The 54,216-nt window shown below is 69.1% G+C and carries 55 protein-coding genes (2 of these 55 cut by a window edge); 28 read left to right on the top strand and 27 right to left on the bottom strand.

Translation table 11 applies throughout. From position 1 onward, the window contains the following. The 3 genes from KF941_RS11565 to purU all read left to right on the top strand — a co-directional run. Positions 1 to 2,318, top strand: partial view of a patatin-like protein gene (locus tag KF941_RS11565; RefSeq protein WP_214273385.1) — the 3' portion only. The gene continues 463 nt to the left of window position 1, outside the view; the window shows 2,318 of its 2,781 coding nt (coding positions 464-2,781); the start codon falls outside the window, past its left edge; it ends in the stop codon at positions 2,316 to 2,318. 230 nt (positions 2,319 to 2,548) lie between these two features. Next, complete coding sequence (gene folD / locus KF941_RS11560; RefSeq protein WP_116222725.1) at positions 2,549 to 3,454, top strand: bifunctional methylenetetrahydrofolate dehydrogenase/methenyltetrahydrofolate cyclohydrolase FolD; 906 nt, start codon at positions 2,549 to 2,551, stop codon at positions 3,452 to 3,454. A gap of 132 nt (positions 3,455 to 3,586) precedes the next feature. Continuing rightward, on the top strand, positions 3,587 to 4,471 hold the full coding sequence (purU, locus tag KF941_RS11555) for a formyltetrahydrofolate deformylase (RefSeq protein ID WP_214272728.1): 885 nt from the start codon (positions 3,587 to 3,589) through the stop codon (positions 4,469 to 4,471). Between the two features lie 101 nt (positions 4,472 to 4,572). Here the strand turns inward: purU and KF941_RS11550 are convergent, their stop codons facing one another. The 3 genes from KF941_RS11550 to KF941_RS11540 all read right to left on the bottom strand — a co-directional run bounded on the left by KF941_RS11550 (position 4,573) and on the right by KF941_RS11540 (position 8,718). After that, complete coding sequence (locus tag KF941_RS11550) at positions 4,573 to 6,240, bottom strand: SulP family inorganic anion transporter (protein WP_114535928.1); 1,668 nt, start codon at positions 6,238 to 6,240, stop codon at positions 4,573 to 4,575. Positions 6,241 to 6,306: 66 nt separating this feature from the next. Further along, the gene (locus tag KF941_RS11545) at positions 6,307 to 6,564 is read right to left on the bottom strand and encodes a helix-turn-helix domain-containing protein (protein WP_072463851.1); all 258 of its coding nucleotides are present in this window, start codon (positions 6,562 to 6,564) and stop codon (positions 6,307 to 6,309) included. Between the two features lie 132 nt (positions 6,565 to 6,696). Next, positions 6,697 to 8,718, bottom strand: coding sequence for a TonB-dependent receptor (locus KF941_RS11540; RefSeq protein WP_240540284.1), 2,022 nt, complete (start codon positions 8,716 to 8,718; stop codon positions 6,697 to 6,699). A gap of 239 nt (positions 8,719 to 8,957) precedes the next feature. Here KF941_RS11540 and KF941_RS11535 point away from each other — a divergent pair, with 239 nt between their 5' ends. The 8 genes from KF941_RS11535 (at position 8,958) to KF941_RS11500 (ending at position 13,949) form a co-directional block, all read left to right on the top strand. After that, on the top strand, positions 8,958 to 9,572 hold the full coding sequence (locus KF941_RS11535; RefSeq protein ID WP_214273384.1) for a ribonuclease H-like domain-containing protein: 615 nt from the start codon (positions 8,958 to 8,960) through the stop codon (positions 9,570 to 9,572). Positions 9,573 to 9,582: 10 nt separating this feature from the next. Continuing rightward, on the top strand, positions 9,583 to 10,530 hold the full coding sequence (locus tag KF941_RS11530; RefSeq protein WP_072463854.1) for a KpsF/GutQ family sugar-phosphate isomerase: 948 nt from the start codon (positions 9,583 to 9,585) through the stop codon (positions 10,528 to 10,530). Between the two features lie 2 nt (positions 10,531 to 10,532). Further along, on the top strand, positions 10,533 to 11,114 hold the full coding sequence (locus KF941_RS11525; RefSeq protein WP_214273383.1) for a hypothetical protein: 582 nt from the start codon (positions 10,533 to 10,535) through the stop codon (positions 11,112 to 11,114). A 52-nt stretch (positions 11,115 to 11,166) separates the two neighbouring features. After that, complete coding sequence (gene lptA, locus KF941_RS11520) at positions 11,167 to 11,652, top strand: lipopolysaccharide transport periplasmic protein LptA (protein WP_116223123.1); 486 nt, start codon at positions 11,167 to 11,169, stop codon at positions 11,650 to 11,652. Between the two features lie 4 nt (positions 11,653 to 11,656). Then, entirely contained in the window at positions 11,657 to 12,391 is a 735-nt protein-coding gene (gene lptB / locus KF941_RS11515; protein WP_036758209.1) for an LPS export ABC transporter ATP-binding protein, read from the top strand. Positions 12,392 to 12,553: 162 nt separating this feature from the next. Further along, positions 12,554 to 13,132: a ribosome-associated translation inhibitor RaiA gene (gene raiA / locus KF941_RS11510; protein WP_214273382.1), complete on the top strand. Its 579-nt coding sequence runs from the start codon at positions 12,554 to 12,556 to the stop codon at positions 13,130 to 13,132. A gap of 83 nt (positions 13,133 to 13,215) precedes the next feature. Next, positions 13,216 to 13,680, top strand: a complete 465-nt coding sequence (locus KF941_RS11505; RefSeq protein WP_011748883.1) for a PTS sugar transporter subunit IIA — start codon at positions 13,216 to 13,218, stop codon at positions 13,678 to 13,680. A 74-nt stretch (positions 13,681 to 13,754) separates the two neighbouring features. Continuing rightward, positions 13,755 to 13,949, top strand: coding sequence for a hypothetical protein (locus tag KF941_RS11500; RefSeq protein WP_036758208.1), 195 nt, complete (start codon positions 13,755 to 13,757; stop codon positions 13,947 to 13,949). A gap of 78 nt (positions 13,950 to 14,027) precedes the next feature. Here the strand turns inward: KF941_RS11500 and KF941_RS11495 are convergent, their stop codons facing one another. Next, entirely contained in the window at positions 14,028 to 14,897 is an 870-nt protein-coding gene (locus tag KF941_RS11495; protein WP_036758207.1) for a branched-chain amino acid aminotransferase, read from the bottom strand. Positions 14,898 to 15,049: 152 nt separating this feature from the next. Between KF941_RS11495 and KF941_RS11490 the strand changes: the two genes are divergently transcribed. Both KF941_RS11490 and KF941_RS11485 read left to right on the top strand, forming a co-directional pair. Next, a complete protein-coding gene (locus KF941_RS11490) occupies positions 15,050 to 15,568 on the top strand; it encodes a MarR family transcriptional regulator (RefSeq protein ID WP_036758206.1) in 519 nt (172 codons plus the stop codon). Beyond that, positions 15,565 to 16,308, top strand: a complete 744-nt coding sequence (locus KF941_RS11485) for a response regulator (RefSeq protein WP_214273381.1) — start codon at positions 15,565 to 15,567, stop codon at positions 16,306 to 16,308. Before KF941_RS11490 ends, KF941_RS11485 begins: the two co-directional genes overlap by 4 nt. 151 nt (positions 16,309 to 16,459) lie before the next feature. Here the strand turns inward: KF941_RS11485 and secA are convergent, their stop codons facing one another. Next, positions 16,460 to 19,165, bottom strand: a complete 2,706-nt coding sequence (gene secA, locus KF941_RS11480) for a preprotein translocase subunit SecA (protein WP_072463857.1) — start codon at positions 19,163 to 19,165, stop codon at positions 16,460 to 16,462. 208 nt (positions 19,166 to 19,373) lie between these two features. Between secA and KF941_RS11475 the strand changes: the two genes are divergently transcribed. The 4 genes from KF941_RS11475 (at position 19,374) to KF941_RS28350 (ending at position 22,258) form a co-directional block, all read left to right on the top strand. Further along, positions 19,374 to 20,213, top strand: coding sequence for a peptidylprolyl isomerase (locus KF941_RS11475; protein ID WP_214273380.1), 840 nt, complete (start codon positions 19,374 to 19,376; stop codon positions 20,211 to 20,213). A gap of 4 nt (positions 20,214 to 20,217) precedes the next feature. Then, positions 20,218 to 21,615: a bifunctional glutamate N-acetyltransferase/amino-acid acetyltransferase ArgJ gene (gene argJ / locus KF941_RS11470; RefSeq protein ID WP_214273379.1), complete on the top strand. Its 1,398-nt coding sequence runs from the start codon at positions 20,218 to 20,220 to the stop codon at positions 21,613 to 21,615. Beyond that, on the top strand, positions 21,612 to 22,010 hold the full coding sequence (locus KF941_RS11465) for a (deoxy)nucleoside triphosphate pyrophosphohydrolase (protein ID WP_036758203.1): 399 nt from the start codon (positions 21,612 to 21,614) through the stop codon (positions 22,008 to 22,010). Before argJ ends, KF941_RS11465 begins: the two co-directional genes overlap by 4 nt. Before the next feature lie 119 nt (positions 22,011 to 22,129). Continuing rightward, a complete protein-coding gene (locus tag KF941_RS28350; RefSeq protein WP_036758202.1) occupies positions 22,130 to 22,258 on the top strand; it encodes a hypothetical protein in 129 nt (42 codons plus the stop codon). A 235-nt stretch (positions 22,259 to 22,493) separates the two neighbouring features. Here KF941_RS28350 and infB read toward each other — a convergent pair whose 3' ends face one another. From infB to pip, 5 genes are all read right to left on the bottom strand, one after another. Continuing rightward, complete coding sequence (gene infB, locus KF941_RS11460) at positions 22,494 to 25,037, bottom strand: translation initiation factor IF-2 (protein WP_214273378.1); 2,544 nt, start codon at positions 25,035 to 25,037, stop codon at positions 22,494 to 22,496. Positions 25,038 to 25,044: 7 nt separating this feature from the next. After that, complete coding sequence (locus tag KF941_RS11455) at positions 25,045 to 25,662, bottom strand: RNA-binding protein (RefSeq protein ID WP_036758200.1); 618 nt, start codon at positions 25,660 to 25,662, stop codon at positions 25,045 to 25,047. 15 nt (positions 25,663 to 25,677) lie between these two features. Beyond that, positions 25,678 to 27,357, bottom strand: a complete 1,680-nt coding sequence (gene nusA / locus KF941_RS11450; protein WP_036758199.1) for a transcription termination factor NusA — start codon at positions 27,355 to 27,357, stop codon at positions 25,678 to 25,680. Positions 27,358 to 27,360: 3 nt separating this feature from the next. After that, a complete protein-coding gene (gene rimP, locus KF941_RS11445; protein WP_214273377.1) occupies positions 27,361 to 27,981 on the bottom strand; it encodes a ribosome maturation factor RimP in 621 nt (206 codons plus the stop codon). 195 nt (positions 27,982 to 28,176) lie between these two features. Further along, positions 28,177 to 29,163 (bottom strand): prolyl aminopeptidase, encoded by a 987-nt coding sequence (gene pip / locus KF941_RS11440; RefSeq protein ID WP_114535921.1) that lies wholly within the window; start codon positions 29,161 to 29,163, stop codon positions 28,177 to 28,179. A gap of 51 nt (positions 29,164 to 29,214) precedes the next feature. Between pip and ubiG the strand changes: the two genes are divergently transcribed. Further along, entirely contained in the window at positions 29,215 to 29,982 is a 768-nt protein-coding gene (gene ubiG, locus KF941_RS11435) for a bifunctional 2-polyprenyl-6-hydroxyphenol methylase/3-demethylubiquinol 3-O-methyltransferase UbiG (protein WP_214273376.1), read from the top strand. Positions 29,983 to 30,085: 103 nt separating this feature from the next. Here ubiG and KF941_RS11430 read toward each other — a convergent pair whose 3' ends face one another. Genes KF941_RS11430 through KF941_RS11415 form a run of 4 tightly spaced genes read right to left on the bottom strand, consistent with a single transcriptional unit; the run spans position 30,086 to position 32,468 of the window. After that, positions 30,086 to 30,589, bottom strand: a complete 504-nt coding sequence (locus KF941_RS11430) for a helix-turn-helix domain-containing protein (RefSeq protein ID WP_052096129.1) — start codon at positions 30,587 to 30,589, stop codon at positions 30,086 to 30,088. Continuing rightward, on the bottom strand, positions 30,586 to 31,437 hold the full coding sequence (locus KF941_RS11425) for a carbon-nitrogen hydrolase family protein (RefSeq protein WP_214273375.1): 852 nt from the start codon (positions 31,435 to 31,437) through the stop codon (positions 30,586 to 30,588). Before KF941_RS11425 ends, KF941_RS11430 begins: the two co-directional genes overlap by 4 nt. Continuing rightward, positions 31,434 to 31,697 carry a glutaredoxin 3 gene (gene grxC, locus KF941_RS11420; protein ID WP_036758195.1) on the bottom strand — a complete coding sequence of 88 codons (264 nt, stop codon included), beginning with the start codon at positions 31,695 to 31,697 and terminating at the stop codon, positions 31,434 to 31,436. The genes KF941_RS11425 and grxC overlap by 4 nt, the downstream gene beginning before the upstream one ends. Positions 31,698 to 31,730: 33 nt before the next feature. Further along, the gene (locus KF941_RS11415; RefSeq protein ID WP_214273374.1) at positions 31,731 to 32,468 is read right to left on the bottom strand and encodes a double zinc ribbon domain-containing protein; all 738 of its coding nucleotides are present in this window, start codon (positions 32,466 to 32,468) and stop codon (positions 31,731 to 31,733) included. Positions 32,469 to 32,499: 31 nt separating this feature from the next. On the opposite strand from KF941_RS11415, the gene KF941_RS11410 reads away from it, so the two are divergent. The 4 genes from KF941_RS11410 (at position 32,500) to KF941_RS11395 (ending at position 35,413) form a co-directional block, all read left to right on the top strand. After that, a complete protein-coding gene (locus tag KF941_RS11410) occupies positions 32,500 to 33,339 on the top strand; it encodes a methyltransferase domain-containing protein (protein WP_214273373.1) in 840 nt (279 codons plus the stop codon). Then, a complete protein-coding gene (gene hemH / locus KF941_RS11405; RefSeq protein WP_036758191.1) occupies positions 33,336 to 34,367 on the top strand; it encodes a ferrochelatase in 1,032 nt (343 codons plus the stop codon). Before KF941_RS11410 ends, hemH begins: the two co-directional genes overlap by 4 nt. A gap of 280 nt (positions 34,368 to 34,647) precedes the next feature. Beyond that, positions 34,648 to 34,911: a YjhX family toxin gene (locus KF941_RS11400; protein WP_036758189.1), complete on the top strand. Its 264-nt coding sequence runs from the start codon at positions 34,648 to 34,650 to the stop codon at positions 34,909 to 34,911. 1 nt (position 34,912) lies between these two features. Next, a complete protein-coding gene (locus KF941_RS11395; protein WP_214273372.1) occupies positions 34,913 to 35,413 on the top strand; it encodes an N-acetyltransferase in 501 nt (166 codons plus the stop codon). A gap of 487 nt (positions 35,414 to 35,900) precedes the next feature. Here the strand turns inward: KF941_RS11395 and KF941_RS11390 are convergent, their stop codons facing one another. Continuing rightward, positions 35,901 to 36,554, bottom strand: coding sequence for a L,D-transpeptidase (locus tag KF941_RS11390; RefSeq protein WP_036758186.1), 654 nt, complete (start codon positions 36,552 to 36,554; stop codon positions 35,901 to 35,903). Positions 36,555 to 36,783: 229 nt separating this feature from the next. On the opposite strand from KF941_RS11390, the gene KF941_RS11385 reads away from it, so the two are divergent. After that, complete coding sequence (locus KF941_RS11385) at positions 36,784 to 37,347, top strand: CAP domain-containing protein (protein WP_036758184.1); 564 nt, start codon at positions 36,784 to 36,786, stop codon at positions 37,345 to 37,347. Positions 37,348 to 37,973: 626 nt separating this feature from the next. Here the strand turns inward: KF941_RS11385 and KF941_RS11380 are convergent. The 7 genes from KF941_RS11380 to KF941_RS11350 form a co-directional block, all read right to left on the bottom strand. After that, positions 37,974 to 38,246 carry a hypothetical protein gene (locus KF941_RS11380; RefSeq protein WP_072461147.1) on the bottom strand — a complete coding sequence of 91 codons (273 nt, stop codon included), beginning with the start codon at positions 38,244 to 38,246 and terminating at the stop codon, positions 37,974 to 37,976. 297 nt (positions 38,247 to 38,543) lie between these two features. Then, positions 38,544 to 39,059: a L,D-transpeptidase family protein gene (locus KF941_RS11375; RefSeq protein WP_036758180.1), complete on the bottom strand. Its 516-nt coding sequence runs from the start codon at positions 39,057 to 39,059 to the stop codon at positions 38,544 to 38,546. A 65-nt stretch (positions 39,060 to 39,124) separates the two neighbouring features. Then, positions 39,125 to 40,345: a class I SAM-dependent RNA methyltransferase gene (locus KF941_RS11370; RefSeq protein WP_214273371.1), complete on the bottom strand. Its 1,221-nt coding sequence runs from the start codon at positions 40,343 to 40,345 to the stop codon at positions 39,125 to 39,127. Beyond that, positions 40,342 to 42,192, bottom strand: a complete 1,851-nt coding sequence (locus KF941_RS11365) for an ABC transporter ATP-binding protein (protein ID WP_214273370.1) — start codon at positions 42,190 to 42,192, stop codon at positions 40,342 to 40,344. Before KF941_RS11365 ends, KF941_RS11370 begins: the two co-directional genes overlap by 4 nt. Further along, positions 42,192 to 43,358, bottom strand: a complete 1,167-nt coding sequence (locus KF941_RS11360) for a CCA tRNA nucleotidyltransferase (protein WP_072461144.1) — start codon at positions 43,356 to 43,358, stop codon at positions 42,192 to 42,194. The genes KF941_RS11365 and KF941_RS11360 overlap by 1 nt, the downstream gene beginning before the upstream one ends. After that, entirely contained in the window at positions 43,355 to 43,939 is a 585-nt protein-coding gene (locus KF941_RS11355) for a CoA pyrophosphatase (RefSeq protein WP_036758173.1), read from the bottom strand. Before KF941_RS11355 ends, KF941_RS11360 begins: the two co-directional genes overlap by 4 nt. Further along, a complete protein-coding gene (locus KF941_RS11350) occupies positions 43,939 to 44,961 on the bottom strand; it encodes an Hsp33 family molecular chaperone HslO (RefSeq protein ID WP_214273369.1) in 1,023 nt (340 codons plus the stop codon). The genes KF941_RS11355 and KF941_RS11350 overlap by 1 nt, the downstream gene beginning before the upstream one ends. A gap of 222 nt (positions 44,962 to 45,183) precedes the next feature. On the opposite strand from KF941_RS11350, the gene rpe reads away from it, so the two are divergent. From rpe to KF941_RS11335, 3 genes are read left to right on the top strand one after another with little or no spacing between them, the layout of a single operon-like run. Beyond that, entirely contained in the window at positions 45,184 to 45,876 is a 693-nt protein-coding gene (gene rpe / locus KF941_RS11345; RefSeq protein WP_072461142.1) for a ribulose-phosphate 3-epimerase, read from the top strand. Then, positions 45,873 to 47,072, top strand: a complete 1,200-nt coding sequence (locus KF941_RS11340) for a glycosyltransferase N-terminal domain-containing protein (protein ID WP_214273368.1) — start codon at positions 45,873 to 45,875, stop codon at positions 47,070 to 47,072. The genes rpe and KF941_RS11340 overlap by 4 nt, the downstream gene beginning before the upstream one ends. A gap of 40 nt (positions 47,073 to 47,112) precedes the next feature. Further along, the gene (locus tag KF941_RS11335; protein ID WP_036758165.1) at positions 47,113 to 47,532 is read left to right on the top strand and encodes a DUF1178 family protein; all 420 of its coding nucleotides are present in this window, start codon (positions 47,113 to 47,115) and stop codon (positions 47,530 to 47,532) included. A 3-nt stretch (positions 47,533 to 47,535) separates the two neighbouring features. Here KF941_RS11335 and KF941_RS11330 read toward each other — a convergent pair whose 3' ends face one another. The 4 genes from KF941_RS11330 to KF941_RS11315 all read right to left on the bottom strand — a co-directional run bounded on the left by KF941_RS11330 (position 47,536) and on the right by KF941_RS11315 (position 51,912). Continuing rightward, positions 47,536 to 48,312 carry an ABC transporter ATP-binding protein gene (locus tag KF941_RS11330; protein WP_036758163.1) on the bottom strand — a complete coding sequence of 259 codons (777 nt, stop codon included), beginning with the start codon at positions 48,310 to 48,312 and terminating at the stop codon, positions 47,536 to 47,538. Further along, positions 48,312 to 49,346 carry an iron ABC transporter permease gene (locus KF941_RS11325; protein ID WP_036758161.1) on the bottom strand — a complete coding sequence of 345 codons (1,035 nt, stop codon included), beginning with the start codon at positions 49,344 to 49,346 and terminating at the stop codon, positions 48,312 to 48,314. Before KF941_RS11325 ends, KF941_RS11330 begins: the two co-directional genes overlap by 1 nt. Then, positions 49,343 to 50,440: an ABC transporter substrate-binding protein gene (locus KF941_RS11320; RefSeq protein WP_036758159.1), complete on the bottom strand. Its 1,098-nt coding sequence runs from the start codon at positions 50,438 to 50,440 to the stop codon at positions 49,343 to 49,345. The genes KF941_RS11325 and KF941_RS11320 overlap by 4 nt, the downstream gene beginning before the upstream one ends. 65 nt (positions 50,441 to 50,505) lie before the next feature. Beyond that, entirely contained in the window at positions 50,506 to 51,912 is a 1,407-nt protein-coding gene (locus tag KF941_RS11315; RefSeq protein ID WP_214273367.1) for a YncE family protein, read from the bottom strand. Between the two features lie 151 nt (positions 51,913 to 52,063). Here KF941_RS11315 and KF941_RS11310 point away from each other — a divergent pair, with 151 nt between their 5' ends. Together KF941_RS11310 and KF941_RS11305 are read left to right on the top strand one after the other, a co-directional pair. Further along, positions 52,064 to 52,897, top strand: coding sequence for an alpha/beta hydrolase-fold protein (locus KF941_RS11310; RefSeq protein WP_214273366.1), 834 nt, complete (start codon positions 52,064 to 52,066; stop codon positions 52,895 to 52,897). A 54-nt stretch (positions 52,898 to 52,951) separates the two neighbouring features. Next, positions 52,952 to 53,122 (top strand): hypothetical protein, encoded by a 171-nt coding sequence (locus KF941_RS11305; protein ID WP_214273365.1) that lies wholly within the window; start codon positions 52,952 to 52,954, stop codon positions 53,120 to 53,122. Between the two features lie 103 nt (positions 53,123 to 53,225). Here the strand turns inward: KF941_RS11305 and KF941_RS11300 are convergent, their stop codons facing one another. Continuing rightward, a protein-coding gene (locus KF941_RS11300; protein WP_214273364.1) for a non-ribosomal peptide synthetase crosses the window boundary here: on the bottom strand, positions 53,226 to 54,216 show its final stretch. It continues 2,867 nt past the right edge of the window; only the last 991 of its 3,858 coding nucleotides appear in the window; its start codon lies beyond the right edge, outside the window; the stop codon is at positions 53,226 to 53,228.

Below are 54,216 nucleotides of genomic sequence, written 5' to 3'. Positions count from 1 at the left end.
GGCCGCTGGCCGAGACGGTGGACCTGTTCGTCACCGCCACCGACCTGCACGGCCGGCAGGCGCCGATCCACCTGACCGGCGCGCGGCTGGACGAAAGGGTCCACCGCAAGGTGTTCCACTTTGCCTATGACGGGGCGGGGCGCAACGATTTCGGCCCCGGAAACGAGGCCATGCTGGCCTTTGCCGCGCGCTGCACCTCGTCCTTTCCGGTGGCCTTTCCGCCGATGCGCTTTGCCGACATGCCGGCCGCGGCGCAGGATGCGGGCTTTGCCCGGTTCTTCGACCACGACCCGGATTATGCCGGCCGGCTGTTCGCCGATGGCGGCTATCTGGACAACCGGCCCTTCAGCTATGCGACCGGGCTGATCCCCTCGCGCCCGACCACCCTGCCGGGCGAGCGCAAGCTTCTGTTCATCGACCCCTTCCCCGAGGCGCCGCCCCCGCCCGGCCAGCCGCCCCGGCCGGTGGATTTCCTGCAAAACGCCCAGCTGGCGCTGACCGGCCTGCCGCGCTACGAGGTGATCCGCGACGACATCCGCGCCATCGCCCGCATGAACCGGCGGCTGGAACGGCTGGGCGCCTTGCAGGTCCGCTGGCGCGAGGACCAGAACCGGGTCGAGGCCGCCGGGCGCGAGATGCGCCAAAGGCGCAAGCCGGCCGATCTGGACCGCATGGACCTGGCCGACCTGATGACCGGCGCCTATCAATACCCGCAGAACTACCCGCTTTATCACCACCTGCGGGTCTATGGCACCACCGACGGGCTGTCGGGGATCGTGGCGGGGCTGGCGGGGCACCCGCCGGATTCGGACGTGGCGCTGTATCTGCGCCAGATCCTGCGTGCCTGGCGCGACGACAATTTCAGCGCCTATCACGCCGAGGGGCGCGAGACCGAGAACGCCTTCCTGTCCCGCCATGACCTGGATTTCCGGCTGCGGCGGCTGATCCACCTGCGCGCCCATCTCGACGAGGCGCTGGACCGGCGCGAACGCATCCAGGGCGAGGAGGTGGCGCTGCACCTGCCGCCCGACCTTCTGGCGTCCCTGCGTGACCGGATCGAGCAGGAGCTGGCCGAATTGCGCCGCCTGGCCCGCCCCGCCAGCAGCCGGGCCCAGGCCCTGCTGGCCGGCGCCGAGATCGGCCGGCTGGATGGGCTGATCTCGGCCGAATACAGCGCGGTGATGAAGCTTGCCACGCTCGACCAGCGCTATCGCAAGGCGCGCGAGATCTATCGCAGCACGGAGATCAGGGCGCTGGTGGACAAGGCGCTGGCGCGGCTGGGGCAGGACATGCGCGCCGCCTTCGACGCCAGCAGCGCCCGCATCCGCGCCGAGCTGGCCGCGCCCGAAATGCAGCCGCTGCTGGATGTCTATGACGATTTCCACTGGCATGACGTGATGACCTATCCCTTCCTCGAAGGGTCCGAGCTTCAGGAGCATTCGCAGGTCGAGGTGTTCCGCGTCAGCCCCGCCGACAGCGGGCTGAACCCGCGGCCCGGCAAGCTGGCGGGCATCGCCGTCGGTGCCTTCGGCGGTTTCCTGAACCGCGACTGGCGCGAGCATGACATCCTCTGGGGCCGGCTGGACGGGGCCGAGCGCATCGTCGCCGCGCTGATGTCCGACCGCCCCGAGGCCGAGCGCAGCGCCTGGGTGCAAGAGATGCAGAACCAGATCCTGCGCGAGGAATATGGCGAAGAGGCGGGCCAGGCCCGGCGGCTGGCGCTGCTCAAGGCCAAGCTGCGCGATGCCCGCATCGACGAGGACGCCTTCGAGGAGACGGCCGCCCAGGCGCTGGGGGTCAAGGACGCGGCCGAGCTGGACCTGCGGCGTTTCGGCGCACATTACAAGGATCTCAAGCCCATCGGCCCGCGCCCGCCCGAGATCGCGGGCTGGAGCAGCCGCAGCATGGCGATCCTGTCGCGCATGATCGACGACCTGCCCGACGACGGCATCCTGCGTCTTTTCGGCAGCCGGGCGGCCACGGCGCTGCGGGCCGGGGGCGGGCTGATCTCTGGCTTTGCGCGTTTCGCCATGCCCGGCAGCTACTGGCGGATGCTGGCGGACAAGATGCTGTTCCTGGCCATGCTGGCGGGGGGTCTGGTGGTGCTGCTTTCGCCCTGGCTGGGGCCGGCGGCGGCCCGGATCGGCTGGCTGCTGCTGGCGGTCGCGGTCGCGGCCTGGCTTCTGCTCTACGGCTTCGGCCGCTGGCTGCGCGGCCGCGACAGCCTGCCGCGGGCGCTGCGCTGGCCGGCGATCCTCGTCGCGCTGGCGCTGATGGGGGTGGGGCTGGCGACTGTCGCAGATCGCCTGTTTGGCTGACGCAGCCCGCGACGGCCCCCGTCGCAAACCGACCTCGCCTTGTCGCAATAACGCCCGGGCTTTGCGTCGCGCGGTTGGAAAAAGGCGTCAAGGGGGATAGAGGCGAAACCGGGACGGGCAGGTCCGCCATGAGCCGGGCTTGCGCATGTCGGCGCCTGCGCTATCCGCGCGCGTGTGGGCGCCGGGCTTTTGCCTTGGGGCGGGCTGCGGACATTGAAGGAGAATGGCTTATGGGTGCAAGGATCATCGACGGGCGGGGCTTTGCGGCCGGGGTGCGGGCGCGTGTTGCCGAGGCTGTGGACCGGCTGCGGTCTGCGCATGGGTTGGTGCCCGGGCTTGCGGTTGTTCTGGTGGGCGAGGATCCTGCGAGCCAGGTCTATGTCAGGAACAAGGCGGTCCAGACGCGCGAGGCGGGGATGGCGAGCTTCGAGCACCGGCTTGCGGCCGAGACGCCGCAGGCGGCGCTGCTGGCGCTGGTCGCGCGGCTCAATGCCGACCCGGCCGTGCACGGCATCCTGGTGCAGCTGCCGCTGCCCGCGCATATGGACGCCGGGGCGGTGATCGCCGCCATCGACCCGCGAAAGGACGTGGACGGGTTCCATGCGCTGAACGTGGGGCTGCTGGGGACCGGGCAGAAGGCGCTGGTGCCCTGCACGCCCTCGGGCTGCCTGATGCTCTTGCGCGAGACGCTCGGGGATCTGTCGGGGCTGGAGGCGGTGGTGGTGGGGCGCAGCAACATCGTGGGCAAGCCGATGGCGCAGCTCTTGCTGGCCGAGAACTGCACGGTGACCATCGCCCACAGCCGCACCCGCGAGCTGGCGGCGGTCTGCCGGCGGGCGGACATCCTGGTGGCGGCGGTGGGCCGGGCGCGGATGATCCGGGGCGAGTGGATCAAGCCCGGCGCCACGGTGATCGACGTGGGCATCAACCGCATCGAGGAGGAGGGCCGGTCGCGGCTGGTCGGCGACGTGGACTTCGCGGGCGCGGCGCAGGTGGCGGGCGCGATCACCCCGGTGCCGGGGGGCGTGGGGCCGATGACCATCGCCTGCCTGCTGGCCAATACGCTGGTGGCCTGCTGCCGGGCGCATGGCCTGCCCGAGCCGGATCCGGGCCGGGCCGAAGGCGCGGCGGCCTGAGGGATGGCGCGGGACGGCGGGGGGCGCTGCCCCCCCGCTCCTGCGGCCCCTCGAGGGGGCCGCAGGAGCGTCCCCCCGGGATATTTGCACACGGAAGAAACCAGGGCGCTTGCCCTTTCAGTGGAGAGCCAGATGAAGAAATACACGCTGACGGTCGCCTGCCCCTCGACGCGCGGCATCGTCGCCACCGTGGCCGGCTTTCTGGCCGAGCATGGCTGCAACATCACCGACAGTTCGCAGTTCGACGATACCGAGACCGGGCGCTTCTTCATGCGGGTGAGCTTCGTCTCGGAGGAGGGCGTGGGGCTGGAGGCGCTGCGCGCGGGCCTGGCCGGCCCGGCCGAGCCCTTCGGCATGGACCATGCCATCCATGACGAGGCCGAGAAGATGAAGGTGGTGATCATGGTCAGCCGCTTCGGCCATTGCCTGAACGACCTGCTCTATCGCTGGCGCATCGGCGCGCTGCCGATCGAGATCGTGGCGGTGATCTCGAACCACATGGACTACCAGAAGGTGGTGGTGAACCACGACATCCCCTTCCACTGCATCAAGGTCACGCGCGAGAACAAGCCGCAGGCCGAGGCGCAGCTGATGGCGGTGGTCGAGGATTCGGGGGCCGAGCTGGTGGTGCTGGCGCGCTACATGCAGGTGCTGTCGGACGCATTGTGCCGCAAGATGTCGGGGCGGATCATCAACATCCACCATTCCTTCCTGCCGAGCTTCAAGGGCGCCAACCCCTACAAGCAGGCCTTCGAGCGCGGGGTGAAGCTGATCGGGGCGACCAGCCATTACGTGACCGCCGACCTCGACGAGGGCCCGATCATCGAGCAGGACACCGTCCGGGTCACCCATGCGCAATCGCCCGAGGACTACGTCAGCCTCGGCCGCGACGTCGAAAGCCAGGTCCTGGCCCGCGCCATCCACGCCCATATCCACCGCCGGGTGTTCCTCAACGGCAACAAGACCGTGGTCTTCCCCGCCTCGCCAGGAAGCTACGCATCCGAAAGAATGGGGTGAAACAGCGCCCCCCACCCCCAGCCCCCGCCCCGGTCTTCCGTGGACAAATATCCCCGCCGGAGGCAAGCGGCGGGGAAGACGGTGCCCCGCGTGCAGGATCGCTATGACCCGTGACGCCGGCGCAGCGCCTCGTCGACCGTAGGTGCGTAATGCACCAGCGGGCGGCGCAGCCCATGCGTCAGCAGCACCCGGCGGATGTCGCGGCTGGTGCCGGTCAGCCACAGCGCGATGCCGCGGCGCTGTGCCTTGTGCGCCAGCCCCTCGATCATGTTGGCGCCGGTGGAATCCAGGAAGGGCACGGCGCTGAAATCCACCACCAGCACCCGGAACCCGTCCTGGATGCGATCCAGCACCGAGCCGATCGAGGCGGTGGCGCCGAAGAACAGCGCCCCCGAGATGCGATAGACCACCACGTCGCGCGGCTGCGGCTGGTCCGGGCGCGGCCGGCTGCTGTCGGCCATGTCGGCGCCGACCAGCGCCTCGACCCCTACCGCCTGGCTCATGCGCTGGATGAACAGCACCGAGCCGAGCGCCAGGCCCGTGACGATGGCCTCGGTCAGGTCGCGGAAGATCGTCAGCCCGAAGGTGACCAGCAGCACCGCCGCCTCGCCCCAGCCCGAGCGCAGCAGGATGGCGATGGCGGGTTTCTCGATCATGTTCCAGGCGACGACCGCCAGCACGCCGGCCAGTGCTGCCAGGGGGATATAGGATGCCAATGGCGCCGCCAGCAGCATGAAGCCCAGCAGGAACAGCGCATGCAGCATCCCCGCCACCGGCCCATGCGCGCCCGAGCGCACGTTGGTCGCGGTCCGCGCGATGGTGCCGGTGACGCAGATGCCGCCGAACAGCGCCGAACCCATGTTCGCCACCCCCTGCGCCACCAGTTCGCAATTCGAGCGGTGCCGGCGGCCGGTCATGCCGTCGGCGACCACCGCCGAAAGCAGCGATTCGATGGCGCCCAGCAGCGTCAGCGATACCGCCGCGGGCAGAAGCGCCAGGGCCTTCTCCAGCGAAAACTCCGGCAGCGCCGGGGCGGGCAGGGTCGAGGGGATGCCGCCGAAACGGCTGCCGATGGTCGCGACATCCGCCCCCGTTGCCGCGGTGATGCCCGCGGCCAGCGTCACGGCGATCAGCATGCCGGGCCAGTGTGGGCGGGCGCGCTTCAGCCCCAGGATCACCGCGACGGTTCCCAGCGCGATCCCCAGCGCGGCAGGCGTCAGGCTGGCGCGGGCCTGCCACAGCGCCGGGATCTTCTCGACCAGCTCGCCCGGTTCATGGGTCAGCGCCAGGCCGAAGATTTCCTTCAGCTGGCTGGTGAAGATGATGACGGCGATGCCGGCGGTGAAGCCGACCGTCACCGGGAAGGGGATGAACTTGATGAAGGTGCCCAGCCGCAAGAACCCGATCGCGACCAGCATCAGCCCCGACATGAAGGTCGCAAGGATCAGCCCCGACATGCCGTGCTGCGCCACGATCCCGGCGACCAGCACGATGAAGGCCCCCGCCGGCCCGCCGATCTGGTAGCGCGAGCCGCCCAGCGCCGAGACCAGGAAGCCGCCGATGATGGCGGTATAGAGCCCCTGCGCCGGCGAGGCGCCGGAGGCGATGGCGATGGCCATCGACAGGGGCAGCGCCACGATGGCGACGGTCAGCCCGGCCAGGGCATCGGCGCGCAGCTCGGCCGCGCCATAGCCCTCGCGCAGGACGGTGATCAGTTTCGGGGTGAACAGCGGCGCAAATCCGGGCGCTGCGATTGCCTGCTGGTTCATCTGGGGCCGCACCTTGGTCAAGGAGGCGGCGGGATCGTCGGCTTTCGTCGGCGGTCGCCGTCGCGATTACGTCTGCGGACCGGATTTCAGCCGCACGCCGCGCCCGCCCGAGGTGCTGGCGGCGCCTTCGCCGATCAGCTCGATCCCGGCGGCCTCCAGCGCCTCGACCACGCGGGTCAGGCTTTCGACCACGCCGCGCACATTGCCGTCGCTGGCCTCCATGCGCTGGATCGTGGGAACCGACAGGCCCGAGAGTTCGGCGAGCCGCTTCTGGTCGATGCCAAGAAGGGCGCGCGCCGCACGCATCTGGGCCGAGGTCATCATGCGCTGATTTCCAATCCTTGATGATGGATATCTAGCATAGCTATCATGATATTTCAAACATCATCTTTGCCGGTTCAGGCATGAAAAAAGGCCCCCGCGAAGGAGGGCCCTTCCCGACAGGCTCCGGATGGATCAGAAATCCATCTTCAGCCCCAGCGTGACGGTGCGGCCGGGGGCGTAAAGCGGCTGAACCCCGCGCGCATCATATTGCACATAGCTGGACCGCTCGGAATATTTGCGGTCGAAGACGTTGTCCACGCCCAGATGCAGGACGACGTTCTGGTAGTGTTCCGGCCGCCATTCGCCGTAAAGGTTCAGGACGGTATAGCTGGGCGCTTCCGAGAAACCGGCCTCGGTCAGGTAGTCGCCCGACAGCTTGTCGGCCCATTCCACCGTGGCACCGACCTTGGCGTTGTATTGCGCGATTTCCTGATCGACATAGAGGGTGGCGACCTTGCCGACCGGCACCGCGGTGCCGCCATTGGGCAGCCTGTCTTCGCCGTCCTGGGTCACGTCCGCCTTGGTGAAGCTGCCGCCGACGCGGCCGCTGCCCCAGCTGTAGGCGCCTTGCAGGGTAAAGCCCTTGCTGCGGTATTCCGCGACATTGCCCAGATAGGGCGCGCCCTCGTCGGGGAAGACCAGTTCGCCCATGTCCTTCAGCCGGGTATCGAAGAAGGTCAGGTTGCCGGTCCAGTTGCCCTGGTCGGCATTCAGGCCCAGCTTGATGTTGCGGGCGCTGGAGGTGTCGTAATCCTCGGCGACGTAAAGGTCCGAACCGCGGGCGTGCAGCAGCGCGTATTCGCCGAAGGTATGGCCCAGCCAGGTATGCGAGGCGCCGGCAAAGACCTCGAAGCCCTCGGCAAACTCATAGGAAACCGTGCCGTTCACGCTGGCGCCGGTGTCCGAGTGGCGGCCGCCGTTGAAATCGGTAAAGCGGTGGTGGTCCAGCCGCAGGCCGGTCGACAGGTCGATGCCGTTGTCGAATTCGAACCGGCCTTGGACGAAGGCGCCGATCTGCATCGTGTCCATGGTCCAGTAACGCCGGTCGGTGTCGCCGTAGTTGTCGACCTCGTAATCGTCATAGGCCCAGTCCACGCCCGCCGTGATCCTGCCCTGGCCCAGCGTATAGGTGTTCTGCAGCTTGCCGCCGATGGTCTGGTTTTCCAGGTTCATGTCGCCATTGATCGGGCGCTCGCCGGTGGCATAGTTCGGGCGCTCGTATTTGTTGCGGCTGACGAAGACCATCGCCTCGGGATCCCAGGCGTCGCTGGGGGCAGTCGAGGTGTATTTCAGCGTCACCGTATCGCGCGAGACCTTCAGCGGATAGACGCTGCGATCCACCGGCCGGGTCGGGCTGGTCGGATACAGGTCCATGTTCATCTTGATGGTGCGGTCGGCGTCGTCCTCGGTCCGGTCATAGGCCAGTTCGACGCGGTGCGTGTCGAACTCGTAGCCCAGCTTCACCAGCGCGCCGCGAACGGCGGGCTCGGTGCCGTCCATTTCCAGACCGTCGCCGGCTTCGTAATTGTCGCCGTCCGTGCCATGGATCATGGCGAACCAGTCAAAGCCCCCGTAGACGCCATAACCGGCCAGCGAAGTCGAGAGGCCGCGGCCGTTGCTGCCATAGGACAGGCCGACGCGGCCGCCCTGGTTGCGGCCATCGGTCAGCAGATCCTTGGCGCCGACCGTCTCATAGCGCACGGCACCCGCCGCCGCGCCGAAGCCGGCATCGGCGGCGGCGGCGCCGGCCTCGACCTCGACGGACTTCAGGAAGGCCGGGTCGATCACGTTCGAGCCGGTATGGTGCCAGCTGGTCGGCCCCTGCGGCACGCCGTCCAGGGTCACGGCCAGGTTCGACTGCTCCAGCCCGAAGACATGGATGCGCTTGGCCGGGCCGGCGCCGCCCGAAACGGTGATCGCGGAATCGCGCGCGAAGAGTTCCGAGACATCTGCGGGCTGCATCGCCTCGATGTCCTCGGCGGTGACGGAGACGCCGCCGGTCGCCTCGACGTTCTCCTGGCCGTCGGCGACCAGGGTGATCGGGTTCAGGACCACGGTCTCGGCGTTCTGGTTGTCCTGTGCGTAAAGGGCTGTCGCCAGGGCAAGCGAGGACACGCCCGCCAGCGGGATAATACGGCGCAATTTCATGGTCATTGCCTTGATTCGTTCGAAACTGGCGCGAGTTATATGGCCGGTCTCAGGATGAACAAGTATTTTACTCGGATATTCGATCTGGTTTCGACTGAAATAGTCGGGATTGTTGCGCATCTGCGCCACCTTCCCCTGCGGGCCGCGACGATGGGCCGCAGGATGCCGACAGCCAACGCCGGGGCTGGCGCAGGCGGGGGCAATGGGGTTACAGCAGCCCAAAGCCGCAGCCCGAGAAGCCACAGATGACGATTACCCTTTACTGCAACGACCTGCCGGACGACCTGGACCTGGGTCCGGTCGTGGCCATCGACACCGAGACGATGGGGCTGGACCCGCGCCGCGACCGGCTGTGCCTGGTGCAGCTGTCCTCGGGCGACGGCAATGCGCATCTGGTGCAGATCGCCCAGGGCCAGCGCGCGGCGCCGAACCTGGTGCGGATGCTGGCCGATCCCCAGGTGCTGAAGCTTTTCCACTTCGGGCGTTTCGACATCGCCGCGCTGGAGGCGGCCTTCGGCGTGGCGACGAAGCCGGTCTGGTGCACCAAGATCGCCAGCAAGATGGTGCGCACCTATACCGACCGGCACGGGCTGAAATACCTGCTTTCGGACCTGGTCGGCGTCGACATCTCCAAGCAGCAGCAGACCAGCGACTGGGGCGCGGCGGAACTGTCCGAGGCGCAGCGGGAATATGCCGCCTCGGACGTGCTGCACCTGCACGCGCTCAAGGCCGAGCTGGAAAAGCGACTGGCGCGCGAGGGGCGGCTGGGCCTGGCGCAGGCCTGTTTCGACTTTCTTCCCACCCGTGCCCATCTGGACCTGCTGGGCTGGGGGGATGAAAACGACATCTTCCATCACTAGGTAGCGGGCCATGAGCGCATATCTCGATACCGCCCGCAGGGTGATCCGCACCGAGGCCGAGGGGCTGGCCCTGCTGGCCGACGGCCTTGGCGACAGCTTCGACCGCGCGGTCGAGACCGTCCTGGCCGCGCGCGGCCGGGTGGTCGTGTCCGGCATGGGCAAGTCCGGCCATGTCGGGCGCAAGATCGCCGCGACGCTGGCCTCGACCGGGACGCCGGCGCAGTTCGTCCATCCGGCCGAGGCGAGCCATGGCGACCTGGGCATGGTGACGCAGGGCGACGTGGCGCTGGTGCTGTCCAATTCCGGCGAGACGCCGGAGCTGGCCGACCTGATCGCCCATACCCGCCGCTTCCAGATCCCGCTGATCGGCGTTGCCGGCCGGCCGCAATCGACGCTGCTGCGCCAGGCCGACGTTGCGCTGGTCCTGCCCGCGGCGCCCGAGGCCTGCGGCACCGGCATCGTGCCCACCACCTCGACCACCATGACCATCGCGCTGGGCGACGCGCTGGCCGTGGCGCTGATGGAGCATCGCCAGTTCACCCCCGAGCATTTCCGCACCTTCCACCCCGGCGGCAAGCTGGGCGCGAAACTGTCCAAGGTGGCCGACCTGATGCACCGGGACATGCCGCTGGTGGCCGAGACCGCGCCCATGGCCGAGGCGCTGCTGACCATCAGCCAGAAAAGCTTCGGCGTGACCGGGGTGACGGATGCCGCGGGGCGGCTGACCGGCATCATCACCGACGGCGACCTGCGGCGGCACATGCAGGGCCTTCTGGACCATAGCGCCGCCGAGGTGATGACCCGCAACCCGCGCACCATCGGCCCCGACGCGCTGGCCGAGGCGGCCTTGGCCGAGATGCAGGCGCGCCGCATCACCTGCCTGTTCGTGGTCACGCCCGAGGGGATGCCGGCGGGGCTGATCCATATCCACGACTTCCTGCGCACGGGGCTTGTCTGACGGTGGGCACCCGCTCGCGCATCGTGGCCTGGCTGCGGGTGCTCCTGCCGCTGACGGCGCTGGCGATCCTGTCGGTGCTGTTCCTGCTGGGCCGCAAGCCCGACCCCGAGGCGAGCATCCCCTATGCCGACGTGGGCCCGCGCGAGCTGGCCGAGCGGCAGGCGGTGACGAGCCCGACCTATGCCGGCGTGACCCGCGACGGCGCGCAGCTGAGCATCTCGGCCGCCGAGGCGCTGCCCGGCGATCGCACCAGCGGCGCCCAGGCGCAGGCGGTGCGCATGACCCTGCGCGCCAGCGACGGGCGGGCGGCGGATGTCAGCGCCGGCGCCGCCTCGATGGCGGACCAGCAGGTCCGGCTGGGCGAGGGGGTGCGCATGACCACCGCCGACGGCTGGGTGCTGACCGCGCCCGAACTGCTGGCCTCGACCACCGAGGGCACGCTGCTCTCGGAGGACGAGGTCAATGTGCTTGCTCCTTTCGGCCGGCTGACGGCGGGGCGGATGGAGTTTCGGCCCTCGGGCGAGGGCAGCGGCGATCACGTTCTTGATTTGAGCGGCGGAGTCCGCTTGATATACCGGCCATGACCCGGCGCCGCCGGCCGCATAGGGGGCCTGCGGGCGCCAGAAAGGAAATCCGATGATCCGGCCCGGACCGCTTTTGCCCGTGATCCTGTCGCTGATGCTGGCGGCGGGCCCGGCGCTGGGACAGGCCGCCGGCTTCGGCCGGGCGCAGGACACCAAGGAGCCGGTCGAGGTCACGGCCGATTCGCTGACCGTGGACCAGAAGACCGGCCAGGCGACCTTTTCCGGCAATGTGCTGATCGGCCAGGGCGCCATGCGGCTGTCGGCGGACAGCGTGACCGTGACCTATGCCCAGGGCGACCAGCGCCGCATCAGCGCGCTGCACGCGCAGGGCAACGTCACCCTGGCCAGCGGCGAGGACGCGGCCGAGGCCCAGGCGGCGGATTACGATGTCGAGACCGGGACCATCGTGCTGACCGGCGACGTGCTGCTGAGCCAGGGCGGCAACCTGCTGGCGGGCGACAAGGTGACGGTGAACCTGGAAAGCGGCACCGCCGACGCCTCGGGCCGGGTGCGCAGCGTCCTGCAGCCGGAGAACTGACGCCATGGCCGAAAAGCAGGGGCTGCGCGTCCGCGGCCTGCGCAAATCCTATCGCAACCGCCCGGTGATCCGCGACGTGGCGCTGGACCTGGACCGGGGCGAGGTGGTGGCGCTTCTGGGGCCGAACGGCTCGGGCAAGACCACCTGCTTCTACTGCGTGGCCGGGCTGGTCGCGCCTGATTCGGGCCAGGTGCTGATCGACGGGCAGGACGCGACGCGGCTGCCGATGTATCGCCGCGCCCAGATGGGCATCGGCTACCTGCCGCAGGAGATGTCGATCTTTCGCGGCCTCACGGTCGAGCAGAACATCATGGCCGTCCTGGAACTGGTCGAGCCGCATGTCCACCAGCGCCGCGAGCGGCTGGAGGAACTGCTGGGCGATTTCTCGATCGGCCATCTGCGCGGTGCCTCGGCCATGGCGCTGTCGGGGGGCGAGCGGCGCCGGGTCGAGATCGCCCGCTGCCTGGCGGCCGATCCGGCCTATCTGCTTCTGGACGAACCATTCGCCGGCGTCGATCCCATCGCCGTGGGCGAGATCCGGGCCCTGGTCCACGACCTGAAAAGCCGCGGCATCGGCGTGCTGATCACCGATCACAACGTCCGCGAAACGCTGGAGATCGTGGACCGCGCCTATATCCTGCACGACGGCCATGTGCTGAAATCCGGCACCACGGCCGAGATCGTCGCCGATCCGCAGGTCCGCCGCGTCTACCTGGGCGAAACCTTCCGCATGAACTGAACGCGAGGACGTGACGATCCCGTGCGCGCAGCCGTTGACACGGCGGCATGGCTGTCACCAAATGAGGATATGGCCAGGCAGGACGCCGGGCCAAAGAAACCCGGACGGTGCCGCCGCGAGGGCTGCGACGACCAGGCCGGGCAACCGAAAGGACGGACCACCATGCGCTATCAGATCAGCGGAAAACAGATCGATGTGGGCGATGCGCTTTCGACTCATGTCAAGACCGAACTCGGTGCCACCGTTGAGAAATATTCGCAACGCCCGACGGATGCGACGGTCATCTTTTCCCGCAACGCGCATGAATTCATCTGCGATGCCGTGGTGCATCTCTCGACCGGGCTGACCGCCCAGGCCAAGGGCGGGGCCACCGACATCTATGCGGCCTTCGAACAGTGCCGCGAGCGGATGGACAAGCAATTGCGCCGCTACAAGCGCCGGCTCAAGGATCATTACAAGGACCGGACCCAGCCGGTTGAATTCGAACAGGCGGGGATGTATGTGCTGGCCGCTGGTGAAGATGACGAATGGGAAACGCAGGGCGACGGCGTGCAACCCATGATCATCGCCGAGATGGAGACCCGCGTGCCCACCCTGTCGGTCGGCGAGGCGGTGATGCAGATGGAACTGGCCGGCAGCCCGCTGCTGGTCTTCCGCAACGAGAAACATGGGGGCGTGAACGTGGTTCACCGCCGCGACGACGGCAACGTGGGCTGGATCGACCCCCGCAATCTGGGCTAGACTGACGCAAGAAGGGCAGTCTTGTTGAACCAACGTCCCGGCCGCGCAGCCCGCGGCCGGGCCTTGACAATTTTTTGGGCGACATGCAGATCAGCGACATACTCTCCCCCGCCGCCGTGCGGACGATGAGCCAGACCACCAGCAAGAAACGGTTGTTCCAGGAAATCGCCGAACAGGCGCGGGCGGTCTATGGCGTGGATGCCGCCCAGACGCTGGACGCGCTGCAAGAGCGCGAAAGCCTGGGCCCCACCGGGGTCGGCCATGGCGTCGCGCTGCCCCATGCGCGGCTGCACGGGCTCGACCACGTGGTCGGCCTGTTCCTGCGGCTGGAAAAGCCGCTGGATTTCGACGCGGTGGACCGCCAGCCGGTTGACCTGATCTTTGCGCTGCTCGCGCCCAAGAACTCGGGCGTCGATCACCTCAAGGCACTGGCGCTGGTCTCGCGCACGCTGCGCGACCAGGACCTGCGCGCCAAGCTGCGCGCGAACGAGGATCCGGTGGCGCTGCACGCCATGCTGGCCGCCGCGCCGGGCATCAAGGCGGCCTGAGGTCGCAGGGCCGCCCGCAAGGGGTGAAATGCGCCCGCATCCGCGCTATACTCCCGCGCGGGAGGAAGACCGAAATGACCAGACATATCGCAGACCGCAGTCACGAAAACAGTTCCGGCCGCACCCAATACTATACGCGGCAGGAACGCGAATCCGGCCTTCATCCGGCCATCGCCGCCCTGCGCATGCGGCCCCGCGTCCGCAGCAGCGAAGAGGCGAATCGCCGCGCCGCCGAATTTGCCCGGATCGAGCGCGGCCATCGGGTCTGATCCCTGGCCCAGCAATGCGAACCGGCCGGGCGCTGCCGCCCGGCCGGTTTTCATTTCGGCCTTCGCCTGGGACGGCGGTCAGGCGCGGACCAGATTTTCGTATTCCTCGGCGATCTTGCGGGTGGTGTCGCCGACCTGGAAATGCCAGTCGCCGATCTGCCCGACCGGGGTCACTTCGGCCGCGGTGCCGGTCAGGAAGCATTCCTGGAAGCTGTCCAGTTCCTCGGGCTTGATGCGGCGTTCATGCACGGCGGTGCCGTTGTCCTTGAGCATCTGGATGACGGTCTGCCGGGTGATGCCGTTCAGGAAGCGGTCGGCCAGGGGCGTATGCACCTCGCCGTCCTTGACGAAGAAGATGTTGGCGCCGGTGGCCTCGGCGACATAGCCCTCCCAGTCCATGAACAGCGCGTCCGAGCAGCCCTTCTCCTCGGCCGCGTGCTTGGACATGGTGCAGATCATGTAAAGCCCGGCGGCCTTGGCGGCGGTGGGGATGGTCTCGGGGCTGGGCCGCTTCCACTTGGCGATGTCGAGCTTCGCGCCCTGCCATTTCGCGTCGCCGTAATAGCTGCCCCATTCCCAGGCGGCGACGGCCATGCGCACCGGGTTGCGGCGCGCCGAAACCCCCATGTCCTCGCCCGAGCCGCGCCACATCACCGCGCGGACATAGGCGTCCTTGAAGCCGTTGGCCTCCAGCACGGCGGTTTTCGCCGCGTCGATCTCTTCTGCGCTATAGGGCGATTGCATGTCCAGCAGCCGCGCCGATTCGATCAGCCGCAGCGAATGCTCGTGGCCCTTGAAGATCTTGCCGCTGTAGCACCGCTCGCCCTCGAACACCGAGCTGGCATAATGCAGCGCATGGGTCAGGATGTGGACGTTCGCCTCGCGCCACTCCACCAGCTTGCCATCCATCCAGATCTTGCCGTCACGATCGTCATATGCGCCCGCCATTTTTCCCTCCGGCCGGTTCGGTTTGCGGAATGTTGCGCCGTCAGAGCATGTCTGGCAAAGAAAGTTGCGCAACTTGAGGTCTGGGCTATCCATTCATGGTTGGAAAGTCAACAAGTCTGACGTAATAAGGGCCATGCAGTGAAGGGAAGGCCATGCAGAACAAGGTGAATGTCGCGCCGGCAGGCGGGGAAAGCCTGCTGTTTCTGACGGATGATCAGCTTCGCCGCGGGATCGAGGCGATGTTCTTCGCCTATCGCGCCTTTACCGCCGATCCCGACCTGATCCTGGCCGAGCTGGATTACGGCCGCGCCCATCACCGGGCGATTCACTTCATCAACCGCGAGCCGGGCCTGACGGTGACGGCGCTTCTGGACGTGCTGGGCGTGACCAAGCAATCGCTGAACCGGGTGCTGCGCACGCTGATCGAGGAAGGGCTGGTCGAAAGCCGCATCGGCCGCCGCGACCGGCGCGAGCGTCAGCTCTACCTGACCGACAAGGGCGCGGCGCTGGAGCGGCGGCTGTCCGAGGCGCAGCGCGCCCGGATGCGCGCCGCCTATCGCGCCGCCGGGCCCCAGGCGGTGGCCGGCTTTCGGCAGGTGCTGGAGGCGATGATGGACCGCGACACGCTGCGCCAGTATCGCGCGCTGAAAGAACTGCCCGAGACGCCATGACCGCCCCCTCCCTCGCCCCCGCTTCCGCACTCGATCTCCAGCCCGTGGCCCATATCCTGGTCGTGGACGACGACGAACGCATCCGCAGCCTGCTGCGCCGCTTCCTGATGCGCAACGATTTCCTGGTGACGACGGCGCGCGACGCCGCCCATGCCCGGCGCCTGCTCGACGGGCTGGATTTCGACCTGATCGTGCTCGACGTGATGATGCCGGGCGAGGACGGGTTCTCGCTGACGCGCGACCTGCGCAAGCGGATGACCACGCCGATCCTGCTGCTGACCGCCAAGGGCGAGACGGGGGACCGCATCGAGGGTTTCGAAAGCGGTGCCGACGACTACCTGCCCAAGCCCTTCGAGCCGCGCGAACTGCTTCTGCGCATCGCCGCCATCCTGCGCCGCATCCCGGCGGCCGAGGCGAAGGGGCCGAAGTTCCTGTCGCTGGGCCATCTGCGCTACGATGCCGACAAGGGCGAGCTGTGGCAGGGCGATGCGCCGCTGCGCCTGACGGGAACCGAGCAGGCGCTGCTCAGGCGCCTTGCCGACACGCCGCGCCAGCCGGTCAGCCGCAGCGCGCTGATCGAGGATCTGGGCCGCAGCCCGGCCGAGGAGGCGGGCGAGAACTCCGAGCGCGCCATCGATGTGCAGATCACCCGCCTGCGCCGCAAGATCGAGCCGGACCCCAAGGAGCCGCGCTATCTGCAAACCGTGCGCGGCACCGGCTACATGCTGGTGCCCGACTAGGCCACGCCGCGCCCGCCTGCACGGCTGCAATGGGTATTTGGACAACAGAGAAGATCGCGGCGCGGGCCCAGGACTTCTTCGTTGTCCAAATACCCATGCCGAGCGTGCAAGAGGCGCGGCGCATGAGAAAGGGGCCCGAAGGCCCCCAAAATCACGCCAGCGCGCCGTGGCAGTGCTTGAACTTCTTGCCCGAGCCGCAGGGACAAGGATCGTTGCGCGAGGGGTTGCCCCAGGTGGTGGGGTCGGTCTCGTCGAAGCCGGCGACCCGGCCCGAGACCTCGCCGCCCTCGGCCTCCTCGTGTTCGGGATGCATCTGCGCCTCGACCGCCGCCTGGCTCTGCTGGTATTCGCGCAGCATCTGCTCGCGCTCGGCATCGGTCAGCGGGCGGATGCGGGCCAGTTGCTGGGTCACGTCGAAGCGCAGCCCGTCCAGCATGGTCTCGAACAGCTGGAACCCTTCGGTCTTGTATTCCGACAGCGGGTCGCGCTGCGCATAGCCGCGGAAGCCCACGACCGAGCGCAGGTGTTCCAGCGTCACCAGATGCTCGCGCCATTTGCTGTCGATCTGTTGCAGCAGCACCTGCTTTTCGATCTGGCGCATGTTTTCCGGGCCGAACTGCTCGGCCTTCTGCGCCATATAGGCGTCGGTGGCCTGCTGGATGCGTTCGCGGATCGCCTCCTGGTCCACGCCGTCCTCGGCGGCCCAGTCGGCGATGGGCAGGTCCATGTTCAGCCTGTCGATCACCGCGTCGTGCAGGCCCTGGACGTCCCATTGCTCGGCATAGGCACGGGGCGGCAGGTGGCGCTCGACCAGGTCGTCGATCACCTGGGCGCGCATGTCGGCGGCGACCTCCTCGACCTCCTCGGTATGCATGATCTCCAGCCGCTGGCTGAAGATCGCCTTGCGCTGGTCGTTCATCACGTCGTCGAATTTCAGCAATTGCTTGCGGATGTCGAAGTTGCGGCCCTCGACCTTGGCCTGTGCGCGTTCCAAGGACTTGTTGACCCAGGGGTGGACGATGGCCTCGCCCTCTTTCATGCCGAGCGTGGACAGCACCTTGTCCAGCCGTTCCGAGCCGAAGATGCGCATCAGGTCGTCTTCCAGCGACAGGAAGAACAGCGAGCGGCCGGGGTCGCCCTGCCGGCCCGAGCGGCCGCGCAGCTGGTTGTCGATGCGGCGGCTTTCGTGGCGTTCTGTCGCCAGCACGAAGAGGCCGCCGGCGTCCAGCACCGCCTGTTTCTCGGCGGCATGTTCGGCCTCGATGCGGGCGCGGACCTCGTCGGGGTTCGCCTCGGGATCGGCGGCCAGCGCCTCCATCACCTTCATCTCGACATTGCCGCCCAGCTGGATGTCGGTGCCGCGGCCGGCCATGTTGGTGGCGATGGTCACGGCGCCCAGCTTGCCGGCATCGGCGACGATCTTGGCCTCCTGCTCGTGCTGGCGGGCGTTCAGCACGTTGTGCTGGATGCCCTCCTTGGCCAGCATCTGCGACAGCATCTCGGATTTCTCGATCGAGGTGGTGCCGACCAGGATCGGCTGGCCCTTTTCATGGGCTTCCTTGATCGCGGCGATCACGGCGGCGTATTTCTCGGCCGCGGTGCGATAGACGCGGTCGTGTTCGTCGATGCGCTGCACCGGACGGTTGGTCGGCACCTCGACCACGCCCAGCTTGTAGATCTCGGCGAATTCCTCGGCCTCGGTGGCGGCGGTGCCGGTCATGCCCGAGAGCTTGTCGTAGAGCCGGAAATAGTTCTGGAACGTGACCGAGGCCAGCGTGACGTTTTCCGGCTGGATGGCGACGCCTTCCTTGGCCTCGATGGCCTGGTGCAGCCCGTCCGACAGGCGGCGGCCCTTCATCATCCGGCCGGTGAATTCGTCGATCAGCACCACCTCGTCGTCGCGCACGATATAGTGCTGGTCGCGCTGGAACAGCTTGTGCGCGCGCATCGCCTGGTTGACGTGATGCACGATGGTGGTCGATTCCGGGTCGTAGAGCGTCTGCCCCTCGGGCAGGATGCCCGCCGCCTGCAGCCGCTTTTCCAGGAACTCGTTGCCTTCCTCGGTAAAGGTGGCGTTGCGGGTCTTTTCGTCCAGCTTGTAATGCTCGGGTGCCAGTTCCGGCATGAAGCGGTCCAGCGTCTTGTAAAGTTCGCTGCGGTCCTGGCTGGGCCCCGAGATGATCAGCGGCGTGCGCGCCTCGTCGATCAGGATCGAGTCGACCTCGTCCACGATGGCGAAGAAATGCCCGCGCTGGGTCATCTGCTCGATCGAGCCCTTCATGTTGTCGCGCAGGTAGTCGAAGCCCAGCTCGTTGTTGGTGGCATAGGTCACGTCGGCCCGGTAGGCTTCGCGCTTTTCGGCATCGTCCTGGAACGGGTAGACCACGCCGGTGGTCATGCCGAGCTGGGCAAAGACCTTGCCCATCCAATGCGCGTCGCGTTTCGCCAGGTAGTCGTTGACGGTGACGACATGCACGCCCTTGCCGGCCAGCGCGTTCAGATAGGCCGGGAAGGTCGCGACCAGGGTCTTGCCCTCGCCGGTCTTCATCTCGGCGATATTGCCCTGGTGCAGGAAGACGCCGCCCATCAGCTGGGTGTCGAAGGCGCGCAGGCCCAGGGCGCGGCGCGCCGCCTCGCGGCAATTGGCAAAGGCCTCGGGCAGAAGCTTGTCCAGATCCTCGCCCGATTGGGCGCGGCCCTGCAATTCGCGGGTCTTGTCGATCAGCTCCGCGTCCGAGAGGGGGCGGAACTTCTCCTCCAGCGCGTTGATCTGGGCCACCAGCGGGCGGACCGATTTCACCTTGCGGTCGTTGGGCGTGCCAAAGACCAGTTTCGCCAAGTTTCCGATGCCGAGCATATGAACCTTCAAAATCGCGTATCTGGGGGTGCGCGGGACGTTCCGCCCACTTGCCGGCACCATTCGCCTTGCCCTATCACTTGGGCCGGAAAAACGGCGACGGGCGCGCATTTTCGGTTGCGCCGGATGTATGCCCCGGCCGGCCCACTGTCAACGCTTGCGCCCGTTCACCTATGCGTGGACGCGCCGTCCCATGAAGGGGAAACCTATGCTGAAACCGCTTCTTGCCGTCTCCGTGCTGCTTTCGGGGACCGTCTCGGCCCTGCCCGTGCTGGCGCAGGATGCCGATACGGTCGTCGCCACCGTCAATGGCGAGGCGATCACGCTGGGCCAGATGGTCGCCATGCGGCAGGGGCTGGACGCGCAGGCGACCCAGGGCCTGCCGGATACGGCGCTGTGGGACCTGATGCTGGACCAGATGATCCGCCAGACCGCCGTGGCCCAGGCGGCCGAGCCGCTGAGCAAGCGCGACGCCGTGGCGCTGGAGATCGAGAAGCGCGCCTATCTGGCCGGCTCGGTGCTGGAAAAGGTGGCTTCGGCCGAGCCGGACGAGGCCGAGCTGAAAGCCGCCTATGACCAGGCCTTCGGCGGCCAGGGCGAGCCGGCCATCGAATACAATGCCGCCCATATCCTGGTGAAGACCAGGGAGGAGGCCGAGGCCATCGCCAAGCAACTGGCCGAAGGCGCCGATTTCGGCGCTTTGGCCGCGGAGAAATCGACCGACAATTCCGGCCCGAACAAGGGCGACCTGGGCTGGTTCCAGCCCGAGCAGATGGTCGAGCCCTTTGCCGAGGCGGTGAAGGCGCTGGAAAAGGGCCAGGTTTCCCAGCCGGTCGAGACCCAGTTCGGCTGGCATGTCATCAAGCTGAACGACACCCGTGAGGTGACGCCCCCCGCCTTCGAAGAGGTCAAGGAACAGCTGGCCGTGCAGGTGCGCCGCGACAAGGTGCAGGCCGAGATCGAAAAGCGCGTGGCCGAGGCCAAGGTCGAAAAGACCGAGGGGCTTGCCCCCGACCTGCTGAACAAGACCGACATCCTGGGAGAGTGAGCCGATGGCCAAGACCGACGACAAGAAGTCCAGGCTTTCCGATGCCGAAAAGCTGAAGACGCTGAAGAAGAAGCTGAAAAAGCTGAAGGCGGCGCTGAAGGAAACCGCTGCCGGCCTCGAGGCGCGGGCGGAGGCGGTGGTCGAGGCCGCGGTGAAGCCGAAGAACCCGGTCTCGCCGCTGGCGCCGGCGCGCTTTCCCGACCTGCCGGTGATCGAAGGGGCCGAGTTCGCCTCGGGCGCGGCCGGGGTGAAATACCAGGGCCGCACCGATGTGATGCTGGTCAGGCTGGCGCCGGGCACCGCCATCGCCGGGGCCTTCACCAAGTCCTCGACCCGCGCGGCCAGCGTGCTGGACTGCCAGGCCAAGCTGGCCCTGAAGCAGGACACCGGCGCCGGCGCGGCGATCATCGTGAACTCGGGCAATGCCAATGCCTTCACCGGCAGGAACGGGCAAGAGGCGGTGGATGCCGTCACCGGCGGCGTCGCCAAGGCGCTGGGCGTGCCGCGCGAGCGGGTGTTCTCGTCCTCGACCGGGGTGATCGGCGAGCCGCTGCCGGCCGAGCGCATCACCGCGGTGATCGGCGATCTGGCCGCCAACCTGGATGCGGCCGGCGCGGCCGGCGCGGCGCGGGCGATCATGACCACCGACACTTTCCCCAAAGGCGCGGCGGCCAGTTTCGAGGGCGATGGCGGCACCATCAACATCGTCGGCATCGCGAAGGGCTCGGGCATGATCGCGCCCGACATGGCGACGATGCTGGTCTATGTCTTTACCGATGCGCAGATCGCGCCCGCCCTGCTGCAGCGCATGCTGTCGGCGCGGCTGGACCAGACCTTCAACGCCATCACCGTGGACAGCGACACCTCGACCTCGGATGCGCTGATCCTGGCGGCGACCGGCAAGTCCAAAGCGGCGCCGATCACCGACCTGCGCTCGGGCCCGGCGCGGGCCTTCGGTAGGGCGCTGGAGCAGGTGATGCTGGACCTGGCGCAGCAGGTGGTCAAGGACGGCGAGGGGGCGACGAAATTCGTCGAGGTGCAGGTGACGGGCGCCGCCAGCGATGCCGATGCGCATCGCGTGGCCATGGCCATCGCCAATTCGCCGCTGGTCAAGACCGCCATCGCCGGCGAGGATGCGAACTGGGGCCGCGTGGTCATGGCCGTCGGCAAGTCCGGGGCCGAGGCCGACCGCGACCGGCTGACCATCCGCTTCGGCGACTTGGTGCTGGCCGAGAACGGCTGGCGCGCGCCGGCTTATGACGAGGGGCAGGCCAGCGCCTACATGAAGCGCGACCACCTGGTCATCGGCGTCGATCTGGGGCTGGGCAAGGGCCGGCGCACGGTCTGGACCTGCGACCTGACGCATCGCTACATCGACATCAACGCCGATTACCGCTCATGAAGACGGTGCTTGTCGCGGCCGTCGCGCTGATCGACGCGGACGGCCGCGTGCTGCTGGCACAGCGCCCAGAGGGCAAGTCCCTCGCGGGCCTGTGGGAGTTTCCGGGCGGCAAGGTCGAGCCGGGCGAGACCCCCGAGGCCGCGTTGATCCGCGAGCTGCACGAGGAGCTGGGGATCGAGACCTGGCGCTCGTGCCTGGCGCCGCTGACCTTTGCCAGCCATGCCTATGAGGACTTCCACCTGCTGATGCCGCTGTTCGCCTGCCGGCGCTGGCAGGGCGTGCCGGTGCCGCAGGAGGGGCAGAAGCTGGCTTGGGCCCGTGCCGCCGAATTGAGCAAATACCCCATGCCGCCGGCGGACTTGCCGCTGATTCCCATCCTGCGCGACTGGATATGAGACATATCGGTCACGCCGGTCCCGGCTTTATCGTCCATCTGCCTGACTCTGCGACATTCCCAGTTAACATTTGACGATTTTGCGACAATCCTGAAATCCTGTAGAGGAGGAGATCGGACATGATTCGCACGATCACGATCGGCAGTTGCATTTCGGTCCAGGGGATCTTTGAAAGGCAGCAGGCGAACGGGAATATCGTGGTCCGAGTAGGCAGCAAGACCTATGAGGGCAAGCCCGTCCTAGCCTGAAGCAAAAGCCAACGTGCCCAGATCGTTGAACGGGGCCCTTCGCGGGGCCCCGTTCTTCTTTTCGCTTGCCCTGTTGCCGGCCTCCGGCGGGGGTATTTGGACAACGGAGAAAGCCGGGGCGCGCCAGGCGGCGGCGCCGCCATGCCGGCAGGGGCGGGCTGGCGTTCCTGCCGGGATCCGGGCATGAAAAAGGGCGGACCCGCAGGCCCGCCCCTTTTGTTCCTATCCGCGGGGATCACAGCTGGCGCTGCACTTCCTCGCGCTCGAAGATCTCGATGACGTCGCCCTTGCGGATGTCGTCGTAGTTTTCGAAGGCCATGCCGCATTCCTGGCCGGACTGCACTTCCTTGACCTCGTCCTTGAAGCGCTTGAGCGTCTTCAGCGTGCCTTCATGGATCACCACGTTGTCGCGCAGCAGGCGCACGCCGGCGGAACGCCGCGCCACGCCCTCGGTCACCAGGCAGCCGGCGACATTGCCGACGCCCGAGACGCGGAAGACTTCCTTGATCTCGGCATAGCCGATGAAGTTCTCGCGCACCTCGGCAGAGAGCAGGCCCGAGGCCGCCGCCTTGATGTCGTCCACCAGGTCGTAGATGATCGAGTAATAGCGGATCTCGACCCCCTTCTGGTTGGCGGCGTTCCGCGCCGGGGCATTGGCCCGGACGTTGAAGCCGATGACCGGCGCCTGGCTGGCCTCGGCCAGGCCGACATCCGATTCGGTGATCGCGCCGACGCCGTAATGCAGCACGCGGACGCGCACCTCGTCGTTGCCGATCTTTTCCAGCGCCTGGACGATGGCCTCGGCCGAGCCCTGCACGTCGGCCTTGATGACCACCGGCAGTTCGGCGACGTTCTCGTCCGCCTTGGCCTTGGCCAGCATCTGGTCCAGCGTGATCGCGGCACCGGCGGCGGCGCGCTTGTCCTTGGCGGCCTGGATGCGGTAATCCGCGATCTCGCGCGCCTGGGCCTCGGTCTCGACCACGTTCAGCACGTCGCCGGCCTCGGGGGTGCCGTTCAGGCCCAGCACCTCGATCGGGACCGAGGGGCCGGCGGTGTCGATGCGGTCGCCCTTGTCGTTGATCAGCGCGCGGACCTTGCCCCACTGTTCGCCGACGACGAAGATGTCGCCGCGCTTCAGCGTGCCGTTCTGCACCAGCACGGTCGCGACCGGGCCGCGGCCCACGTCCAGCTTGGCCTCGATCACCGCGCCCTGGGCCGGGCGCTCGGGATTGGCTTTCAGCTCCAGGATCTCGGCCTGCAGCGCGATGGCCTCCAGCAGCTCATCGAGCCCCTTGCCGGTCTTGGCCGAGACTTCGACGTCCTGCACCTCGCCCGACATGGCCTCGACGACCACCTCGTGCTGCAGCAGGTCGGTGCGCACCTTCTGCGGGTTCGCATCCGGCTTGTCGACCTTGTTGATCGCCACGATCATCGGCACGCCCGCGGCCTTGGCGTGGTTGATCGCCTCGACCGTCTGCGGCATCACCGCGTCATCGGCGGCGACCACCAGCACGACGATGTCCGTCACCTGCGCGCCGCGGGCCCGCATCGAGGTGAAGGCCGCGTGGCCGGGCGTGTCGAGGAAGGTCAGCAGCGCCCCGTTCGACGCCTTCACCTGATAGGCGCCGATATGCTGGGTGATGCCGCCGGCCTCGCCCGAGACGACATTGGCATGGCGGATCGCGTCCAGGAGCGAGGTCTTGCCGTGGTCCACGTGGCCCATGATGGTGATGATCGGCGCGCGCGGCTTCAGATCCTCGGGCTTGTCCTCGACCTGGTCGATGACCTGTTCCACGTCGGCATCCGAGACCCGGACGGCGCGGTGGCCGAATTCATCGATCACCAGCTCGGCGGTGTCGGCATCGACCGCCTGGTTGGCGGTGACCATCATGCCCATGCGCATCAGCGACTTGATGACGTCCGGCGTGCGCTCGGCCATGCGGTTCGCCAGCTCGGACACCAGGATGGTTTCCGGCAACTGCACGTCGCGCACCTGCTTTTCGGCGCGCTGGTTGCCGCCCATGGCTTTCTGCCGGGCCTTTTCCTGCTTGCGCTTCATCGCGGCCAGGCTGCGCTGGCGCCCGCCCTCGCCGTCCAGGGCCTGCGACAGCGACAGCTTGCCGGTGCGGCGGCTGTCGTCGCGGCCCTTGTTGCGGCTGTCGCGGTCGTCGGCCGGGCTGCGGGTATCGCGGTCGCGGTCGGTCTTGCGCGGGCCGGCGGCGCTGACACCCTTGGTCTCGGCGCGCACGGCGGCGGCCTCGGCGGCGGCGCGGTCGGCGGGGGTCGCCGGGCGCGCTTCCGTCTTGGGCTTGGCGATCTCGGCCTTCTTCTTCTCGCGCAGCTCGGCTTCGCGGGCGCGGCGCGCGTCCTCTTCGGCCTTCAGCCGCAAGGCTTCCTCGCGCTCGCGTTCCTCGCGCTCCTTGGCTTCCAGCTCAAGGCGGCGGCGTTCGCGTTCTTCCTCGCGGGCCTTTTCCTCGGCGACGCGCTGCGCGGCTTCCTCGACCTCGCGGGCCTTGGCGGCCTTCAGCGCGGCCAGGCGCCGCTCCATCTCGGCATCCGAGATGCCGGCGGGACGTTTCGACGGGTCGCCCGACACGGCCGAGGGCGAGCCCGAGCGCCCGCCGCCGGCCGCCGCGCCGGTCTTGCCGGGCACGACAACGCGCTTGCGCTTGGTCTCGACGACCACGTTATGGGTCCGGCCGTGGCTGAAGCTTTGCTTCACATGGCCCGAACGGCCGCCACCAAGACCCAGGGGTTTCTTTCCGTCAGTATCGCTCATCCGATCTTCATTCCTTCCCGGCGGGCGCACCGCCGTCATGCCCGCGCAGACCCGTCAGTCTGCTCGCGTCCCTGATCAACTGGTCGGTCAGGCCCCCCGGCGCAAGCGCGCTGTGTATGACATGATCGCGCCCAAAGGACAAACCCAATTCTGATGCGGTCAGGCAGCCGAACCACCGGCCCCCCGGAGGGGTCCAGAGCTTGCCCTTGCCGCGTTCCGACCCGTCGCTGGCCTGCAAGAGCACCCTGGCCTTGCCGGCCGCCAGCCAGTCCTTGACCTTTTCGAAGCCGGCCACCGCCAGCCCCGCCTTGCGCGCAAGCGACAGCGTGTCCGTCACCCGCCGCGCCAGCCCGGATTCGATGATCGCCAGCAGCTCGGGCGGGGCGGTCACCCGCGCCTTGGCGCCTCGCGAAAACAAGCCCTTGGCGGCTGCCTTGTCCAGCGCCTGCCGGTCGGCCACGACCCAGAAGCCGCGTCCGGGCAGCTTTTCGGCCAGATCCGGCACCACCTCGCCATCGGGGCCCGCGACAAAGCGGATCAGCCCAGCCTTGGGCTGGACTTCGCCCGTGACGATGCAGCGCCGTTCGGGCGTCTCGCGGTCCTTGATACGGCCCCCGCGTGTCATCCGGTTTCCGGGGCGTTACACCCCGGCCTCCTGTTCGTCGCCCTCGGCCTCGGTTTCCTCGGCCGATTCGAACTCGGTCGGATCGACCCAGCCCAGCATCACGCGGGCGGTCATCACCATGGTCTGCGCCTCTTCCAGGCTGATGCCGAAGGGCTCCAGGATGCCGTCGTCCTTGACGCGCTGGCCGTTCTGCGTGGTCCAGCCGCCGGCCAGTTCCCAGTCGGCGCAGGTGGCGAAATCCTCCAGCGTCTTGACGCCGTCCTTGGCCAGGGCCTCGACCATCTGCGGGGTCAGCCCCTCGAACTCGATCAGGCTGTCCTCGACGCCAAGGGCGCGGGCGTTTTCCAGCGCGGCCTTGTTCGCGGCCTCCAGGTGCTCGCGGGCGCGGGTCTGCAATTCCTCGGCGGTGCCTTCGTCCACGCCCTCGATCGACAGCAGCTCGTCCAGGTCGACATAGGCCACCTCTTCGAGGTTGGTGAAGCCCTCGGCGACCAGAAGCTGGGCAAAGAACTCGTCCAGGTCCAGCGTGTCCATGAACAGCTTGGTGCGGGCGTTGAACTCGGCCTGCCGGCGCTTGGATTCCTCTTCCTCGGTGAGGATGTCGATGTCGAGGCCCGTCAGCTGGCTTGCCAGCCGCACGTTCTGGCCGCGGCGGCCGATGGCGAGGCTCAGCTGCTCGTCCGGGACCACCACCTCGATGCGGGTCGCGTCCTCGTCGAAGACGACCTTCGCCACCTCGGCCGGTTGCAGCGCGTTGACCAGGAAGGTCGCCTGGTCCTCGGACCACGGGATGATGTCGATCTTCTCGCCCTGCAGCTCGCCCACCACGGCCTGCACGCGACTGCCGCGCATGCCGACGCAGGCGCCGACCGGGTCGATCGAGTTGTCGTAAGAGATCACCGCGATCTTGGCGCGCGAGCCGGGATCGCGGGCCACGGCCTTGATCTCGATCACGCCGTCATAGATCTCGGGCACTTCCATCTTGAACAGCTCGGCCATGAACTGCGGATCGGTGCGCGACAGGAAGATCTGCGGGCCGCGGGCCTCGCGGCGCACGTCCTTGACATAGGCGCGGATGCGGTCGTTCGGGCGATAGCTTTCGCGGCCGATCTTTTCGTTGCGGCGCAGGATGGCCTCGCCCCGGCCGACATCGACGATGATGTTGCCGTATTCCTCGCGCTTGACGACGCCGTTGATGATGGTGCCGGCGCGATCCTTGAACTCTTCGTATTGGCGGTCGCGCTCGGCCTCGCGGACCTTTTGCAGGATGACCTGCTTGGCCGATTGCGCGGCGATGCGACCCAGGTCGACCGGCGGCACCTGCTCTTCGAACACGTCGCCGGGCTGCGGCTTGCCCGAGAAATCGGTCAGCCGCTGGCCGTCGCGCAGCCAATGGGCGCGGCCGTCCTTCGACGGCTCGAAATAGGCGCGGGCCTGGTCGGCGGTGAACTGGGCCTGATAGTTCTCGACCGCGTCATCCTCGACCACGGTGCGGGCGCGGGTGAAGGTGGCATTGCCGGTCTTGCGGTCGATATGGACGCGGATGTCCATTTCCGAGCCGTAGCGCGACTTCGCCGCGCGGGCCAGGCTGTCCTCCATCGCCTCGATCACCAGATCGGGGTCGATCATCTTTTCCCGTGCAACGGCCTCGGCGGTTTGCAGCAGTTCAAGCTGGTTGGCAGAGGTGATGGCCATTCCTCACTCCTTCGCGGCGGCGTTGTCTTCGCCGGCTTCCGTTTCGATCTCGTCAAAGGCGGTCTCGTCCAGATTGTCGATCTGCACGCCCGCGTCCTTTTTCTGCCGCAGCATCTCGGCGATCAGCTCGTCGGTCAGGACCAGCTTCGCATCGGAAAGCCAGTCGAAGTTCAGCCCGATGGTCTGGACCTCGCCGCCTTCCTCGATGTTCAGCAGCACCTCGTCGCCGCCTTCGCCCTTTTCGACCCCCGCCAGCACGCCCTTGAAGCGCTTGCGGCCGTCGATGGGCTGGTTCGTCTCCAGCCGCGCCTCGTAGCCCTCGAAGGTCTCGAAATCCTTCAGCCGGGTCAGGGGCCGGTCGATGCCGGGGCTCGAGACCTCCAGGTGATAGGCATCCTCCAGCGGATCCTCGACATCCAGAATCGCGCTGACGGCGGTGGATATGTCGGCGCAGTCGTCGACGTTGATGCCGCCCTCGGGCCTGTCGGCCATGATCTGAAGCGTGGCGGTCTTGCCGCCTTGCAGGCGGATGCGCACCAGTTCGAAACCCAGATCCTCGATGACCGGGGCGATGATCTCGGCCAGACGCCGGTCGATGGCGGTCTTGGCGATGAGGTCGCTCATGCTGATCCCCCAAATACAAAAAACGGGCCTTGGCGGCCCGTGCGTCTTACCGGTGGGCAGGTTGTGGACGCCTGCGCCGCTGTTGAGCCGCATATAGGGCCCCGCGCCAGGGATTGCAAGGAAAACCGGCGCGGCACCTGCCGCCTGCCTCGCAGGGGCCGCAAGCCGGCCGCCGCGTGCCCTTTCGCCAAGAGGTCAGGCCCGCCTTGCCACATCCCGGAAACCGTCCATGACCCGCACCAGCTCGGCGGCGATTCGCGGCTCGCTCAGCGCATGGCCCGAGGCGGGGACCAGCCGCAGGTCCGCCCTGTTCCAGCCCTGGGCCAGTTCCCAGGCGGTCGCCGGCGGGCAGACCATGTCGTAGCGGCCCTGCACGATCACGGCGGGGATATGCTCGATGCGGTGGCGATCGCGCAAAAGCTGGCCCTCGGCCAGGAAGCAGTCATGGGCGAAATAGTGATTCTCCAGCCGGGCGAAGGTGCGGGCATAGTCGGGCGGCGCATGGCCCGGCCCGTTGATCTCCAGGCCCGCCAGGGCGTTTTCCCACACCAGCCAGGGCAGGGCGAAGCGCGTCTCCTGCCCGCGGTCGCCGCTGAACAGGCGCCGGTGATAGGCGGCGATCATGTCGCCGCGCTCGGCCTCGGGGATCGGAGCCTGGAACTCGGCCCAGCGGTCGGGGAAAAAGCGCGCGACGCCGCCGCCATAGAACCAGTCCAGCTCGGCCCGCCGGCCCAGGAAGACGCCGCGCAGCACCAGCGCCTCGACCGGCTCGGGATGGGCCTGGGCATAGGCCAGCGCCAGGGTCGCGCCCCAGCTGCCGCCGAACAGGATCGCCCGCTCGATCCCCAGGCTGCGGCGGATCACCTCGATGTCGGCGATCAGGTGCTGCGTGGTGTTGGCAAGGACCGCGGCATGGGGCTGCGAGCGGCCGCAGCCGCGCTGGTCGAACAGCACGGCCCGGTAATGGGCGGGGTCGAAGAAGCGCCGCATATAGGGGCTGCAGCCGCCGCCCGGCCCGCCATGCAGCACGATCACCGGCACGCCCTCGGGATTGCCGCTCTGCTCGACATGCAGCCGGTGGCCGTCGCCGACCTCGATCACCCGGCGGTCGAAGGGCTCGACCATCGGATGCAGCCTGCCATGCGACGCCGTGCCGCCGATTTGCCCTGCCAATCTGTCCATGGCACCACTATATAACGCGTCGCGCGCGCCCGCCACATGAAGGACGGCCAGATGACCGAAAGACCAACCCCCAGCAGCCCGGCCCCCAGCAGCATCGACCCGGCCGAGGTCGCCAAGTTCCAGGCCATGGCGCGGGAATGGTGGGATCCCAACGGCAAGTTCAAGCCGCTGCACATGCTGAACCCGACGCGGCTGGACTATGTCACCGCGCAGATCGCCGGGCAGTTCGGCCGCGACCTTGCCGCGCCCGCGCCCTTCCAGGGGCTGAGCCTGCTCGACATCGGCTGCGGCGGCGGGCTGATGGCCGAGCCGATGGCCCGGCTGGGCGCGGCCGTCACCGGCGCCGACGCGGCCGAGGGCAATATCGCCATCGCCGGCCTGCATGCCGAGGAACAGGGCCTCGCCATCGACTACCGCGCCACCACGGCCGAGGCGCTGGCGGCCGAGGGCCTCCGCTTCGACGTGGTCATGGCCCTGGAGATCGTCGAGCATGTCGCCGACCCCGCGCAGTTCGTCGCCACCTGCCGCGAGCTGGTGGCGCCGGGCGGCGTGCTGATCCAGTCCACGCTGAACCGCACCGCCCGCAGCTTCGGCGCCGCCATCGTCGGGGCGGAATGGATCATGCGCTGGCTGCCCAAGGGCACACATGACTGGCGCCGCTTCATCACCCCCGACGAACTGGCGCGGATGACCGAGGCGGCGGGGCTGCGGGTGGTGGACCGCAGCGGCATGGTCTTCAACCCGCTGGGCTGGAGCTGGTCGCTGTCGCATCGCGACCTGTCGGTGAACTATGCGATGACCGCCCTGCGCGACGCCTGACTTCTTCGTTCCGCAAATACCCGACGGCAGCGGCGCGGCGGGGCGAGCCCGCGCCGGCCTTCACCGTTCCGAAAATACTCATGCGACCGGGCGACCGGCGGGGTCAGCGCCCGCCGCGCGTTTCGTGACGCAACGTCTCTTCCAGCTGCTTGCGCAGCATGCGCAGGACCGGCAGCGCCGCGCGCACCCGGTCGGCGCCGACATCGCGCACCACGTCGGCGATTCGCGGCATGAAGGCGGCCAGCGCCGCGTCCCGCGCCGCCCGGCCGGCCGGGCTGATGGCGATGAACTTGCGCCGCGCATCGTCCCAGTCCGGGCGGATATGGATATGCCCCGCCCATTCCAGCCGCGACAGCGTGTTGGTCATGGCGCCGCGGGTGACGTGGAACGCCTCGGCCAGTTCGGCCGGCGTGCGCTCGACATTCAGGTGCGCCAGCAGGTTCAGCACCGAGAAATGCGAGATCTGCATGCCCTTGGGCAGCGCCTTGCCGATCAGGTCGCGCGCCAGCTGGTCGGCGATGAACACCTCGGAAAACAGGCTGGCAGCCAGGGCGTCGGCCGAGGCTTCGGCATGTCCGTGCGGGCTGTCTTGCGTCTTGTGGATCATGGGCCCGCGAAGTTCCGGTCATGCGTCAGGGATGGGATGCGGGACCGTGCCCCGAGAACCGCCGCCGGGTCAAGCGTCACGAAGGTCACGCCGGGCTCGGTGCCGCCATCGGCCAGCACCTCTCCCCAGGGCCCGACGGCCAGGGAATGCCCGTGGCTGCGGCGCGGCCTGCGGTCCGGCTCGGCATGGCTGGCATGGGTGCCGCATTGCGCGGGCGCCAGCACGAAGCAGCCGGTCTCGATGGCGCGGGCGCGCAGAAGCACCTCCCAATGCGCGGCGCCGGTGGTGTCGTTGAAGGCGGCGGGCACGGTCAGCACTTCGGCCCCCGCCTGGGCCAGCGCGCGGTAAAGCGCGGGAAAGCGCAGGTCGTAGCAGACGGTCATGCCGACGGGCAGGGGCCCCTGGGCCAGCACCGCCCGCCCGCCCGGCCGGAAGGCCGCCGATTCGCGATAGGATTCGCTTTCGGACACGGTCACGTCGAACATGTGCAGCTTGTCATAGCGCGCCCGGATGCTGCCGTCCGGCGCGATCAGGAAGCTGCGATTGGCAAAGCGGCTCTCGCCCGGATCGCCGGTCTTCAGCGACAGCGAACCGATCAGCAGCCAGATGCCCAGCTCGCGCGCATCCTCGCGCAGCACGGCCAGGGTCTGGTCCTCGGCCTCGGTGCGCAGGACATGCTCCTGCCGCTCGCGGCTGGCGCCCAGCAGGTTGGTCGCCTCGGGCGTCAGCACCCAGCCGGCCCCGCCCTGCGCCGCCTCGCGCACCAGCGCCCGCGTGACCGGCAGGTTGCGCTCGGGATCGTCCGAGACGCTCAGCTGCACCAGCCCCGCGGTCAGCGCCTCGCTCATGCCGTCAGGCCCAGCAGGGCGTCCAGCTTGCCTTGGCGGTCCAGCGCATGCAGGTCGTCGCAGCCGCCGACATGGCGGCCGTCGATGAAGATCTGCGGCACGGTCCGGCGGCCGCCGGCGCGCTGGGTCATTGCCGCGCGCAGCTGCGGATCGCGGCTGACATCGGTGTCGTGATAGGCGATGCCCTTCTTGCGCAGCAGCGATTTCGCGGCGATGCAATAGGGGCAGGTGGGGGTGGTATAGAGTTCGACCTTGGGCATATGCGCGTCCCGGATTGATGTTCACCCCCATATCTAGGCATCCTTGACCGCCCGCGCCAGAACCACGACCGAGATCGGCCCCGCGCCCGCCGCCGCCAGCGCCCGAGCCGAGGCCGCCAGCGTCGCCCCCGAGGCCATCACGTCGTCGACCAGCAGCACCGCGCGGCCCCGCAGCCGCGGGACCATGTGCGCGGGCACGCCGATCGCCCCGTCCACATTCGCGAAACGGTCGCCGACGCTGCCATGGTCCTGCATCGGCGTATGCCGCAGCCGCCGCAGGGCGCCGGGCAGATGCGCCAGTCCATGCGCGCGGGCGACATGCTGCGACAGCATCTCGGCCTGGTTGTATTTGCGCTTCAGCAGCCGGCGCAGATGCACCGGCACCGGCACCACCACCGCGCCCGGCCGCAGCAGCGGCAGTGCCGCCCGCGCCACCCAGCCGCCAAGTGCGGGCGCCAGGTCCAGCCGGTCGCCATGCTTCAGCATCAGCGCCAGCCTGCGCCCGCTGCCGCGATAGACCAGCGCCGCGCGGCCCTGCTGCCAGGGCCGCTGCAGCCCCAGGCAATCGTCGCAGACCAGCAGCCCCGCCGCCGCATCCCCGGTGTCGCCGGCCCCGTCGCCCGGCAACGGCGTGCCGCAGTGCGCGCAGCAGGTGCCGGTGATGAAATCGGCCTCGCGCCAGCAGGCGGGGCACAGCCCGCCCTCGTCGGCGACGGGCGCGCCGCAGCACAGGCATTGCGGCGGATAGACCAGCCGCAATGCGCCTTTCATCAAGCCGCGAAGCCCCCTATGTTCAGCCCCCATGATGCCCGATCCCACCTCTTCCGTTCCCGGCCTGACCGACCGCCGCGCGCTGGACCGCAACCGCGCCCGCGCCCTGCGCCTGGGGCCGGTCGATTTCCTGCATCGAATCGTCGCCGACGAGATCCAGGATAGGCTGGCAGAGGTTAACAGACGGTTTAGCGCCGTCGCCGTCGTCACCGGCCGGCCGCAGCTCTGGCGCGACGCCATGCCCGGCGCCACGGTCGTCGCCGATACGCCCGCGCTGGCGCTGGAGCCCGGCGCGCATGACCTGGTGATCCATGCCATGGCGCTGCACTGGGCCGAGGATCCGGTGGGCCAGATCGCCCAGGCGGCGCGCGCGCTGCGTCCCGACGGGCTGTTCATCGCCGCCTGTCCCGGCGGGCGCACCCTGCACGAGCTGCGCGACGCCCTGACCCGCGCCGAGGCCGAGGTGACGGGCGGCCTGTCGCCCCGCGTCCTGCCCATGGGCGAGATCCGCGACCTGGGCGGGCTGCTGCCGCGCGCGGGCCTGGCGCTGCCGGTCGCCGACCAGATCACCCAGATCGCCAGCTATCGCGGCCTGTTCCACCTGGGCCGCGACCTGCGCGCCATGGGCGAGGGCAACGCGCTGGCCCAGCGGCTGCGGCGCCCGACGCGACGAGATGTCCTGTTGCGCGCCGCCGCGCTTTATGCCGAAAACCATCCCGACCCGCAGGACGGGACGCGCATCCGGGCCACCTTCGATCTGGTTTTCCTGACCGGATGGGCGCCCGATGCCAGTCAGCAGAAACCGCTTCGGCCCGGCTCGGCCCGGATGCCGCTTGCCGAAGCTCTTGCCAGCACGAGAAAGTCCGAATGACCTTTACCGAGTATGCCCCAGCCGATCATCCGAACATCCCAGCCCGCAAGATCGGCGTGCTGGTCGCCAACCTGGGCACGCCCGATTCGCCCGACTACTGGCCGATGCGGCGCTACCTGAACGAGTTCCTGTCGGACAAGCGGGTGATCGACTATCCCGCCTGGAAGTGGCAGCCGCTGCTGCAGACCGTCATCCTGTCCAAGCGGCCCTTTACCTCGGGCGCGAACTACCGGCTGATCTGGAACAACGAGGCGGATGAAAGCCCGCTGATGACCATCACCAAGCAGCAGGTGGCGGCGCTGCGCGAACGGGCGGCGGCGCTGTGGGGCGACCGGGTCATGGTCGATTTCTGCATGCGCTACGGCAATCCCTCGACCGCGGACGTGGTGGACCGGATGGTCAAGGCGGGCTGCGACCGCATCCTGTTCTTCCCGCTTTATCCGCAATATGCCGGGGCGACCACGGCGACGGCGAACGACCAGTTCTTCCGCGCGCTGATGACGCAGAAATGGCAGCCGGCCTCGCGCACCGTGCCGCCCTATTTCGACCGGCCCGACTATATCGAGGCGCTGGCCGCCTCGGTCGAGCGCGCCCTGGGCGGCCGCCAGCCCCGCAAGCTGGTCGCCAGCTACCACGGCATGCCCAAGCGCTATCTGATGGAGGGCGACCCCTATCATTGCCAATGCCAGAAGACCTCGCGCCTGCTCCGGGAACGGCTGGGCTGGGACGAGGGCGTGATCGACACCACCTTCCAGTCGGTCTTCGGGACCGAGGAATGGCTGCGCCCCTATACGGTCGAGCATGTGGCCGAACTGGCGCAGCAGGGCATCACCGAGATCGCGGTGATCTCGCCCGCCTTCTCGGCCGATTGCATCGAGACGCTGGAAGAGATCCAGGGCGAGATCCGCGAGGCGTTCGAACATGCCGGCGGCAAGGAGTTCACCTATATCCCCTGCCTGAACGCCGAGCCCGCGCATATCGACGTGCTGGCGGCGGTCATCGGCGAGAACCTGGCGGGCTGGGTCTGACGGCCCGAGCGGCCGCCATGCCCGTCATGCGGGACGCAGCCGCTGCTGGCGCCGATCACGGGGCGGGCCGCCACGGCCCGTCATTCTACGGGGGTTGTTCCAACGGCGCCCGCTTCCTAGATTGGTGGCGCGAGCAGCGACAATCCCCGCTGCCTATGGAGACTGGATGTCAGAGCTTGTGTGACAAGGCTCTCTGAATCTTCGGAGAGCCGCGTGAATTCAAAGCCGCCGGGCGCATGTGCGCTCGGGGTGTCTTTCACGTCCGTCATGCGAGACTTCCATGAACATCTCACGAAATGAACAACGTGCGCTGCACGTCCTGGCCCTGGGTGGCCGCATCCTGCACGAGCGCGGCGACAGTGCCAGGATCACCTCCGTGACATGCGTCACGCGCGAGGGGATGATCCTTGCCGGCTTCGATCTGGCCGTCTTCAGCCGGTTGCGGCGGAAACGGCTGATCGAATCGCGGTCAGGCAGCCCGTATCGGATATCGAAGCGCGGCCGCTTGTCGGTGCGCGCGCAACTCGACAATCAGGGGGCCTGACATGCTGATCCGCGATGAAACGGCCGGCGACATTCCGGCGATCGGCCGGCTTGTCACCGAAGCCATGCTGATGCTGGCGCAATCCACCGGAACCGAGGCCGACATCGTCGAGGCGCTGCGGGTGCAGGGCGCGCTTGCCCTTTCGATTGTGGCCGAGGACGAGGGTGCGGTGGTCGGCTACCTGGCCGCCTCGGCGGCACGGATCGGCACGCAGGACGGCTGGGGCCTGATCGGCCCGCTTGCCGTCTTGCCCTCAAGGCACGGCCAGGGGATCGGCACGGCCCTGATGGCAGAGGCCCTCCGCCGATTGCGAGCGACCGGCCGCGGCGCGGCGCTGGTGGGCGACCCGGCCTATTATGGCCGGTTCGGTTTCCGTGCCTTCCCCAGCCTGCGCGTAGCGGGCTGCCCGCCCGAGGTGGTCCTGGCCCTGCCTTTCGACGGCACCGCGCCTTGCGGAGAGCTGATCCATCATCCGGCATTCGGCTTCGGCCCGCAGGAGTGACCAGGGGGACGGGCTGCATCCTCCGATGGTGCAGCCCGCCCCTTTTCCGATCCAAAGGGTCGAAACGAAAAAGGGGCCTCGCGGCCCCTTGCTGTCACCTCTGTCCCGGCCGGGTCAGATCGACGGCATCCCGCCTCGCGGAGAGCCGATCCACCATCCGCCATTCGACCTGGGTGCGCAGGAGTGACCGGGGGACGGGTTGCTTCCTGCGGCGGTGCAGCCAGACCCTTCGCCCATCCAGGCGGACGAAACGAAAAGCGGGCCTCGCGACCCCCTTGCTGTCACCTTTGTCCCGGCCCGGTCAGATCCACTGCATCCCGCCTTGCGGAGAGCTGATCCATCATCCGGCATTCGGCCTCGGCCCGCAGGAGTGACCAGGGGGTCGGGCTGCATCCTCCGATGGTGCAGCCCAAGCACTTGCCGATCCAAAAGGTCGAAACGAAAAAGGGGCCTTGCGGCCCCTTGCTGTCGTTCCTGTTCGGCCGGGTCAGATCAGCAGAACCTGGGTGCCGATCTTGGTCAGGTCATAGAGCTGCTTGATATGCTCGTTGTAAAGGCCGATGCAGCCGTTCGAGGACTTGCGGCCGATCTTGCGCGTGTCATGCGTGCCGTGGATGCGGTAATACTGCCAGCTCAGCCACAGCGCATGGGTGCCCAGCGGGTTGTCCGGCCCCGGCGGCACGAAATCCGGCCATTCGGGGTTGCGCTTCTTCATCTCGGGGGTGGGCGCCCAGCTGGGGCCCTCGACCTTCTTGATGATCTCGGTGCGGCCGGTGCGGGTCAGGTCGGCGCTGACCGGGACCGAGGTCGGGAACAGCTTGTAGACCGACTGGTCCTCGGACCAGTAATGCAGCGCGCGCGAGGTCAGGTCGACCAGGATCGCGCCATTGGTCAGGCTGCTGAAATAGGGCTGCCAGTCCTGCATGCGGAAGCTGGAGATGTTGCGGCGCGAATCCTGCGCGGCGTCGTATTGCACCATGCCCGCATCCGGGGTGGCGCCGCCCGCCGTGCCCTGCAGGGGCTGGCCGGTATAGGGGTCGAAGGATTGCGCAATGGCCGGGGCCGCCAGCCCTGCCGCGCCCATCGCCACCGAGGCGGTCAGAAATTTCCGGCGCGAGACCGGTTTCTTCGGCGTGATCATGTGTCGCTCCTGATATGTGACGGACCGCTTCCTGCGGCCTTCTCTGCCCGAATGTGCGAAAGAGGTCTTGCTGGAACGGGGATTTACGCCCGCCGCAGGCGCCTTGCAATTCAAACAAGCGTCATTGTCGCAACACAGTCGCAGCCTGTTGCGCTCACGCAATCTTGGGTTTGAAGCGGCGGTTGCGCTTTTGTATGGCTGGCGCAAACATCCTTGGGGACAGGACATCATGCTGAAACTTTCCACCCTGGCGCTTGTGTCGGTGCTGGCGCTCGCGGCCTGCCAGCAGCCTCAGCCGCAACTGGGCCCCGACGGGCAGCCGCTGCCGACGGCCTATCGCATCACCCCGCGCGAAGAGGCGCAGATCCCCGGCCGCGTCCTGGGCCAGATCAACGCGCTGCGCGCCAATGTCGCGGCCCCCGCCATGATGCAGAGCCCCGCGCTGGATGCGGCCGCCAAGGTCCATGCCCGCGACATGGCGGCGCAGAACCGGGCCTGGCATTTCGGCTCGGACGGCTCTTCGCCGCTCGAGCGGGTGCGGCGCCAGGGCTACATGGGCCATCTGGTCGGCGAGAACATCTCCGAGACCTACGAGAACGAGATCACCACCCTGAACGCCTGGATGCAGACCCGCGACACCCGCGACGTGATCATGGACCCGCGCGCCACGGAATTCGGCATCGGCTGGTATCAGGAGCCTTCGGGCAAGATCTGGTGGGTGCTGATCACCGGCGGCGCGGCCGGCGCGCCGGTGGCCATGGCCGGCGGCTTTGCCCCCGGCGCCGGCATCTGACCGCGCGGCGCGGCCCACTGCGGGCCGCGTCATGTCCGTCCGGCCTGCGCGGCGCCCGGTCAGGGCCATTGCCGCCCCGCGCCCCGTCGGTGGCGCATGCCGGTTCGCGAAGAGGCCGAAGCAAGGATGCGGCATTCGGTGCCGGGTTCCGCCTTCCCGCCCGGCCTGCAAGCGGCGTCCGGTCGGGGCCATTGCCGCCGCTGCGCCCCGTCGGTGGCGCATGCCGGTTCGCGAAGAGGCCGAAGCAAGGATGCGGCATCCGGTGCCGGGTTCCAGCTTCCCGCCCGGCCTGCAAGCGGCATCCGGTCAGGACCGCTGCCGCCCCGCGCCCCGTCGGCGGCGCATGCCGGTTCGCGAAGAGGCCGAAGCAAGGATGCGGCATCCGGTGCCGGGTTCCAGCTTCCCGTCCGGCCTGCGCGGCGCCCGGTCAGACCGCTGCCGCCCCGCGCCCCGTCGGTGGCGCATGTCGGTTCACGAAGAGAGCCGGAGCAAGGATGCGGCATCCAGTGCCAGATGCCGTCATGTCCGGCCGGCCGAGGCTGGCCGGAAAATGCCGTCGTGGGACCGATCCTGTAGGGCGCAGCACGTTGGCCGCTTCGGTCCGCCGGACCCCGCGCCCCGGATCGTTATTTGAAGGTGATCTCGTATTCGCCTGCCTCGAAGGCCAGCATTTCGACGTATTTCATCTCGTCGGTGTCCTCGAAGACATAGACATAGACGGTGTCGTTCAGAAGCGTGGCGCGGCAGAAGACCTCCTTGGCCGTCACGCGGGCGGGACAGGTCTCGAGGTCGATATGGTTCACCGAAGGCTCGAATGCTTCATAGCCGAAATCCTGGGCCTGGGCGCCGGCGCCGGCGAAGGTGGCGGCCAGAAGGGCGGGGGCAAGTAGCGATCTCATGGATGATCTCCGCGAATAGGTGAAGAAGCGACTGATAATACCCAAGTGATTCAGTCAATTTTTTACCTACAGGCAGGCATCGCCCTTGTGCAACTCGTTATTTTGCCGCGAAGCCTCGGTTCAACCGACCCGCCCGCCCGGCCGGATCGCCCTGCCGGTGCAGGCGGAGCGAAGACCACGGGCGTTGTTCATGGCCGATGCGTCAGCCGCGCCGGCCGGGGCTTGCTGCCTTCCCGGCCTTCGGACATGGCAAGGCCCCGCGCTGATGCGCGGGGCCTGTCTCGTCCTCGGGCGGCGTCAGGGATAGATGAAGATCGGCACGCCCGGCCGCAGCATGGTGAAGATCTCCTCGATCTCCTGGTCGGTGACGGCGATGCAGCCGGCGGTCCAGTCCGGCCGGTTCAGCGCCCGCCCTTCGGGGCCGAGGCCGTGGATGAAGATGTCGCCGCCCGGCCGCTGGCCGCGCGCCGCCGCATTGGCCACGTCCTGCGCCGAAGGATAGGAGATGCCGACCGACAGGTGGTAACGGCTGCGCGGGTTGAAGCGGTCGATGAAATACAGGCCCTCGGGCGTGCGGCCGTCGCCTTCGAATTGCTTGTGGCCAAACGGCTGGTTGCCCAGGTCGATCTTGTAGCTTTTGACGACCTCCTTGCCGCTGACCAGATACATCTTGCGATCGGCCTTCTTGACCACGATCTGCGTGATCGGCGGCCCCTGATAGGTCTTGCTGGGTTGCAGGCTGTCGCCCCCGCCGCAGCTTGCCAAAACGGCTACTGCGACAACCGCGAAGAATGCGCGTATTGCCCGAATCATCACTGCCCTCTGTGTGCGCTATGCGCTTCGTTTTGTTATGAAATACCACAGAGATTAAAATTTCGCTAGCGTCGGCGAAACTCCGCCACGGTCTCGACATGCGGCGACCAGCGGAATTGGTCGACCACGAACAGCCGGCACAACCCATAGCCTCCCTCGGCGAGAATCCGCGCATCCCTTGCGAAAGTGACGGGGTCGCAGCTGACCCAGGCGAGCCGCGGCACCTGCGCGCGGGCGATCTCGCGCGCCTGCGCCTCGGCCCCGGCGCGGGGCGGATCGATCACGATTGCGTCATAGGCCAGCTCGTGGGGCATCAGCGGGCGGCGCGCCAGGTCGCGAATCTCGGTCGTGATTCGGCGCAGGCCCGGTGCCTGCCGGGCGGCGGCATCCAGCGCCTGCAACGGCGCGGCCAACCCCTCGACGGCATGGATCTCGGCCGTCTCGGCCAGGGGCAGCGAGAAGGTGCCGCAGCCCGCGAACAGGTCCAGCACCCGCCCGGCGTTCCCCACCATGCCGCGCACGGCGGCCAGCAGCGCGGCCTCGCCCTCGGCGGTGGCTTGCAGGAAAGCGCCCGGCGGCGGCACCACCCGCGCCCGGCCCATGGCCAGCGCCGGCGGGCGGCGGGTGATCGCCTGCCCGTCCCAGCCCAGCCGCGCCAGGTCGCCCTGGTCGGCCAGCGTCGCGAGGGCCTGGAACAGCGCCGGCTCCATCGGCTTGCCGCCGGAGACGGCCAAGTCCAGCCCCGCCGAAGTCTCGGTCACGGTCAGCGACAGCTCGGCCGAACGCGAGGCGCCAGCCGTCACCAGCTGCCGCAGCAGCGGCAGCGCGGACTGGATCGCCGGCCGCAGCACATGGCAATCGGCGATGTCCACGATCACGTCCGAGGCGCGGGCGTGAAAGCCCACGAGCGCGCCCTTCTTCGTGCGCCGCCCCGACAGCACCGCCCGCCGGCGCGAGCGCGGCGGCGAGACATGCACCCCCGCGACCGGCGCCGAAAGCCCCTGCGCCCGCAACGCCTCGGCCACCACGCCGACCTTCCATCCCTTCACGAAATCGTCCGAGCCATGCATCAGCGAACAGCCGCCGCAGGCGCGGTAATGCTGGCAGGGCGGCCGCACCCGCTCGGCCGAAGGCGTCACGATGCGCGGGGCGGCGATGCGGCCGGCCTCGGCCTCGCCCTCGATCTGTTCGCCGGGCAGGACCAGCGCGGCCAGCGCGCGCCGATCGCCGCTGATGGCGACGCCGTCGCCCTTGCGGCCCAGCCGCTCGACGGTCCAGAGCGTCACTCGGCGGCCTCCGCCGCATCGTCCTCGGTGCCCAGGAAGCCGCCCGACTGGCGGTTCCAGTAGCGCGCATAGGTGCCGTCCAGCGCCAGCAGATCGGCATGAGCGCCCTGTTCGACGATGCGCCCGGCCTCCAGCACGACGATGCGGTCCAGTTCGGCGATGGTCGAGAGCCGGTGGGCGATGGCCAGCACCGTCTTGCCCCGCATGGCGCGGTGCAGCGCGTCCTGGACCTGCGCCTCGACCTCGCTGTCCAGCGCGCTGGTCGCCTCGTCCAGGACCAGGATCGGCGCGTCCTTCAGCAGCGCGCGGGCCAATGCGATGCGCTGGCGCTGGCCGCCAGACAGCTTGACCCCGCGTTCGCCCAGATGCGCGTCATAGCCGGTGCGGCCCATGTGGTCGCGCAGCTTCAGGATGAACTCATGCGCCTCGGCGGCCGTGGCGGCGGCGACGATTTCCTCCTCGGTCGCATCGGGGCGGCCATACAGGATGTTCTCGCGCGCCGAGCGGTTGAACATCGCGGTTTCCTGCGTGACCATGGCGATGTTGCGGCGCAGGCTTTCCTGCGTCACCGCGCGCACGTCGTGGCCGTCCACCCGCACCGCGCCGCTTTCCACGTCGTAGAGCCGCAAAAGCAGCGAGACCATGGTGGATTTCCCCGCCCCCGAGGCGCCGACGATGCCCAGCTTTTCGCCGGGCGCGACATGCAGGTCCAGGTCGCTGATGCCGCCTTCACCGCGGCCATAGGCGAAATCCACATGGTCGAAGTCGATCCGCCCCGCGACCCGGCCCAGGGCGATGGCGTCGGGCGCATCGGTCAGGGCATGGGGCGGGGCCAGGGTCTTCATGCCGTCCTCGACCTCGCCGATGCTGCCCCAGACCCCCATCAGCGCCATGCTGACCCAGCCGGTCATCTGCGCCAGCCGCATGGCGATGGCGCCGGCGGCGGCGATGTCGCCCGCCGTGGCCATGCCCTGCCGCCACAACAGGATGGTGCCGCCGACCAGGATCACCGGCAGCGCGCCGGCGATGGTCATCAGCGACAGGCGAAACCAGGTGCTGACCCGGCCGAAGTCCAGCGCGCGTTCGCGGAAACCGGCCATGGCGCCAAGCGCGGCGCGGTCCTCGTGCTCGGCATGGGCGAAAAGCTTGACGGTCTTGATGTTGGTGATCGTGTCCACGACCTGCCCCGTGACCATGGCCCGCGCCGAGGCCCGGCTGGCCGAGCGCGTGCGGATGCGCGGCAGGAAGAAGCGGATCAGCAGCACGTATGAGCCCAGCCAGACCATCAGCGCCAGCGCGCCCCAGCCATCGACCGAGACCAGGAAGGCGGCAGAGCCGATCACCGATGCCAGCGCAAAGGCCACCACGTTGACGAATTCGGTCGCCACGTCGGTCACGGCGCGGGCGGTCTGCATCTGCTTTTGCGCGATGCGGCCGGCAAAGTCGTTGTCAAAGAAGGTCACTGCATGGCCCATGGTCCAGCGATGCAGCCGCGACAGCACCAGCGGCAGGATGTTCGGCCCGATGATGACGCTGGAGCTGGCGGTGGAAAGCCCGAAGATCGCCGGGCGGATCAGCAGGAAGAAGGCGGCAAAGCCCAGGATCAGCCCGCCCTGGTCCGCCCAGATCCGATCCGCGGGGGTCGAGACCACCGCATCCACCACCCAGCCCAGCAGCACGGCCGAGACCACGTCGGCGATGCCCCCCAGCGCCGAGGCCACCGCCGCCAGCGTCAGCCCCGGCCAGGCGCCCGACAGGCACCAGCGGAAGAATGCCAGCAGGCTGCGCGGCGGCGGACCCTCGGCCGGGCGGAAGGCGTCGATCATGCGGGCGAAGAAATCATGCATCAGGCGCGGGCCTCTTGTTGCAGGGCGATCCGCAGCAGCGCCTCGGGTGGCAGGGTGAAATCGCTTTCGACAAAGGCGTCCTCGGCCCGGCGCAGCGCCTCGCCCAGGGCGGGGCCGGACAGTTCGGGCATCAGGTCGCGGGCGGTCAGCGGGAATTTCGCCGCGGCGCCGCGCGCCAGTTCGTGGCACCAGCCAAAGGCCGGCCGGTCGCCGCGGGCGGCACGGATCAGCACCGATTGCGCGGCGTTCGCGCGGCCCAGGCGATAGGCGGCGGCCGGCGCGGGCATGGCCAGCGCCTGCGCGATCCGGTCCTGGGTGCGGGCCTCGTCCCGCGACAGGCGCAGCGCCCCGGCCGGGTTCGGCGCGCCCAAGAGCGCCAGCCGGCGCGGCCAGCAGGGCAGGGCGCCGGTGCCGTATTCCCGCTCGACCTCGACCAGGTCGGGCAGGTCGCTGGCATCCGCACCGGGCAGGACCAGCGGCAGCACGCCCGCCTCGGCCATCAGCGCCATGGCGGGGGAAGGGTCGGGGGCGTCGAGCAGCTTGCGCATCTCGTGGCCGATGCGTTCCTTCGAGATGCCGGCAAGCCCCTGGCGCAATTCGCGGCAGGCGGCCAGCGCGTGCAGGTCGGCCTCGCGCCCATACCAGGCCAGCAGGCGAAAGAAGCGCAGGATGCGCAGATAGTCCTCGGCGATGCGCGCGCGCGGGTCGCCGACGAAGCGCAGCCGGCGCGCCGCCAGGTCGGGCAGGCCGCCCACCGGGTCCAGCACCTCGCCCGAGGCGGTGGCGTAAAGCGCGTTCATGGTGAAGTCGCGGCGCTGCGCGTCATCCTCGATGCGGTCGGAATAGGCCACGACGGCGCGGCGGCCATCCGTTTCCACGTCGCGGCGGAAACTGGTGACTTCGAAGCCGCGGCCATCGGCGATGACGGTGACGGTGCCATGCTCGATGCCGGTGGGCACGCTGCGCAGGCCGGCCGCCTCGGCCAGCCGCACGGTCTCTTCGGGCCGGGCCGAGGTCGAGATGTCCACATCCGCCACCGGCTCGCCCAGAAGCGCGTTTCGGACCGCGCCGCCGACGATCAGCGCCTGCGCGCCCTGGGCCGCCAGCGCGGCCAGCACCTGCCCCAGGGCCGGGTCGTCGAGGAAGGGCGCGGTCAGCCGGGTCATCGGGCAATCCTTGTCGCAAGGGAATGCAGAACGCGGGCGGTGGCGCCCCAGATATAATAGGGGCCCCAGGGGGCGACGTAATAGTCGCGCCGCGCCCCGCGCCAGATCCGGCCCTCGACATGGTAGTTCGCCGGGTCGGATACATGGGCGAAGGGGACGGTAAACACCTCCTCGACCTCGCCCATCTCGGGGACGGGGGCGAAGGGGCCGTGGACCAGCGCCAGCACCGGGGTCATGGCAAAGCCGGTGATGGTTCGATGCGCCGGCATGGTGCCCAGCACCTCGACGCGGGCCGGGTCGAGGCCCACCTCCTCATGCGCTTCGCGCAGGGCGGCGGCGATCTCGTCGGCATCGCCGGGATCGACCTTGCCGCCGGGCAGGGCGATCTGGCCGGGATGGTGGCGCAGACTGCTGGCGCGCTTGGTCAGGATCAGCCGCCCGTCCACCGCGTCGAAGGCGGCCAGCACGCCGGCCGGGCGCAGCGCCACCTCGCCCGGCGGGGCGCCGCCGAAGTCGAAATCCGACGAGGGCCCCGTCGTTCCCGACAGGGCCCGCGTCAATGTCTCGCGGATCGTTCCCATCAAAGCGCGGCCCGGCTTTCCCCGGCCCCGACCTTGGGCAGGGGGTTGCCCTCGGCGTCGATCACCGCCTCGAAGCCCAGGCTTTTCGGGTCGAATTCGTAATGCGCGCCGCAGAACTGGCAATCGGCGGTGACGATGCCGTCGTCATTGGTCATGTGGCCGATGTCCTTGGCCGAATAGATCGACAGCGTGCTGCGCACCCGCTCGGCATTGCAGGAGCAGCCGAAGACCAGCGGCTGCGCGGCGAAGGCGGTCGGCTCTTCCTCGTGGAACAGGCGGAAGACCAGGTTGGGCAGCGGCAGGGCCGGGTCGACCAGCTCCATCGCCTCGACCGTGGCCATCAGCGTGGTGGCGCGGTTCCAGTCCTCGGATTGCGCGCCTTGCAGGATGTCGGCGGATTGCAGGTCGCCCTCGGGCCCGGCATGGCTGCCGGCCGGCAGGGTCTGCAGCATGATGCCGCCGGCGCGCCAATGGTCCTGGTGCTGGCCGGGCAGGCGTGCGCGGCCCACCGTCAGCTCGAACCGGGTCGGCAGCTGCTCGGACTGTTCGAAATAGGTCTGGGCGCAGCTGGCAAGCGAGCCGCCGGCCAGCGGGGTCAGGCCCTGGTAGGGGGTCGTGCCCTCGCCCTGGTCGATCAGCACCGCGAAATAGCCCTGGCCCAGCTGGTCGAAGCCGGGCAGGCCGTCTTGCAGGCGCTCGGCGTCGAAGCTGGCCCAGGCGCGCATGCGGGCGGGGGCGCCCTCGGTCTCGGGGGCGTAGTAGTCGGTGGCGATGGTGCGGATGGCGCCGTTGCCGCGCACCTGCAGCGAGAGCTTCCAGCGCAGCTTGATGGTCTGGCCGATCAGCGCGGCCAGGGTGGTGAGTTCCGCCACCATGGCGCTGACCGGGACCGGGTAGTCGTGGCGCGACAGGATGTGTTCGAGCAGGGGCCCGAGGCGCGCGACGCGGCCGCGCATGTCCGAGCGCTCCAGCTGGAAGGGCAGCATGCTGTCGTCCCAGGAAATTTCCTTCGTTTCGGTCATCACAAGTCCTTCGGAATAGGGATGCGCGGGGGCCGGCTGCGGCCTGGCGCCTTGGCCCCAATATAGGCCATGCGGCGGAAAGCCCAAGGGGGAAGCCGGGGGCTTCGCGCCCCCGGACCCCCGCGGGGTATTTGGAAAACGGAGAAATGCGACCTTCAGGCCTGTTGACGGCCGGCCGGCCGGGACGATAACCGGGACCAGGGGCATTGCAGGGAGCCAGACATGACGTTCGACCGCCGCATCAAGATCGCGCCTTCCATCCTTTCCGCGGATTTCGCCAATTTCGGCCAGGAATGCCGCGCCGTCGAGGACCAGGGCGCCGACTGGGTCCATGTCGATGTGATGGACGGGCATTTCGTGCCGAACCTGACCTTCGGCCCCGCCATGTGCAAGGCGATCCGGCCGCATATCCGCGGCGTGATGGACGTGCACCTGATGATCGCCCCGGTCGATCCCTATATCGAGGCCTTCGCCGAGGCGGGCAGCGACATCATCACCGCCCATGTCGAGGCCGGGGCGCATGTCCACCGCACGCTTCAGGCCATTCGCGGCGCCGGCGCCAGGGCCGGGCTGGCGCTGAACCCCGGCACCCCGGCGCAAGCCGCACGGCCGCTGCTGGACGATGTCGACCTGATCTGCGTGATGACGGTGAACCCCGGCTTCGGCGGGCAGAAGTTCATCCACAGCCAGGTCGAGAAGGTGCGCGAATTGCGCGCCATGATCGGCGACCGCCCGGTGCATATCGAGATCGACGGCGGCGTCGATCCCGTGACCGCGCCGCTGGTCGCGGCGGCGGGGGCGGATGTGCTGGTCGCCGGCTCGGCCGTGTTCCGCGGCGGCTCGGTGTCGAACAGCGCGCCCTATGGCGAGAACATCCGTGCCATCCGCGAGGCTGCCGAGGCCGCCCTGCGTTGATCTGGCGCGGCGCCACGGCGCTGGCCGGCGGGGCGCTGGGCCTGGCCGCGCCGCTGGCCGGGGCGGATTGGCGCGAGCGGCTGGCGCTGTCCGGCCCCGAGGCCGCGCCGGGCGGGATCTGGCTGCATGCGGCCAGCGTAGGCGAGCTGAACTCGGTTCAGGTGCTGGCCGAGGCGCTGGCGCGGGACTTTCCCCTGGTGGTGACGACCAACAGCCTGACCGGGCGCGCGCTGGCGCGGCGGCTGGGCCATCCCTGCGCGCTGGCGCCGCTGGACGTGCCGCAGGCCGTCGGGCGCTTTCTGGACCGGCTGCGGCCCGCGGTGCTGGTCACGGTCGAGAACGAGCTTTGGCCCAACCGTTCGGCCATGGCGGCGGCGCGGGGCGTGGCGCAGGTGGTGGTGGGCGCGCGCATCTCGGCCCGCTCGGCGGCGCGCTGGGGCCGGCTGCCGGGGCTGATCGGGCCGATGCTGGCCCGCATCGACGCGCTGTCGGCGCAGGATGCGGACAGCGAGGCGCGGCTTCTGGCGCTGGGGCTGCAGGCGGGCGCGCTGACGCCGCGGCTGAACCTGAAGCTGCTGGCCCCCGCCCAGGTCGAGCCGGGCGAGGACGGGCCGGAGCGCGCGCGCACCGTGCTGGCGGCCTCGACCCATGAGGGCGAGGATGCGCCGATGCTGGACGCCTGGGCCGCGGCGCGCGCGGCGGTGCCGGACCTGCGGCTGATCCTGGCGCCGCGCCATCCCCGCCGCGGCGATGCGGTGGCGGCGCTGATCGCGGCGCGGGGCCTGGATTTCGTCCGCCGCAGCCAGGGCGGCGGGCTGGGCGCGCCGGTGCTGCTGGCCGATACGCTGGGCGAGATGGCGGCATGGTATCGCGCCGCCGGCATCTGCATCACCGGCGGCTCCTTTGCCGATCACGGCGGCCATACGCCATGGGAGCCGGCGGCCTGGCGCTGTGCCATCCTGCACGGGCCGCATGTCGCCAACCATGCCGGCGACTATGCCGACCTGGCGGCGGCGGGCGCGGCGCGGGGCTGCACGGTCGAGGCGCTGCCGCAGGCGCTGGCCGCCCTGGCTCAGGACGGCGCGGGCCAGCGCCGCATGGGCGAGGCGGCGCGGGCGCTGCTTTTGGCGCGGGCTGGCGATCCCGCCACGCTGGTCGCGCGGATCAAGGCGCTGGCGCGGCGCGGCCTTGCATAAGCCCTTGCCCGGCCCGATATTCAAGGGGAAAGGAGTCGCGATGATCCGCTATGCCCTGCGCTGTGAAAAAGGCCATGATTTCGATGGCTGGTTCCGGTCCTCGGACGGGTTCGACGCCCTGCGCGCCGCGGGGCAGGTCACTTGCACGCATTGCGGCTCGGCCCAGGTGGACAAGGCGCTGATGGCGCCGCGCGTGGCGCATGGCCGCGACGATGCCCCCGACCTGCACAACCCCCGCAACGACCATGAGGCGGCGCTGGAAAAGCTGCGCCGCCATGTCGAGGAAACCTCGGATTACGTCGGCATGTCCTTTGCCGCCGAGGCCCGCGCCATGCACGAGGGCCTGGCGCCTGAGCGCGCGATCCATGGCGAGGCGAAGCTGGAAGAGGCCCGCAAGCTGCTGGAGGACGGCATTCCCGTCGCGCCCTTGCCCTTTCGTTCGCGGCAGCGGGCGAACTAGGGGTCAGCCCGGCGCGTGTTCGCCGTCGATCAGCACCATGATCCGCCCGCGCGAGCAGCGCTCGACCCGCGCCTCGACGCCATAGACCTGGGCCAGCAACTGCGGGGTCAGCACCTGTTCCGGCGCGCCTTCGGCATGGGTATGGCCGCCGTGGATCAGCACGATGCGGTCGGCCCATTGCGCCGCCAGCGCCAGGTCGTGCAGCACGGCTACGACGATGCGCCCCTCGCCCGCCAGGCGCCGCAGTTCGGAAAGCAGCCGCACCTGCCGCGCCAGGTCCAGCGCGCTGGTCGGCTCGTCCAGAAGCAGCAGGCGCGGGTCGCGCACGATGGCCTGCGCCAGGCTGACCATCTGCCGCTGCCCGCCCGACAGCGCCGACAGCGGCTCGAGCGCCAGCGCGCCGATGCCCAGCTTGTCCAGCACCGCCATGGCGGCGGCATCGGCCTGGCGCGCGCCCAGGGTCTCGCCCGCCCGCAGCGCCGCGATCACGCTTTCCAGCGCCACCAGCGACGAGCTTGACGGCAGGCTTTGCGGCATGAAGCCGATCAGCCGGGCGCGGTCGCGCATCGGCACATGGGCCAGGTCCTGCCCGTCCAGCAGCACCTGCCCGCCATGGGGCTGCAACTGGGCGATGGCGCGCAGAAGCGTGGATTTCCCGGCCGCGTTCGGCCCGGCCAGCACCGTGACCTCGCCCGGCCGCAGCAAGGGCAGGTCCAGCCCCGCAAGCACGCTGCGCGCGCCGTAGCGCACCGAGATGCCCTGCGCCAGCAGCCCCTGCATCAGCGCCGCCTGCCGCGCAGGATCAGCGCGAAAAAGATCGGCAGCCCGATCAGCGAGGTGACGAGGCCGACCGGCAGCAGCACCCCCGGCACCAGCGTCTTGCTGAGCGTCGAGGCCAGCGACATGACCAGCGCCCCGGTCAGGATGCTGGCGGGCAGGAAGACGCGGTGGTTCTCTCCGACCAGCATGCGGGCGATATGCGGCCCGGCCAGGCCGACGAAGCCGATGACGCCGACCATGGACACGGCCGAGGCGGCAAGCAGGCTGACCCGCAGCAGCGTCCAGCGCCTGAGGCCGGCCACATCGACGCCGAAGCTTTTCGCCTGGTCCTCGCCCAGCCGCAGCGCGGTCAGCTTCCACGCCGCGCGAAAGGAAAACGGCACCGCCACCGCCAGCACCACGCCGATCAGCACCACGCCCGGCCATTGTGCCGAAGCCAGGCTGCCCATGGTCCAGAACACCAGCTGTTGCAGCGCATCGGCCGAGGCGACGAATTGCAGCAAGGACAGCAGCGCGGCGGCGGTGAAGTTCAGCGCCACGCCGAACAGGATCAGCACCTCGGGGCCGCCGCCGCGGATGCGGCCCAACAGTTGCAACAGCCCCAGCGCGCCAAGCGCGAACAGGAAGGCGTTGCCCGAGACGCTCCAGACCGCCGGCAGGCCGGGCAGGGTCAGGCCCAGCACGATCGCCACCGCGGCGCCAAGCGCGGCCGAGGAGGACACGCCCAGCGTGAAGGGCTCGGCCAGGGGGTTTTCCAGCACGGTCTGCATCTCGGCCCCGGCCAGCGCCAGCGCCGCGCCGACCAGCAGCGCCATGCAGGCAACGGGCAGGCGCACGTCCCAGACGATGACCTGGGTGCCGCGCGCCACCTCGCCGCCGGTCAGCGCCCGCAGCGTATCGGCCAGGGGCAGGCCGGCCGGGCCCGTGACCAGGTCCAGCAGCAGCGCCGCCAGCGCGGCAAGGCCCAGCACCGCCACCAGAAGGGCGTTGCGCCGGCCTTGCCGGTGATAGCGCTGCAGCGTCGCGTCGCTCATTGTTCCGGCGTCACCCACCATGTTCCCGGCACGATGACGGGCGAGAAGCGGGCGTTGATCTCGGCCAGGGTCTTGGCGGGATCGACGTCCTGGAACAGGTCGGGATGAAAGGTCTTGGCCAAGTATTCTATCAGCGCGATATGCACGGGCGAATCGTTGAACAGGTGCCAGACGCCGGCCGTGCGCCCCTGTTCCACCGCGCGCAGCGAGGCAAAGCCCGGCGCCGCGATCAGCCGCTGAAAGCTGGCCTGCGCGGTCTCGGCATCCACGCCCGAGCCCAGAACCAGCCCGCCCCGCGCCGCCATATGCGTGCCGCCGGTGGCGATATAGACGTCCGGGTCGGCGCCGATCAGGTATTCCAGGCTGACGTTGCCCAGCACGCCCTTGACGGTGTCATGGCCGATGTTCTGCCCGCCGGCCGTGGTGATGAAGTCGTGAAACACCCCGCTGCCGACGGTCGAGCAGCAGTTCTGCGGCGCCGCATGGACGTGGAAGAACACGCGCGGCCGGGCGATCTCGGGGTCGGCCAGCCGGTCGCGGATGCGGGCCAGCCGGCTGTCGTAGAACTCGGCGAATTCCTCGGCGCGCTCCTCGGCGCCGGTCAGCTTGCCCAGGATGCGCAGGCTGGGGATCGAGTTTTCCTGCGGATGCGAGAAGAAATCGACATAGGCGACCGGGATGCCCGCCGCCTCGATCTGCTGGCGGGCGACCTCCATGCCGGGGTCGTTCCGGTCGATCAGCGTCAGCACCACCAGGTCGGGATGCAGCGCGATGATCGCCTCGGCCGAGATGTCGCGATTGCCCGAGCCGACCGGGCGGATCTGGTCGATGTCGGGGAATTTCTCGCGGTAGGCCTGCATGGTCGGCTCGTCCAGCGCCTTGTCCAGCCGCCAGCCGGAAACCAGCGCCACCGGATCGTCGTGGATCAGCCCCAGAACCGACAGGTGCCGCCCCTCGCCCAGCACGATGTGGCGGGCGGGCTCGGGCAGATGCACCTCGCGCCCCAGGATGTCGGTGGCCACCACATCCGCCGCGGCAGGGCCAAGCCAGGCGATCAGGGCGAATGCGGCAAGCAGCGGGCGGGTCAGGGTCATGGCGGGTCCGTTGGCTCATGCGCCGGGGCGCGCATGCGGGCGCCCCGGCAGGGTCAGCGCCCCTCTTACTCCGTGGCGGGGGTGATGCGCCAGATGCGGTCGCCCGCCTCGTCGTTTTCGCCGCGCGACTTGTTGACCGCCCAGACATTGCCCTTGCCGTCGGCGCGCAGCTGGTTGGGCAGGCTGCCGGCGTCCAGGTTCGCCACGATCTCGCCCTCGGGGCTGACCACGGTGATGGTGCCGGCGCCGCGGTTGGCGACATAGGCCAGGCGGCCCACCGGCTCGAAGGCGACGTTCAGCGGGCCGGCGCCCACGGCGACGTCATGCAGGACTTCGCCGGTCTCGGCCTTGACGATCAGCAGGTTGTCGGTGGCCTGCGAGGCGACGAAGATCAGCCCCTCCTGCGGGTCGTAGGCCACGCCCGAGGCCGCCTTGGCACCCGGCAGCGCGATCACCTTGACCTCGCCCGAGGCCAGGTCGACCACCGCCGCCTCGGGCGTGGACAGGCTGACCGTCACCAGCTTGCCGCCCGGCTCGTCGATGTCCAGCGCCATGGTCGAGAATTCCTCGCCCCGGATCTGCGACTTGATGGTGATCGGCTCCAAGGGCTCCAGGGTCTTGGTGTCGAAGACCTTGATCTCGGGCGTGCCGGTGGCGCTGGCATAGGCGCGGCCGTTGGCCTCGTCCACCACCACGTCGCGGGCATGGGGGACGGCGCCCGGCTCGAACTGCTTGACCAGCGACAGGTCGGACTGCTTGTAGACCGCGGCCGTGTCCTGGCGGGTATTCGTCACCCAGACATTGCCGTTCGCCTCGTCCACATCGACGCCATAGACCGCGAACAGGCCGCCGTCGCTGCCGTCGGGACGGGCGGGCGCGGCGCCGGGGGTGGCCTCGGCCTCGATCTTCAGCGTCTCGGGGTTGATCTTGACCAGCTTGGCCTCCTTGACCGGCGGGCGGCCGACGGCGCTGGTCACGAAGGCGGCATTCGCGGCCTCGCTGAACTTCACCTGGTAGAGCCCGCGCACCACCGGCTCGCTGGCGACGGCGAATTTCTCGGCCCCCGCGACCGGCACCTCGGGCGAGATCTTCAGCTCGACCACCTCGGCCGAGGCCGGGTTCTCGGTGATGACGACGATGGGCTGCAGGCCCGTCTCGGCCTCGGCGTCGATGTCGAGCGCAAAGCTGAACCCGCCCTCGGCATCGACGGCGATCGGCTCGGCGTTCAGCGCCTTGGTGCCGCGCATCAGCGTCACGGTCTGGCCGGGGATCAGGTTCTGGCCCTCGATCACCGCCTTGCCGCCCTTGAACACCGGGGCGCGATCGACGCCGCCGGCGCTGACGCGGCCGGCGAAATCGACCAGCGGCTTGGTAAAGACGGTTTCGGCCAGAACGGGGCCCGCGATCACCGAAAGCGCAAGCGCCGAGGCCCCCAGCAGGGCGCGAAGGGCGGGGCGCGATGGATATGCCATGAGAAACTCCTTGAAAACAGAACAGGACTCGCTTTGGCTGACCCCGATCAGGGCTGGCTTCGGTCAGCGGGCAACCTATATTCCTGACCGTCCTTGTCAACTAACGCCGGCAAGGATGCAGGGCTTTGTGAACGGGGGGAATTGTCGCATCATGTCGCAGCTTGGACAGGTTGGGCCGGATCACGCCAGGAAGCAGGCCGAACTGCGCATCTTTCAGACCGGGGCGCCGACGCATGCGCTGTCGCAGAAGGTGGTGGCGGTCGGCCCCGGCTACCGGCTGTTTTTGGCGGTGCCCAGGGCGCCGGCGCCGGCCGGGGGCTGGCCGGTGCTTTACATGCTGGACGGCAACGCCGCCTTCGATTTCCTGGCGCCCGAGCATCTGGCGCTGGCCCCCGGACTGATGATCGTCGGCATCGGCTATGACACCGACCGCCAATTCGCGCGCGAGCTGCGGACGCTGGACTTCACCGCGCCCGACGGGCCGGGCGACGGCCTGCGCCCCGACCATGTCCACGAAGGCCGCACGGCCGGCGGCGCGGCGATCTTTCACGACCGGCTGACCGGCCCGCTGCGTGCGGCGGCCGAGGCCGGCCTGCCCGTCGATCCCGCCCGCCGCACGCTTTGGGGCCACAGTTTCGGCGGGCTCTTCACGCTTTACGCGCTGCTGGCGCGGCCGCAGGGCTTTGCCCGCCATGCCGCGATCAGCCCCTCGATCTGGTGGGACGAGGCGCTGATTCGTCGCGTGGCCCAGGAAGCCGCGCCCGCATCCCTGCCGCTGCTGGTGGCGCTGGGGGATCGCGAAAAGCGCTCGGGCAGCGACGGCCCGCCGCCGGACGGGCCGGCGCCTGCCACGATGCAATTCGTCGCCGACCTGGCCCGCCATCCCGGCCACCGGGCGCAGCTGCATGTCCTGCCGGGGCTGATCCATATCCAGACGCTGGCGGGGTCGTTCCCGCTGGTCCTGCCTTTTGCCTGCGCGGATTAACCGGATCTCAATCCTCTTGTGCTGCTGTGGCGGCAAGCAAGAACGGAGATCGGGATGGTTTTCGCCAGATATGCGCTTGTCCTGCTGGGCCTGGTGCTGTGCGGGCTGGGCGTCGCGCAGGTGCAGCCGGGGGTGCCGGGTCTTTTCCGTCCCCGTCCCTGCCCCCGGCCATGGCTGTGCCGGGACCGGATGCGGCTGACATCCTGCTGGGCCTGGGCGGGCTGATCGGTGGGCTGGTCTGCGGCCTCATCGCGCTGGCCCTGGCCGGTCCGCAGCCGCCGCCGGCCCGCGCGCCGCCCAAGGGCGCGACCGGGACGGCGCCGGCCGGTCAGCCCCCGCCCAGCCTTTTGACCAGACCGGGCGCGATCAGGGCCGTGGCCTCGGCCGAGGTCATCTCGGCATGCAGGAAGGGCAGGTCGATCACCTCCAGCCCCTCGGCATAGGGTTCCCACATCCGGGGCGTCAGCGCCCGGTCCTTGTGGTCGCGGGCGGCGCGGAAATGCGTGATCGTGCCGGCAAGGCGGCGATGATGATGGCCGCGGATCAGCCGGTTGGTGCCCGTCACCGTGCGCACCACCCCGTCCAGCACCTGCGCGGGCAGCGCCCCCAGCGCGCTGTCGCCCCGGCGCAGGAAGGCCACCACCGCCTCGCGCGTGTCCAGCTCGCGATGCGCCTCGGGGTCGTAGCCGGCGATGGCCAGCAGCGCGCGCAGGGCGGCGACGGGATCCGGCTCGGGCTCGTCGCGCCAGGCGTCGCAGGGATAGCTGTCCAGCATGGCGACCAGGCCGGGCTCGCGGCCCATTGCGGACAGGATCACGGCGATTTCCTGCGCCAGGATGCCGCCGACCGACCAGCCGGCCAGATGGACCTTGCCCCGCGGCGCCAGTGCCGCGATGCGCTGCGCATAATCCTGCGCCAGTTCGGCCAGGCTTTCCGGCATCGCCACCGCCGGATCCAGGCCTGGATGTTGCAGCCCCCAGACCCGCCGCGCCGGCGCGATGCGCCGCGCCAGCCCGCGATAGCCCCAGGCAAGGCCGCCGGCCGGATGGATCAGGAACAGCGGCGCGGCCTGCGCATCGCCCTCGGCCAGCAGGATCAAGGGGCCCAGCCCGTCGTCATGCGGCGCCTGCGCGTCCAGCGCGGCGGCCAGCACCGCCAGGACCGGATGCTCGAAGATCGTGCCCAGGCCGGGGTCGCGGCCGGTTTCGGCCTCCAGCGCCTGCGCCAGCCGCACCGCGGAAAGCGAATCGCCCCCGAGCGCAAAGAAATCCGCCTCGGCCGGGGCGGGTTCGGGCAGGTGCAGGACCTCGGCGAAAAGC

The sequence above is a fragment of the Paracoccus sp. pheM1 genome (genome assembly GCF_018499825.1).
GTDB classification, from domain to species: domain Bacteria; phylum Pseudomonadota; class Alphaproteobacteria; order Rhodobacterales; family Rhodobacteraceae; genus Paracoccus; species Paracoccus versutus.
Note: the sequence above shows the minus strand (reverse complement) of the source record. Positions and strands in the feature narration are given on the sequence as shown.

What these genes read in the sequence shown, in the direction of transcription:
- folD (WP_116222725.1), top strand. Translation starts at nt 2,549, where the DNA reads ATGGGTGCAAGGATCATCGACGGGCGGGGCTTTGCGGCCGGGGTGCGG.
- purU (WP_214272728.1), top strand. Translation starts at nt 3,587, where the DNA reads ATGAAGAAATACACGCTGACGGTCGCCTGCCCCTCGACGCGCGGCATC.
- KF941_RS11550 (WP_114535928.1), bottom strand. Translation starts at nt 6,240, where the DNA reads ATGAACCAGCAGGCAATCGCAGCGCCCGGATTTGCGCCGCTGTTCACC.
- KF941_RS11545 (WP_072463851.1), bottom strand. Translation starts at nt 6,564, where the DNA reads ATGATGACCTCGGCCCAGATGCGTGCGGCGCGCGCCCTTCTTGGCATC.
- KF941_RS11540 (WP_240540284.1), bottom strand. Translation starts at nt 8,718, where the DNA reads ATGACCATGAAATTGCGCCGTATTATCCCGCTGGCGGGCGTGTCCTCG.
- KF941_RS11535 (WP_214273384.1), top strand. Translation starts at nt 8,958, where the DNA reads ATGACGATTACCCTTTACTGCAACGACCTGCCGGACGACCTGGACCTG.
- KF941_RS11530 (WP_072463854.1), top strand. Translation starts at nt 9,583, where the DNA reads ATGAGCGCATATCTCGATACCGCCCGCAGGGTGATCCGCACCGAGGCC.
- lptA (WP_116223123.1), top strand. Translation starts at nt 11,167, where the DNA reads ATGATCCGGCCCGGACCGCTTTTGCCCGTGATCCTGTCGCTGATGCTG.
- lptB (WP_036758209.1), top strand. Translation starts at nt 11,657, where the DNA reads ATGGCCGAAAAGCAGGGGCTGCGCGTCCGCGGCCTGCGCAAATCCTAT.
- raiA (WP_214273382.1), top strand. Translation starts at nt 12,554, where the DNA reads ATGCGCTATCAGATCAGCGGAAAACAGATCGATGTGGGCGATGCGCTT.
- KF941_RS11505 (WP_011748883.1), top strand. Translation starts at nt 13,216, where the DNA reads ATGCAGATCAGCGACATACTCTCCCCCGCCGCCGTGCGGACGATGAGC.
- KF941_RS11500 (WP_036758208.1), top strand. Translation starts at nt 13,755, where the DNA reads ATGACCAGACATATCGCAGACCGCAGTCACGAAAACAGTTCCGGCCGC.
- KF941_RS11495 (WP_036758207.1), bottom strand. Translation starts at nt 14,897, where the DNA reads ATGGCGGGCGCATATGACGATCGTGACGGCAAGATCTGGATGGATGGC.
- KF941_RS11490 (WP_036758206.1), top strand. Translation starts at nt 15,050, where the DNA reads ATGCAGAACAAGGTGAATGTCGCGCCGGCAGGCGGGGAAAGCCTGCTG.
- KF941_RS11485 (WP_214273381.1), top strand. Translation starts at nt 15,565, where the DNA reads ATGACCGCCCCCTCCCTCGCCCCCGCTTCCGCACTCGATCTCCAGCCC.
- secA (WP_072463857.1), bottom strand. Translation starts at nt 19,165, where the DNA reads ATGCTCGGCATCGGAAACTTGGCGAAACTGGTCTTTGGCACGCCCAAC.
- KF941_RS11475 (WP_214273380.1), top strand. Translation starts at nt 19,374, where the DNA reads ATGCTGAAACCGCTTCTTGCCGTCTCCGTGCTGCTTTCGGGGACCGTC.
- argJ (WP_214273379.1), top strand. Translation starts at nt 20,218, where the DNA reads ATGGCCAAGACCGACGACAAGAAGTCCAGGCTTTCCGATGCCGAAAAG.
- KF941_RS11465 (WP_036758203.1), top strand. Translation starts at nt 21,612, where the DNA reads ATGAAGACGGTGCTTGTCGCGGCCGTCGCGCTGATCGACGCGGACGGC.
- KF941_RS28350 (WP_036758202.1), top strand. Translation starts at nt 22,130, where the DNA reads ATGATTCGCACGATCACGATCGGCAGTTGCATTTCGGTCCAGGGGATC.
- infB (WP_214273378.1), bottom strand. Translation starts at nt 25,037, where the DNA reads ATGAGCGATACTGACGGAAAGAAACCCCTGGGTCTTGGTGGCGGCCGT.
- KF941_RS11455 (WP_036758200.1), bottom strand. Translation starts at nt 25,662, where the DNA reads ATGACACGCGGGGGCCGTATCAAGGACCGCGAGACGCCCGAACGGCGC.
- nusA (WP_036758199.1), bottom strand. Translation starts at nt 27,357, where the DNA reads ATGGCCATCACCTCTGCCAACCAGCTTGAACTGCTGCAAACCGCCGAG.
- rimP (WP_214273377.1), bottom strand. Translation starts at nt 27,981, where the DNA reads ATGAGCGACCTCATCGCCAAGACCGCCATCGACCGGCGTCTGGCCGAG.
- pip (WP_114535921.1), bottom strand. Translation starts at nt 29,163, where the DNA reads ATGGACAGATTGGCAGGGCAAATCGGCGGCACGGCGTCGCATGGCAGG.
- ubiG (WP_214273376.1), top strand. Translation starts at nt 29,215, where the DNA reads ATGACCGAAAGACCAACCCCCAGCAGCCCGGCCCCCAGCAGCATCGAC.
- KF941_RS11430 (WP_052096129.1), bottom strand. Translation starts at nt 30,589, where the DNA reads ATGATCCACAAGACGCAAGACAGCCCGCACGGACATGCCGAAGCCTCG.
- KF941_RS11425 (WP_214273375.1), bottom strand. Translation starts at nt 31,437, where the DNA reads ATGAGCGAGGCGCTGACCGCGGGGCTGGTGCAGCTGAGCGTCTCGGAC.
- grxC (WP_036758195.1), bottom strand. Translation starts at nt 31,697, where the DNA reads ATGCCCAAGGTCGAACTCTATACCACCCCCACCTGCCCCTATTGCATC.
- KF941_RS11415 (WP_214273374.1), bottom strand. Translation starts at nt 32,468, where the DNA reads ATGAAAGGCGCATTGCGGCTGGTCTATCCGCCGCAATGCCTGTGCTGC.
- KF941_RS11410 (WP_214273373.1), top strand. Translation starts at nt 32,500, where the DNA reads ATGATGCCCGATCCCACCTCTTCCGTTCCCGGCCTGACCGACCGCCGC.
- hemH (WP_036758191.1), top strand. Translation starts at nt 33,336, where the DNA reads ATGACCTTTACCGAGTATGCCCCAGCCGATCATCCGAACATCCCAGCC.
- KF941_RS11400 (WP_036758189.1), top strand. Translation starts at nt 34,648, where the DNA reads ATGAACATCTCACGAAATGAACAACGTGCGCTGCACGTCCTGGCCCTG.
- KF941_RS11395 (WP_214273372.1), top strand. Translation starts at nt 34,913, where the DNA reads ATGCTGATCCGCGATGAAACGGCCGGCGACATTCCGGCGATCGGCCGG.
- KF941_RS11390 (WP_036758186.1), bottom strand. Translation starts at nt 36,554, where the DNA reads ATGATCACGCCGAAGAAACCGGTCTCGCGCCGGAAATTTCTGACCGCC.
- KF941_RS11385 (WP_036758184.1), top strand. Translation starts at nt 36,784, where the DNA reads ATGCTGAAACTTTCCACCCTGGCGCTTGTGTCGGTGCTGGCGCTCGCG.
- KF941_RS11380 (WP_072461147.1), bottom strand. Translation starts at nt 38,246, where the DNA reads ATGAGATCGCTACTTGCCCCCGCCCTTCTGGCCGCCACCTTCGCCGGC.
- KF941_RS11375 (WP_036758180.1), bottom strand. Translation starts at nt 39,059, where the DNA reads ATGATTCGGGCAATACGCGCATTCTTCGCGGTTGTCGCAGTAGCCGTT.
- KF941_RS11365 (WP_214273370.1), bottom strand. Translation starts at nt 42,192, where the DNA reads ATGCATGATTTCTTCGCCCGCATGATCGACGCCTTCCGCCCGGCCGAG.
- KF941_RS11360 (WP_072461144.1), bottom strand. Translation starts at nt 43,358, where the DNA reads ATGACCCGGCTGACCGCGCCCTTCCTCGACGACCCGGCCCTGGGGCAG.
- KF941_RS11355 (WP_036758173.1), bottom strand. Translation starts at nt 43,939, where the DNA reads ATGGGAACGATCCGCGAGACATTGACGCGGGCCCTGTCGGGAACGACG.
- KF941_RS11350 (WP_214273369.1), bottom strand. Translation starts at nt 44,961, where the DNA reads ATGACCGAAACGAAGGAAATTTCCTGGGACGACAGCATGCTGCCCTTC.
- rpe (WP_072461142.1), top strand. Translation starts at nt 45,184, where the DNA reads ATGACGTTCGACCGCCGCATCAAGATCGCGCCTTCCATCCTTTCCGCG.
- KF941_RS11335 (WP_036758165.1), top strand. Translation starts at nt 47,113, where the DNA reads ATGATCCGCTATGCCCTGCGCTGTGAAAAAGGCCATGATTTCGATGGC.
- KF941_RS11330 (WP_036758163.1), bottom strand. Translation starts at nt 48,312, where the DNA reads ATGCAGGGGCTGCTGGCGCAGGGCATCTCGGTGCGCTACGGCGCGCGC.
- KF941_RS11325 (WP_036758161.1), bottom strand. Translation starts at nt 49,346, where the DNA reads ATGAGCGACGCGACGCTGCAGCGCTATCACCGGCAAGGCCGGCGCAAC.
- KF941_RS11320 (WP_036758159.1), bottom strand. Translation starts at nt 50,440, where the DNA reads ATGACCCTGACCCGCCCGCTGCTTGCCGCATTCGCCCTGATCGCCTGG.
- KF941_RS11315 (WP_214273367.1), bottom strand. Translation starts at nt 51,912, where the DNA reads ATGGCATATCCATCGCGCCCCGCCCTTCGCGCCCTGCTGGGGGCCTCG.
- KF941_RS11310 (WP_214273366.1), top strand. Translation starts at nt 52,064, where the DNA reads ATGTCGCAGCTTGGACAGGTTGGGCCGGATCACGCCAGGAAGCAGGCC.
- KF941_RS11305 (WP_214273365.1), top strand. Translation starts at nt 52,952, where the DNA reads ATGGTTTTCGCCAGATATGCGCTTGTCCTGCTGGGCCTGGTGCTGTGC.